This window comes from Leptolyngbya sp. ST-U4, assembly GCF_039962215.1.
GTDB lineage: Bacteria > Cyanobacteriota > Cyanobacteriia > Elainellales > Elainellaceae > Leptolyngbya_A.
In genome coordinates, this window is the sequence record NZ_JAMPKZ010000021.1 from 1 (window position 1) to 57,671 (window position 57,671).

32 protein-coding genes and 3 pseudogenes (1 of these 35 running past the window's edge) are annotated in these 57,671 nt (G+C 46.0%); 7 read left to right on the plus strand and 28 right to left on the minus strand.

The genetic code is table 11. The features are described from left to right. The first annotated feature begins 627 nt into the window (after nt 1–627). The 3 genes from NDA02_RS21570 to NDA02_RS21580 all read left to right on the plus strand — a co-directional run bounded on the left by NDA02_RS21570 (nt 628) and on the right by NDA02_RS21580 (nt 2,763). On the plus strand, nt 628–1,470 hold the full coding sequence (locus NDA02_RS21570) for an HNH endonuclease (RefSeq protein ID WP_348255809.1): 843 nt from the start codon (nt 628–630) through the stop codon (nt 1,468–1,470). Between the two features lie 255 nt (nt 1,471–1,725). Next, entirely contained in the window at nt 1,726–2,079 is a 354-nt protein-coding gene (locus tag NDA02_RS21575; RefSeq protein WP_348255810.1) for a transposase family protein, read from the plus strand. A 147-nt stretch (nt 2,080–2,226) separates the two neighbouring features. Then, the gene (locus NDA02_RS21580) at nt 2,227–2,763 is read left to right on the plus strand and encodes a hypothetical protein (RefSeq protein ID WP_348255812.1); all 537 of its coding nucleotides are present in this window, start codon (nt 2,227–2,229) and stop codon (nt 2,761–2,763) included. On the opposite strand, the gene NDA02_RS21585 is transcribed toward NDA02_RS21580, so the two are convergent. Beyond that, on the minus strand, nt 2,760–7,613 hold the full coding sequence (locus NDA02_RS21585; protein WP_348255814.1) for a caspase family protein: 4,854 nt from the start codon (nt 7,611–7,613) through the stop codon (nt 2,760–2,762). The two genes, NDA02_RS21580 and NDA02_RS21585, sit on opposite strands and share 4 nt — an antisense overlap. Nucleotides 7,614–7,691: 78 nt before the next feature. Beyond that, on the minus strand, nt 7,692–14,135 hold the full coding sequence (locus NDA02_RS21590) for a hypothetical protein (RefSeq protein WP_348255816.1): 6,444 nt from the start codon (nt 14,133–14,135) through the stop codon (nt 7,692–7,694). 225 nt (nt 14,136–14,360) lie between these two features. On the opposite strand from NDA02_RS21590, the gene NDA02_RS21595 reads away from it, so the two are divergent. Further along, a complete protein-coding gene (locus NDA02_RS21595) occupies nt 14,361–14,987 on the plus strand; it encodes a Uma2 family endonuclease (RefSeq protein ID WP_348255817.1) in 627 nt (208 codons plus the stop codon). A 76-nt stretch (nt 14,988–15,063) separates the two neighbouring features. On the opposite strand, the gene NDA02_RS21600 is transcribed toward NDA02_RS21595, so the two are convergent. From NDA02_RS21600 to NDA02_RS21635, 8 genes are all read right to left on the minus strand, one after another. Continuing rightward, the gene (locus NDA02_RS21600) at nt 15,064–15,258 is read right to left on the minus strand and encodes a hypothetical protein (RefSeq protein ID WP_348255818.1); all 195 of its coding nucleotides are present in this window, start codon (nt 15,256–15,258) and stop codon (nt 15,064–15,066) included. Nucleotides 15,259–15,508: 250 nt separating this feature from the next. Then, entirely contained in the window at nt 15,509–19,042 is a 3,534-nt protein-coding gene (locus NDA02_RS21605; protein WP_348255867.1) for a tetratricopeptide repeat protein, read from the minus strand. Between the two features lie 170 nt (nt 19,043–19,212). Further along, nucleotides 19,213–19,488, minus strand: a complete 276-nt coding sequence (locus NDA02_RS21610; RefSeq protein WP_348255820.1) for a hypothetical protein — start codon at nt 19,486–19,488, stop codon at nt 19,213–19,215. 80 nt (nt 19,489–19,568) lie between these two features. After that, nucleotides 19,569–20,225, minus strand: coding sequence for a hypothetical protein (locus NDA02_RS21615; RefSeq protein ID WP_348255821.1), 657 nt, complete (start codon nt 20,223–20,225; stop codon nt 19,569–19,571). 179 nt (nt 20,226–20,404) lie between these two features. Next, a complete protein-coding gene (locus NDA02_RS21620; RefSeq protein ID WP_348255823.1) occupies nt 20,405–20,875 on the minus strand; it encodes a hypothetical protein in 471 nt (156 codons plus the stop codon). Between the two features lie 138 nt (nt 20,876–21,013). Beyond that, a complete protein-coding gene (locus tag NDA02_RS21625; RefSeq protein ID WP_348255824.1) occupies nt 21,014–24,826 on the minus strand; it encodes a HEAT repeat domain-containing protein in 3,813 nt (1,270 codons plus the stop codon). A gap of 318 nt (nt 24,827–25,144) precedes the next feature. Further along, complete coding sequence (locus tag NDA02_RS21630) at nt 25,145–27,724, minus strand: GUN4 domain-containing protein (RefSeq protein WP_348255826.1); 2,580 nt, start codon at nt 27,722–27,724, stop codon at nt 25,145–25,147. Nucleotides 27,725–27,830: 106 nt separating this feature from the next. Continuing rightward, nucleotides 27,831–30,200: a CHAT domain-containing protein gene (locus NDA02_RS21635; protein WP_348255827.1), complete on the minus strand. Its 2,370-nt coding sequence runs from the start codon at nt 30,198–30,200 to the stop codon at nt 27,831–27,833. Between NDA02_RS21635 and NDA02_RS21640 the strand changes: the two are divergent. Next, nucleotides 30,162–30,979, plus strand: a pseudogene (locus NDA02_RS21640) (IS5 family transposase). The gene NDA02_RS21635 and the pseudogene NDA02_RS21640 sit on opposite strands and share 39 nt — an antisense overlap. Nucleotides 30,980–30,986: 7 nt before the next feature. Here NDA02_RS21640 and NDA02_RS21645 read toward each other — a convergent pair. The 10 genes and pseudogenes from NDA02_RS21645 to NDA02_RS21690 all read right to left on the minus strand — a co-directional run bounded on the left by NDA02_RS21645 (nt 30,987) and on the right by NDA02_RS21690 (nt 46,096). Next, nucleotides 30,987–31,265 carry a tetratricopeptide repeat protein gene (locus tag NDA02_RS21645; protein ID WP_348255829.1) on the minus strand — a complete coding sequence of 93 codons (279 nt, stop codon included), beginning with the start codon at nt 31,263–31,265 and terminating at the stop codon, nt 30,987–30,989. Nucleotides 31,266–31,279: 14 nt separating this feature from the next. Continuing rightward, complete coding sequence (locus NDA02_RS21650; RefSeq protein WP_348255830.1) at nt 31,280–33,952, minus strand: NACHT domain-containing protein; 2,673 nt, start codon at nt 33,950–33,952, stop codon at nt 31,280–31,282. 189 nt (nt 33,953–34,141) lie between these two features. Next, entirely contained in the window at nt 34,142–35,758 is a 1,617-nt protein-coding gene (locus tag NDA02_RS21655) for a penicillin-insensitive murein endopeptidase (protein WP_348255831.1), read from the minus strand. 98 nt (nt 35,759–35,856) lie between these two features. Then, nucleotides 35,857–36,093, minus strand: a complete 237-nt coding sequence (locus NDA02_RS21660) for a hypothetical protein (RefSeq protein WP_348255832.1) — start codon at nt 36,091–36,093, stop codon at nt 35,857–35,859. A gap of 28 nt (nt 36,094–36,121) precedes the next feature. Continuing rightward, nucleotides 36,122–36,844, minus strand: a complete 723-nt coding sequence (locus tag NDA02_RS21665) for a hypothetical protein (RefSeq protein WP_348255834.1) — start codon at nt 36,842–36,844, stop codon at nt 36,122–36,124. A gap of 14 nt (nt 36,845–36,858) precedes the next feature. Continuing rightward, the gene (locus NDA02_RS21670) at nt 36,859–40,482 is read right to left on the minus strand and encodes a caspase family protein (protein WP_348255836.1); all 3,624 of its coding nucleotides are present in this window, start codon (nt 40,480–40,482) and stop codon (nt 36,859–36,861) included. A 70-nt stretch (nt 40,483–40,552) separates the two neighbouring features. Continuing rightward, entirely contained in the window at nt 40,553–42,685 is a 2,133-nt protein-coding gene (locus NDA02_RS21675) for a caspase family protein (protein ID WP_348255838.1), read from the minus strand. A 132-nt stretch (nt 42,686–42,817) separates the two neighbouring features. Next, nucleotides 42,818–43,789, minus strand: coding sequence for a peptidoglycan-binding protein (locus NDA02_RS21680; RefSeq protein WP_348255840.1), 972 nt, complete (start codon nt 43,787–43,789; stop codon nt 42,818–42,820). Nucleotides 43,790–44,451: 662 nt separating this feature from the next. Then, on the minus strand, nt 44,452–45,183 hold the full coding sequence (locus NDA02_RS21685) for a transposase family protein (protein WP_348255841.1): 732 nt from the start codon (nt 45,181–45,183) through the stop codon (nt 44,452–44,454). Nucleotides 45,184–45,408: 225 nt separating this feature from the next. After that, nucleotides 45,409–46,096, minus strand: a pseudogene (locus NDA02_RS21690) (IS1 family transposase). A gap of 414 nt (nt 46,097–46,510) precedes the next feature. On the opposite strand from NDA02_RS21690, the gene NDA02_RS21695 reads away from it, so the two are divergent. Further along, nucleotides 46,511–47,518 (plus strand): DUF4041 domain-containing protein, encoded by a 1,008-nt coding sequence (locus NDA02_RS21695; protein WP_348255843.1) that lies wholly within the window; start codon nt 46,511–46,513, stop codon nt 47,516–47,518. Between the two features lie 59 nt (nt 47,519–47,577). Here the strand turns inward: NDA02_RS21695 and NDA02_RS21700 are convergent, their stop codons facing one another. From NDA02_RS21700 to NDA02_RS21725, 6 genes and pseudogenes are all read right to left on the minus strand, one after another. Next, the gene (locus NDA02_RS21700) at nt 47,578–49,365 is read right to left on the minus strand and encodes an SUMF1/EgtB/PvdO family nonheme iron enzyme (protein WP_348255845.1); all 1,788 of its coding nucleotides are present in this window, start codon (nt 49,363–49,365) and stop codon (nt 47,578–47,580) included. A 90-nt stretch (nt 49,366–49,455) separates the two neighbouring features. Continuing rightward, a pseudogene (locus NDA02_RS21705) lies at nt 49,456–49,698 on the minus strand (SUMF1/EgtB/PvdO family nonheme iron enzyme); the annotation flags it as partial. A 25-nt stretch (nt 49,699–49,723) separates the two neighbouring features. Then, nucleotides 49,724–50,782, minus strand: coding sequence for an RNA-directed DNA polymerase (locus NDA02_RS21710; RefSeq protein WP_348255846.1), 1,059 nt, complete (start codon nt 50,780–50,782; stop codon nt 49,724–49,726). Beyond that, nucleotides 50,779–51,129, minus strand: a complete 351-nt coding sequence (gene avd, locus NDA02_RS21715; RefSeq protein WP_348255869.1) for a diversity-generating retroelement protein Avd — start codon at nt 51,127–51,129, stop codon at nt 50,779–50,781. Before avd ends, NDA02_RS21710 begins: the two co-directional genes overlap by 4 nt. Before the next feature lie 89 nt (nt 51,130–51,218). Further along, a complete protein-coding gene (locus tag NDA02_RS21720) occupies nt 51,219–53,525 on the minus strand; it encodes an SUMF1/EgtB/PvdO family nonheme iron enzyme (RefSeq protein WP_348255847.1) in 2,307 nt (768 codons plus the stop codon). A 91-nt stretch (nt 53,526–53,616) separates the two neighbouring features. After that, on the minus strand, nt 53,617–55,188 hold the full coding sequence (locus tag NDA02_RS21725; protein WP_348255849.1) for a CHAT domain-containing protein: 1,572 nt from the start codon (nt 55,186–55,188) through the stop codon (nt 53,617–53,619). Between the two features lie 248 nt (nt 55,189–55,436). Between NDA02_RS21725 and NDA02_RS21730 the strand changes: the two genes are divergently transcribed. Next, nucleotides 55,437–55,742, plus strand: a complete 306-nt coding sequence (locus NDA02_RS21730) for a DUF1304 domain-containing protein (RefSeq protein ID WP_348255851.1) — start codon at nt 55,437–55,439, stop codon at nt 55,740–55,742. Between the two features lie 1,075 nt (nt 55,743–56,817). Here NDA02_RS21730 and NDA02_RS21735 read toward each other — a convergent pair. Both NDA02_RS21735 and NDA02_RS21740 read right to left on the minus strand, forming a co-directional pair. After that, nucleotides 56,818–57,375, minus strand: coding sequence for a hypothetical protein (locus tag NDA02_RS21735; RefSeq protein ID WP_348255852.1), 558 nt, complete (start codon nt 57,373–57,375; stop codon nt 56,818–56,820). A 125-nt stretch (nt 57,376–57,500) separates the two neighbouring features. Next, nucleotides 57,501–57,671: the 3' portion of a GUN4 domain-containing protein gene (locus NDA02_RS21740; protein WP_348255853.1), read on the minus strand. Its footprint extends 1,278 nt past the window's final position; only the last 171 of its 1,449 coding nucleotides appear in the window; its start codon lies off the right edge, out of view — the gene reads right to left on this strand; the stop codon is at nt 57,501–57,503.

A 57,671-nucleotide genomic window follows, 5' to 3' on the forward strand; every position in this document is an offset into this window, starting at 1 on the left:
CTCATCTTGTTGCTCTCAGACGCTCTAAACCTCAAACATTGCCGCTAACCCTTAGTTTGAGAGGCTTTTGCTTGTACTCCCTACTGCTGGATCACCAAAAGATGGGATGAGCCGCAATTCTTCGCTATCGTGACATAAAATCCTTCGCTGTGGCATTCAATCCTTCGCTACGGACACTTATTCCTTCGCTCTACATTTGCTTCTTCTATTCTTGAAGGCGGCACCCAGATTCGAACTGGGGGATGGAGGTTTTGCAGACCTTGCTTAACTACGAATTTTCAGGATTTCCAGCCTTTCACTCAAATTCTTACCCCAACTTTACCCCATATACTCCATATACCCCATAATAGTTTTTGGCATTGCTGAATTGGGATATGAAGGGTGCAAATTTAGCTTCTGTATCGCCCCCTAAATCCCCCAAGGCTGGGGGACTTTGAATTCTGGTTCCCCCCAACTTTAGGTAGCTAGGGGGCGTATCATACTCCGATTCAGCAACGCCTAGTTTTTTAACTTTTTGAATTACCTCTTAATAAGATAAAATTCTTCTGAGAAAGAAGTTTCTGAAGCCGTTCTTTCTGCTCGAACCAGAGACGATCGAATAGGTTAATCTGCCTGCTCAAAACCTTCATGACCCCACAGCGAGTCACGATCGAACTTCCAGAGCCGATTTTTCGACAATTGCTGCGGATTGCTGAAGCGACCCAGCAGTCTATTGAGGCGATCGTGGCTCAAAGTGTGATGAGCAATTTGCTTCCCTCTACGGACACGGCATTGTCGGAGTTGCGGTTAGAACTATTGAGAATGCAAAACCTGAGCAATGAGGAACTGCTTCAGATAGCCCAAGCGGAAGCTGAAGTAAGTCAGTATAACTGGCATACTGACTTACTAGCGAAAAGTGAGGAGAGGTTGCTGACTCTGGAGGAGCAGGAGTTAGCAGCTTTGAGACAAGCTGCTGACTTAACTAATGCTTCGCAGAGCATATGCGTGGTTGCTATTACGCTGGCGCGGACAACGAATTCCTGCTTTGCAGGAGATGCCAGTTCCACAGTGAGTATCCCAAACCATTTGCGGCGGCAATTTATTGAGGAAGCGGGCTACCGCTGCGAATATTGCAAAACTTCCTCACAATTGACAGAAACACCCTTAATCATGGAGCATATCATTCCACAATTGCTAGATGGCAGCGACGAGCGCAGCAATTTAGCGGCATCCTGCTATCCCTGCAATGAGCTCAAGAGCGCAAAAACTCATGCAATCGATCCTGAAACGGGGCAACTGGTTTCCCTCTTCAATCCTCGAACTCAATCTTGGGCAGAGCATCTAACCTGGGTTAACGAGGGTACTCATATCATTGGGCTAACCGCTATTGGCAAAGCTACGGTAATTTCATTAAAGCTTAACAACGAGAATATGGTTGAAGCACGATCAATCTGGATTGAATTTGGTTGGCATCCTCCGATAAATTTCTAGCACGTCAGCGATTAAGGGTAAGCCTAGCTGAAAGCTTATAACGCGCCTGCTTCAGGTTCACTGGCAGAATCCTGTTTACTAGACCTCCTGCATGAATAGCTAAGGGGTGTGACAGTTGAGGATCCGCAGCGAAGCAAGATAGATTCTCGATAGAAACTAATTCCAGAAGCAGATATGCGATACAGCAACTTGGAGCATCTATCCAAACCTGAGTTTAAGCGCTTGTGTAGGGTAAGCCGTGAAACGTTTCGCGAGATGGTTGAGGTGTTGCACCCCCATCTTGATCGCCAAGGACAACGGGGTGGACAGGCTAAGCTCAGCGTCGAAGACCAGTTACTGGTGGCGTTGGAGGACTGGAGAGAGTATCGCAGCCAATTTCACATTGGGGTCAGTTGGGGAATCCACGAAACCACAGTTGGACGAATTGTCAGAAAAGTCGAAGACCTGTTGGTCAAGTGTGGCAAGTTCCGACTTCCCAGCCAGCGTCAGCTTTATCAACCGGGCTGGGAATGGAAAGTGATGGTGATAGATGTGGGAGAGATGGAAATTGAACGTCCCCCAAAAAACAGAAGCGCTACGCATCATTACAATGCCTCTCTTCGCTCTTAACCATTACTATTCACCACTACCGGTGAAGGTTCTGCCAAAGAGATATTAAGCCTTTGCCATAATAACCGACCCCAATCAGCTATCTAGCTATAATTTGGGATTAGAGAACCGAAAGTTAGATAATCTGTAAGAGGGCAGAAGTATTTTATGGCAGAAGTCGAAGCAATAGCCCAAAACTTGCTGGAACTGGATGAAGACGAGCTAATGGCGCAGCTTGGAACACGATCGCAGGCAATAGAGGCAAGTCCGAGAGCTGCGTCGATCGAGTCTCTGGAAGAAGAAGTCCCTGTGCCGAGAGGAGCGTTTGATGATTTACTGAGGGCAGGTAAGAATATCTTTGCCCCAGCCAGTGCTCAGGCCTATAAGATTCTCTGTTCTCCGGTTGGAGGTGACAGTGAGCTTGCGGCAGAATTAGATAAGCTGATGAATCAGAAAACGGCTGACGCGGCAGCGAAAATGACGGCTGCGATTGCTCCTGTTTTAGTGACCAGTTTGGGATTACCTCAGTCGATCGCAGTGATGGTGGGATCGCTGATTGTTAAGAAGGTTGCTAAGGGGACTTCTGATTTCATCTGCGAAAACTGGAAAGAGACGTTGGAAGGTTCAGCAACCGCTAACACTCCAGAAAGTTCACCGATCGCTCCTGTGGAACTGCCTGATACGCCAGAGCCTTCTGCAAGTTAACCTGTTTCGTCTTCTACGTTCCAGACATATTTCTTGCAAGTCTCGCAAGCTGCGATCGCAACCTCACGTTGCTCTGAACCTTCAATTGATTCGGGATTTGTGAAAACAGGATGGTAGCGGAGGCGATAACAGGCAGTTTGCAACCAGGATTTCCAGCTACCAGCCTGCCACAAACGTACTGTCTCATCATCACTGCCACTAATGATGTACTGTCCATCATGGCTTATTGCGACTGAAGTCACCCTTTTTTCATGTCCTCGCAAGGGTTGCCCAATCAAGTTACCCTGAAAGTCCCATAGGCGTATCGCTTTGTCCTCGCTGCCACTAACGATATATTGCCCATCAGGACTAATTGCAACTGAAGTTATCCAATTTTCTTGTTGAAAGGGTTGCCCGATCGGGTTGCCTTGGATGTCCCATAAACGAATATTGTTGTCGCGACCACCACTGACAACTACTCGCCCATCAAATCGGATAGCAACAGCAGTTACAGCTTCTCTGTGACCTTCAAAAGGTTTCTTTGTTAAAGGTTTACCCTGTCTATTCCACAGTCGTACAGTTCCATCCAAACCACCACTGACAATCATTTCTCCATCAGAGCTAAAGACAATTGACCATACAGAATCTTCATGCCCAATAAAGGGTTGCCCAATTGAATTTCCCTGAAGATCCCATAATCGCACTGTTCCATCGCGGCTACCACTGGCAATTGTTTGTCCGTTTGGACTGAAGGTAACTGCCCAAACAGGATACTCATGTCCACAGAATGGTTGTCCAATGAGGTTTCCTCGGCAATCCCAGAGCCTTACCATTTTGTCTCCGCTCCCACTAGCGATGTGTTGTCCATCTGGACTGATAGCTACTGACAAAACAGAACCTTCGTGCTGAAATGGTTGACCAACCAAGTTGCCACGCAAATCCCACATACGAATAGTTTGGTCATAGCCACCGCTGATAATATACGGTTCAAACCCATGACTTGAAGCTTTCATCTCAGAGCTGATAGCCACTGAGCAAATTCGTTCTTGATGTCCTCGAAAGCATTTTCCAACCAAATCGTTTGGGTAATCCCATAACCGCACTGTTCCATCTGCATGTCCACTAATGATAGTTTGTCCATCGGAACTGAAAGCCAGAGACTCAACAAAAAAATTGGGGCCTTCAATTGGCTTAGATCCTTTAAGAGACAAACCAACTGGATTTCCCTGAAGGTTCCATAGGCGGATTGTATTGTCATGGCTACCACTGGCGATCGTCTCACCTCCAGGGCTAAAAGCAACTGAGGTTACAATGTCTCCATGACCTCGTAAGGGTGAACCAACTAATTCTCCTTGTTGATTCCATAAGCATACCGTTCCATCATGACTGGCACTAGCAATGTAACTGCCTTCTGGGCTGAATACGACTGAGTTAACCCACTCTGAATGTTCTACAAGCGGGAGGCCAATTGAGTTACCTTTAAGATCCCATAAACGAATCGTGCAGTCTTGGCTACCACTGGCAATTGTTTTTCCATCAGGACTAAATGCAATCGCTCTAACTCCTTCACCATGTTGAAACGGTTCAGTGATTGGTTGTCCCTGTTTATTGAATAATTGAATCTCGCCGTTATCTTTACCACTCACGATAATTGTGCCATCTGTATTGATAGCAACTGCCGTAATACCGAATAGACCTGCATTTTCTGCTTGGAGAATTTGTCTAATATAAGTGCCATTTGCAGCCCATAAGCGAATAGTATCGTCACGACTACCGCTCACAATCCATTCACCGTCTTGGCTGATGGCAACTGAGTTAACCCAAGCCTCATGTCCTTGTAAAGGTTTCCCAATCACATTCCCTTGCATGTCCCATAGACGAAGGGTTGTGTCAAAACTACCACTCACAATTGTCCTTGCACTTTGACTTACAGCAACCGAAGCAACATTGCTAGTGTGTGCCTGTAATACTCTGCGTTCTCGGGCAATCTGAACGCTACTCAGCAAACTAGACTGAACGGAACCAAACACTTCGTTCGGTATGTTTGCTAAATTCTGCCCCATTGTTTGAATTGCGAGAACTAATCCATCTGTTGGCTGTGCAGAGAGCAAATCCAGAACCCTAGCTGCTTTTCTCGGCAACTCTTCTCTCATCTGACGTACTTTAGCCTTACGCAAGCTAATGTTAATAAATTCTGTCTCTCTGCTATTGAATGAATAACGTCCTGACTGCAAAATTGTTTTCAAATGCTTCAGCCGATCGCCATCTGGCAACAGTAATCCATCAGGACGATTGTTCCTGTCCCAATCATTCGCCTGCGGTGTTAATCGTTGCTGTAGCTCCAGAATTTCCTTTGCCTTCTCCTCATTAATCCACTCCTGCAACCTCCCCCAGCCACGTACCAGAAAATCGTGGGCAGGTTCGACGTAGGGTTCTCCGGTTTCAAGTTGTCCTCTGACCAGTAGACGGGCATTTACGAGACGCTCGACCACTTGCCTAACTCGATCGCTCTCCTCCTGAGTGGGATAAACCAGTTCTGAATCAGGTACTCGTCGTCGTGCAGTTTCTCCACCTTCCAGGGTCAACATCCGCAGCATAATCCGTCGCATTGTGACTTGATAAGCTTTGCCCTCCTCCTTACCAAAGCCTCCCTGATACTTATCGTTAGTGTCTGCATTTTTGACAAGCTTGTCGTATTCCTCGTTGGCTCTGCGGGTGAGAGAGCCAGCTATACCCCCTTCCTGGTCAAACTGGTCATCAATGCTGAGAGCGCGATCGCTCGTTTCCTGATTTCTCCATTTATCAGCAAGTTTGACGTAGAGTTCGCTGAGAGTAAAGGAGAGCAGGGGTAAGACTCCTGGCATTTGTCCAATTTCATCAATCAGGCGATCGACCAGGTTGGCTGGCTCGAAGTAAAGTGCCATTTCAGAGGCGGGTCCTTCGATCGCCTGTCGTAGTTCGTCCGATCGCATCGGTCTAACAGGGAATCGTGCTTTTGACCAGTAGGGCTTGAGAGCTTCGGAACTGAGAAAACGGGGTTCAAAGTCAGAGCGGAGAGTAACAATGATGCGAAGTTGTGGCAAATCTGCTGCTAAGCTAGTTTCTAGCAGGCTGAGAAATTGCTGCCATTCTTCGGGTTGTTCGTTCTGTGAATTCTGTAAAGTAGTGCGAGCGAGAGTAATGAGTTCCTCAAACTGGTCAATGATTAAGAGTAACCTTTGGTCTGGATGGTTCTGTGCCCACTCTTGAGCGATCGCAACGAAAGACCCTGGATCAGATTGCAACTGCTGAATTAGAGGTGCAAGGCAGTCTTGAAAGGCTTGTTTTAACTGTTGTTGCTGTTCTGAGTCCTGCTCTTCGGTTTGACACAGGGAATACAGCATTTCAAAGTGTTCTACGAGCAATCGTTGCCTGACAAATGGAGAAGCATCATTCCAGTCTGTGATTAGCTGAGTAAGCATTTCAGCCTCTCGTTGCAGTTGTTTTACTTTGCTGCTGTTCTCTTTTCCTTGAATAACAGCCTGAGCAATTTCAGTGTTGAGTTGTTCGAGCTTATCTTGAAGAAGCCCGTTGAGAAAATCAAGCTGGTTGAGTTGGGGAGCAAAGGGAGTGTCTGCGATCGCAAACAGAGTTCTTGCCAGCGATGCAAAGGGAGACTCACCGGGACGCATGGGAGTAAGAATTTTCCACTGATGGATTTGGGTTATTAGCCTCAGTTGCAGTGGAGAGGGAGAGAATTGGATGAGAAGCTCTAAAAGACAGATTTGAACAAGATGCTGATTTCGCAAATGAGGAATTAATCCTGCTTTGACCAAGCTCGACTTTCCAGAACCAGAAACTCCCAGGACTACTGTTAATGCCTGATCGGGTTTCGAGAGCCGTTTTGCCAGTTCCTCAATCAAAGCCTGTCTGCCAAAAAAGAAGCGGGCGTGTTCTTCTTCAAAAGGCTTCAAACCACGATAGGGGTTGTTGGCTTCATCTAGTTCTGGGGCTTCACTGAGGGTGGTAGGGTCAAAGCTGGGGTCGTGGAAGATGTATTCGCCGCGATCGTGCTTTTTGAGGGGAAAGAGCCCGGGAGTCTGACGTTCTCCAGAGCGGGTTTCCACGTTGTCTCGCAGGTAGAGATAGAGTTCGGGGGCGGTGATTACGCCATCTTTCGTCAAATCTGCTTCTTTATGGCGGTTGCCTTTCTCATCAGGTTCGCCATCCTGCAATGCCTCGAACAGGGCTTCGGCAAAAGGAGAATGCTGCTCATCTTTTGCGCTAATTCCCCGTTTGTCGCTCAAGAAGTCGAGGGCTTCTTGGTTGTGGGCGGAGGAGGCGATCACCTGCCAGGCGGGATAACGAATGAAGCGATCGTAGTGCTGGCGATGGATCGTTTCAGGAATGGGAATGGCTTTGCGGGTGCTGGACCAGCGGAAGGTGCCTGCAAAGCAACAGTCGAGGATTATCAGCAGGTGATGGCAGGGTAGGGTGATGAGGGCATCGTGGAGTTCCTGCATCGGCAGGAAGTTGTTAGATTCTCCGGGTTTAGGATTGGGGTTAGCATCTTGGGGTAGGAGAAAGCCTCTTGGTCCATCGTCACTTTCGAGGGGCATGCCGTGTCCAGCAAAGTAGAAGAGTAGACGATTGTTTTCAGCAGGTGGCTTGAGTTGTTGAGGCAGCCACTCGGTGAGCAAGGTTCTGATCTCGGTCAGAGTAGGCTTGCGCTCGGTTTCATCTGTGATTAGCTCAACCTGATAGTTGTAGTCTTTTGACAATAGACCAGCCAGTTTTGCAGCATCAGGTTTTGCAGTTTTCAGGTCTGCAATGCCATTGTGGTAGTTGTTGATGCCAATGACGATCGCTAAGTTGCAAGTGAAGTCAGACATGGTAGAAGAGTAGCTTCATTAATAGTTGAAAATTTTCTATATCTGCTTAAACGGGATTTCAGACTGCAAAGATGGATGTTAGTCACTTAGGCTTGAAGGTGTAAAAATTGCAGCTAACTCTTCAGGTGCGAAAAGACTTTGGGTAAGGTGAAGTGTCTTATGCCAATAAGTGGCATGAGCACGAAGGGTATCTTCTTGCCTCTCAAAAAGCTTTTCATCAGGATTAAACAAAGTTCTTCTAAAGAGTTCAAGAACAGTTCTAATTTCTTCTTTTGAAGATTTAGGAATAGTTTCAGAAAGCTGACAGATCGCTCCTTTTGGTGTAACTTGCTGATCAGCCTCTTGAAAAACTTCATGGCAAGCTGCGATTACGTTATTCAAAGCTTGCTCGAATTTAATTCCTGCTTCCTTTGTTTTACCTTGTCGCGACAATTCATTTGCTTGCCGGAGTAAAATCTTTGCTACATCTGTTTGAGTCCATGCATGTTTAATACAAGTCAAACCAATTTTCTGCTGAATATCTATTTCTGGATTTTCTGAGATTAGATGAAATGCTAATCTATCGCAGCAAACTTTAAGCCATGCCTGCCAGCCACTTCTCCACAAACGCACTATGCCAGAAGTATCGCCAGAAGCAATTAGCTTGCCATCGGGGCTGAAGGTGACTGTAGTAATCCTACCTTTATGCCCTGTAAGAGGTTGACTAATAGGAGTTCTATCTGTACTCCACATACGAACTGTACTACTTCCACAAACAATCAACTTACCATCAGGACTGAATACAATAGAGTCAACCCAATCACCATACTCTTGAAAAGACTGATCGAGGCAGTTCCCGTTTAAATCCCAAAGGTGTACTCTACTAATTCCTAAAGCTGAGCCATCATTACAAGTGCCGATAATTAGCTTACTATCAGGGCTAAAAACCAGTGATTCTAGATAACTACGTGTTTCTAGAGGTTTGAGGAGTTGTCCTTTAATATTCCACAAATGCATCCTACCGATCTTACTGCTAGCAATCAACTCACCATCTAAGCTGGCAGCGACGAGTTTGACCTCTAGTAATCCTCCAAAGGAATCGTCGTGTTCCTCAAAAGGTTGCCCTACAGGTTCACCCTCCGTATTCCATAGACGCACTTTACCGTCCTTACATCCAGTAATAATACACTTACCATCAGGGCTGAAGGCTACTGAGCTGAAATCAACTTCGTGCCTATTTAGAGAGTGACCAAACGGTTTTCCGTCTAAAGTCCACAATCGTGTTTCAGTGCAACTATTGCCAACAATTAGCTTGCCATTGGGGCTGAATGTAACTGAGGTGGCTCCAAATTCTTTAAGAACTGGACTAACGAGTTTACCCTCTAGGCTCCATAAGCAGATTGTCTGAGCATCGTCACTACTGACAATTAGCTCACTATCAGGACTAAAGGCAACTGAATTAACTCTATAGCTATGCCCTTCAAAGGGTTGACCAACTAAATTACCATGCACAGCGCATAGCTGAACTTTGCCATAACCACCACAAGCAATCCACTTACCATCAGGGCTAAAGGCTGCTGAGTATACTAAATCATTGTTTTCCGCTAAGAGTGGACTAATCGAATTTCCCTCTAAGTTCCAGAGTTGCGCTACTTTTCCTGTAGTGCTTTCGGCAATTAGTCTAGTGCTATTAGAATTGAAGGTAAGCGATACAATCTGATCAGACAGACCATACTTTGTTGCTAAGGGTTGGTTAAAAGAATTACCCTGCATATCCCACAAGCAAACCCTTCCGTCCCTACAGCCACAAGCAATCCATTTACCATCAGAGCTGAAGGTGATAGAGGAAACCTCACCATCAGCAATATCATGAGTAAGTGACTGAAAATGTTGATCGACTGAATTACCCTTGAGATCTGATAAGAGCACCTCACTGCTCCCTCGGACAGAGTATCTACCGCCAATAAGAACTAGCTGACTATCAGGACTAAAGGCTACTGAGTTAACATTTCCTTCGTGTCCTGCAAAGAGTTGACTAACGAGATTCCCTGCTAAATCCCATAAATGTACCTTGTAGTAGAGCGGACTATGCTCACTGCTACTAGCAATGAGCTTGCCATCAGGACTAAAAGCAACCGAGCTAACCCAAGTATGCTGATAAGGTTTGCCAACTCGGTTACCTTCTGAGTCCCACAGGCGTACTGTACCGTCTTTACTGCCACTAGCAATCAATTTACCGTCAGGACTGAAGGTAACTGAAGTGACTTCTCCTTCATGTTCTTCAAAAGGTTTCCTTACAGGATTTCCCTCTAAGTCCCACAGGCGTACTGTACCGTCTTTACTGCCACTAGCAATCAATTTACCGTCAGGACTGAAGGTAACTGAGATAACTTCTTCCTTGTGCCCTTCAAAAGGTTGAATAACAGCTTGGTTAGTCTCTAAATTCCACAGTTTAATCCCACCATAAGTACCTCCGATGAGTCTTTTGGCATCAGTGCTAAAAGCAATTGAATAGATCGAGTTCTCCTCAAAAGGTTGAGCTATCAGACTACCCTGCAAGTCCCATAAATAGACTTTTCCGTTATCACTAACACTTACAATTAGCTTGCCATTGGGACTGAAGGCCAGTGATTTTACTTGTCCTTTATGTTCCTCAAAAGGCTGATTCGGTTCTTGAGGTGATTTCTCGAACACAGGGATACCCTGCAAATTCCATAGGTGCAGTTTATTGTCTTGACCACTACTTAAAATAAGCTGACTATCAGGACTAACAGTGACCGAGGTGACATTTCCATCATGTCCCTTAAAGGGATGACTCACAGGATTACCTTGCAAATTTAATCGCTGAATATTACCATTGCTGAATCCACAAATAATCCACTCACCATCAGGGCTGAAAGCAACTGATTTAACTGAAATCTCATCCATTAAAATAGCTCGGAATGTAGAGTCCTTTTCTATATCCTGTAAATATACTTTCCCCAATACACCACCAACAATCATCTTTGCATCTAAACTTAAGGCGACTGATATGGTTCTCTTAAAATCCTTACAAGATTGTATGATTAATTGACTGTTCTCTAAAGCCCAGAAACACAGTTCGTTCTGTAAGCTGATGCTGACAAATCGTTTGCTATCAGGACTAAAGCTAATTGCTCTAACAGGGCTTTCATATACCTTGTTAGATGAGCTAACAAGGTTGCCTTGTGTATTCCATAAGCATAGTTTACCCTGTGAGTCACCGCTAACAACCCATTGACCATTAGGACTAACAGCAACTGAGGTGACTATTTCGGTCAAATGCCCTGCATCGTCTTGAGGAGGAGATACAATAGCATTGCCCTTTAGATCCCACAAACGGAGAAAATTATCACTACAGCCAGCAACAATCGACTGACCCTCTGGGCTAAAGGCAACTGAATTAATACGGAACTTTTTAGATCCCATCTGAGCGACAGGATTACCCATCATATCCCACAGACGTACTGTACCGTCATAACTTCCACTGACGATGAAATTACTTTCTGGATGAAAGGCAACTGATGTGACTAAACTAGTATGTCCAAAAAAGGAATTCGGCACTCTAGCTGATTCCATCGCTTTGTTTAAACTTGCTTGCACTGGTGTTAGTAGGTCTTCTAGTAAGCCTTCTTCTTTGCTATGCAAATTATAATTAATTGATTGAATTACTAATTCTAAAGCTTCTTTAGGATTGACTGGTAATAGATTTTCTACCCTCGCTGCTTGCTCTCGTAATTCTGCCGTAATCCGTAACTTCTTCTCTCTTCGTAACTGCTCTCTCAAATCTTCTTCGACAGCCTGTTTTCGAGCAATACTACTTTTAACAAATTTTGTCTCCCAATCATTTAACCAATTATCAATAGCTGACTCGAATATTTTATTCAACTGATCTAGACGCGGATCGTTGTTCCACAGTAAGCCAACAACTTGCTCGTCTTTCTCGCTATTTACAGCAGTAGTCTTGTACCAATCACTTGCTTGAGGTGTTAAACGTTGTCGCAAGGCTAAGTTCACCTGCTCTTCCTCTACCCACTCCTGCAACTTATTCCATCCTCGTACCAGGAAATCATGGGCTGGCTCCACATACGATTCTCCTGTCTCCTGTCCCTTCACCAGCAGCCGAGCTTTGACTAGGCGATCGCTCACCTGCGCCACACGCTGATTCTCTTCCGAATCTGGATACACCAGCTCAGATTCTGGTACCCGTCGCCGTGCGACTCCTCCCCCCTCGATCGCCACCATCCGTAACATCAGCCGCCTCATTGTGGATTGATGTTTCTCATCCAGTGCTTCATACTCCTCTGTAGCTCGTCGAGTCAGCGCACCTGCTACTCCGCCCAATGCTTTATAGTCTGCAAATCGCAAAGTGCGATCGGTACTTTGATCCTCCCGCCATCGCTTATATAAGCTGACGTAAAGCTCACTCAGCGTAAACGAGAGCAACGGCAACGCACCGGGCATCTGCCCCACCTCATCCACCAGCTTGCTAACCAGATTCCCAATTGTGTTGCCTTTGTCATCCTTCAATTCTTCAAAATACAAGGCTTGCTTTAACGCCGGATTCTCGATCGCCTGCCGCAATTCATCCGAATTCATCGCCCGAACCGGGAAACGACCATCTTTCCAATACCGTTCCAATGCCGAACTCAGGAACCGGGGTTCAAAGTCAGAGCGTAACGTCAGTACCAGACGCAGGGTTTGAGGGTGGTTCTCGATCGCAGTTCTCAGAACCTGCAAAAACTTCTGCCACTCTTTCTGTTCATTGGGGTGAATATCTTCTTGCTGTTTGGTTTGGTTCGGACTTTCGCGATCGTCTTGGCTTCTGGTAAGCAGTTCCTCAAACTGGTCAATCACCAAGAGTAACTGGACACCGGGATGTTTCTGTTCCCAAGTGGCGATTAACTGACTAAGATATTGCGGTTCTTCTCGGAGTTTCTGGTTGACCGCACCAAGCTCAGCCAAAATCTGGTCATACAAATCCTTGAGTTGATCCTTTTGCTGTGGAGTACCCTGCGTCTTGAACTGATCAAAATAATCCTCAATCAACAGCAATTTTGCTTCTGGCGTTGCACTACACCAGGAGTTTGCAACTTTTATTAGCGTCTCATCCGACTGATGGAAAGGTTCCGTTACCAAAGGATTACCTTTCTGCTTACCCAAATCCGCCTTATCCAAATCCTCGTCTGACCCAGCTTCAGGCTTCAGCATCTGCTGAAAAATGTCATTCAGAAAGCTCACTTCAGCCAATCGTTCAAGCAGATTTTCATTGACGATCGGCAAAAGTACCCTTGCCAGAGACGTGAATGGAGACTCCCCCGGACGCATCGGCTCAAGAATACGCCACAACTCGGTCTTTTGCGCGGTATTTTGGCTTCGCAGATGCGGAAGCAATCCTGCCTTCACCAGGCTTGACTTACCAGAACCAGAAACTCCCAGCACCACTGTTAATGTTTGATTCGGTTGTGTAAGGCGTTTTGTTAGTTCCTCAATGAGTGCCTGTCTGCCAAAGAAGAGCTTTGCGTGTTTCTCATCAAACGACTTCAATCCGCGATAGGGGTTATTCTCCTCATTGAGTGGAAGAGCTTCAGCGAGTGTTTTTGGATCAAATCCAGGTGGGGTGAAAATAAACTCACCTTTGTCATAGTCTCGTCGCAGTGGATAAATTCCGGGGGCTTGTTGCTCACCCGATAATTGCTTCACTCGTGTTTGTAGATACACAAACAACTCATGGGCAGTGACGACTCCATCCGGAAATAAATCTGCCTCAACTCGTTGGGAGCCATCTCCTGGATGCAATCCTTCCAGAAGCGCTAAGGCAAACGGAGAGTGGCGTTCTTTACCGAACGGAGACTTTGATTGATTAGTAATAACCTTGCGATTATCTTCCTTCAGGCGAGCAACATCTAGAGCTTCCTGGTCATGGGCGGATGAGGTAATGACCTGCCATGCTGGATGACGAATGAAGTGGTAGTAATGCTCTTGATGAATCGTTTCCAGAATGGGTATCGCTTTTCGGCTACCAGCCCAGCGAAACGTACCTGCAAAACAGCAATCTAGAATCACCAACAGGTGATGACACTTCAGTTTATCCAGCGCCTTGGATATATCCCGCATTGCAAGAAAAGACGCAGGTTCAGTTGGGTCAGCGTCATGGGGAACCAGATACCCTTCTGGACCATCATCATTGGAGCGAGGCAGCCCATGCCCAGCGAAGTAGATAATCAGGCGATCGCCCTCTCCTGGTTTCAGTTCCTCAGGGATTCTGGTGTTAAATAAGTGTCGGAGTGCCTCTAGAGTTGCATCTTTGTCAAATAGACGAATCACTTCTGGCTTTTCATCCGACTGTTTGTAGTCATATTGCTGCTTAAGCAGATCGGCGATCGCCCTCGCATCACTGACTGCTGTACTGAGATCCCGGATGCTGTCATTACTGTAATGATCAATGCCAATGACGACTGCAAGGTTGCGATCGAAGTTACCTCTGTTGCTATCCCACGCTCTGCCTTTACCTGCCTCGCTCATCCATCTGCCTCTTGCTCATTCTGGGATTAATCCACCATAGCCTCCCTATTCCAGAGCATCAGGATTTGTCAGAAATGTTTAAGGCAATGTTTCAAGCAACCTGAGAGGTTATGAGAAGGGCGTTCACAAAGTGTCTCTGAAAGAGAATTGCCCCTTTCACTAGCGTTAAAATCTTACATACAAGGCATCAGTCACTTTTTCCCATTCATGGCCTGAGAGGCAAGGATGACAACGCTGCTGATTCAAACGGAAAGCACTCCACTGACGGTCAATTTGCCTGCGATCGAGCCGATGACGGAGCAGCAGTTCTATGAGTTCTGCCAGGCTAACCGCGATCTGCGAATTGAACGCACTGTCAATGGAGAAGTAATTGTTATGCCACCCGCCTTTTCAGACACTGGCAACCGCAATTTCAATATTGGTGCTCAACTCTGGAACTGGACTGAGCAGGATGGAACCGGACTTGGGTTTGACTCCAATTCAGGATTTACCCTACCAAATGGCGCAATACGTTCTCCCGATGCATCGTGGATTAAGCTGGAACGCTGGAATGCTTTGACAGAAGAACAAAAAGCGTCCTTCGCTCCAATTTGTCCCGATTTTGTGATTGAGTTGCGTTCTGCCAGTGATTCGCTGACTGGTTTGCAGGACAAGATGCAGGAATACATTGCCAATGGGGCGATGCTGGGATGGTTGATCGATCGCAAAAATCGCACGGTTCACATCTACCGCCCCAATCGGGAACCAGAAATTTTAGACAATCCTGAAAGTGTGAGTGGCGATCCAGAGTTACCAGGGTTTGTGTTGCGGATGAAAAAGATTTGGTTCAAATGTGATGCCTCAGTGAGATGAAGAGTATTACAAACGTGTCAATGTTGGTGTTGTTTCTAACAACAGTATCTTTCTCTGTAAGTAGCAAGAAACGGTTCTACAGTCTTTTCTCCCAATCCTTCAGAGTGCGGCGACGTAAGTCGGACTGACGCACAGCCACTTCCCATTCCACAATGAACCGCTCCCGATTCACCCGCCGCAACGCCCCTTTCAACTTGTTGATTTCGGATAGAAGCTCTAGATTCGTTGTGCCTTTGGAATTGGATACCAGAACCAGAATTTTCTTCTGCATAGGAGAGGTTGGCTGGATAGCTCAATCCAGTATATTTGGCTGATTTAGTAGTTCAGGCTTTTGCTCATAAAGGTTTAAATCATATAGATTTCACCCCAGCCACCACTGCAAGGCTACAATCCACAGCATTGATGCGCATTCAACTTGTAGCTGTGGGGATTTATCGTTCATACCATTAACTAAAGAAGATGTCTGAGCGCATAACCAGATTAGCAAGATCAATCAGGTTCACTTCAAACACTACCATCATCTAGGATTTGGTTTGTACAGTTACAGAAGCTTCTTTACCCGTTCCTTGATCTCTTGCTGAGACAGATAAAACCCCGTCTAAATCAATCGCAAAGGTCACTTCGATTTGCGGAACGCCTCTTAGTGCTGGCGGAATTCCATCCACTCGAAACGTTCCTAAACTCACGTTATCGGCAGCAAGTTCACGATCTCCCTTGAGGACATTGATTTCAACATTACTCTGCCCATCTTCAGCAGTGCTAAAGATTTCAACGACTTTTGCTGGCAGAGCAGTATCGCGGGGAATGATAGCAGTCATTACTCCACCCAGAGTCTCTACACCCAAGGATTCTGTTGTGACTCCTCCAGCCACAGCAATTGTATCCTGAGCAGTAGCTCCAGGCATCACCGCGTTATAAATCACTAAATATAAATCGCCTCTTTCTCGAGTTTGAGCATTGATCAGACCCTTACCCCGAACTCGAACTCGTTTACCAGCACCGGCACCCGGAGGAATACGGATTGTAAACATTTCATTGTCGCTGATTCTGATCCTCTTTTGCACTCCTTGAGACATTTCCTCTTGAGTCAAGTAAATTTCAGACTCTAAATCAATAGAGTTAATCACCAGATAAAGATCTCCACGCTCCTGCGTCAGAGAATTAAGCTTCCCTTTGCCCCGAAGACGAATTTTTTGACCAGGTTTAACATTAGCAGGAATTTTAACAATTATTTTCGTTCCATCCTCAAGCTCAATCTCCTTGTGAACTCCATCCACCTCCTCGGTAATATCTAGAGTCAAACTCATCGTTTGGTCAAAGTCAGTTCTACTTTGCTGAGGATCTGAATCTTGCTTTTGCTGTGATTCGCTCTCAGTTCTTAGCTTTCGACGCTTTTTCAGAGCAGTTTCTAGATCTTGCAAGTACGTTTTATTTTGCAGATCGAGGCGAACGGCTTTCTGATATTCCGTGATCGCTTCATCCAACTTATCTTGCATATAAAATGCAGTTCCTAAGCGGTTGTAAGCAAGAGCATTTTCGGGGGCAATTTCAATCGCTTTTTGATAGGAAGCGATCGCTTCATCAAATTCGCCTTGCTTAGCAAGTAGCACACCTAAACTTTGATAGTATTCCGCATTCTCACTATCTAGCTCGATTGCTTCACGGAGTGTAGCGATGCTTTCTTCAAAATTTCCTTGATCTGCTAAAGCATTCGCCAAAAGAAAGTGAGAATACGAACGAGTCGAATCGAGTTGAATTGATCTGCGCAATAAAGCGATCGACTCATCTAGATATCCTTGCCTATACACGCTAAGCGCTAAACAACTGAGTGAATCGATATTGTCAGGAGCAATCTCAACTGCTTGACGTAATGAAGCGACTCCTTCGCCAATTAATTCTTGTTCAACTAAAGCAAGACCCAAGACTTTGTGAGCAACAGCATACTCTGGATTCAGTTCGATTGCCTTACGAAGCAGAGAAGTTGCTTCTTCGTGATTTCCAGACTGCATTAGGAAATACCCTAGATTGCAGTAATAAAGCGCTTCGTTAGAATTAATCTGAATAGCTCTACGTAATGCCGCGATTGCTTCCTCTGAATCGCCTTGATCAGACAAAGCAATTCCTAGATTATTATGAGCTGGGGTATAATTTGGGTTGATCTCAATGGCTTGACGATAGGCAGCGATCGCTTCACCAAGCCGATTTTGCTTGTGTAAAAGATCTCCTAGATTATTGTGAGCAAGCACATAGTTAGAATCGATTTGGATAGCTTTTTGATATTCACCGATCGCTTCATCAGATCTATCCTGGCTGCCTAGAAAAGCTCCCAGAGAAACATGAGCAATCGCATCATTTGAATCAAGTTCGATCGCTTTTCGATACGCTGCCTCTGCTTCGTCGAATTTATCTTGTTTGCATAAAGCAAATCCTAGGGAAACATGAGCAACGGCACTATTTGAATCGAGTCCGATCGCAATTTGGCATTGCGCGATTGCTGCTTCTAAATCACCTTTCTTAGCAAGACTACATCCGAAATAAGCATGAGCAACGACATTATCTAGATCAGCATCAAGCACCTTATAATAAACAGAAATCGCCTCATCTAACTTATCCTGCTCTTCTAGAGCGTCGCCTAAATTGTTGTAACTCTCTAGGTAATTCGGGTCGATTTGAATCGCTTTACGAAATTCTGCGATCGCTTCATCTAATTTACTCTGAATCTTGAAAAATTTACCTAAATCATTACATCTGCGGCACTCTAAAGGGTCACGAATTGGACGTTCAATTCGAGCCACATCTTCATTCTTGAGTTCGAGTTGCTGCTGCAGTTTTTTCAATTGCTCCAGCACAGTTTGACTTAGAGGATACTCCAATTTGACCGCTTTGCTAAACTCCTGCTCATAGCGTTGCAGCTTGCTTTCATGTTCCCGTTGTGCCTGTCGTTTTAACTTTTCCTGATAGTCTGCTTCTACTTTCTCAAGAATTGGACAAGAGATTTCCCGAACTTCCTCATCAGTTAAATTTCTCTGATTTTGAAATTTCTTTAGCTCTGCCTTAATTGCTTCATTAAAGGGATAATATTTGATCAGCATAACTAATCGCCGTTCATAAGCTTGTTGAGCTCGCCGAATCGGTGCTTGTTCCTCTTCTAAAATCCTGTCGGCTTCTTCGGCTGATAAGGCCAGTTCTTCCCTCAATTCATTCAGCAAATCTTTCTCGTATTCAGCTAGCTTGTGGTCTTGCAAATACTCTCTGACTTGCTCTCGAAATTGCTGCAGGCTCGGTTCTTCCTCGGTTAATGCCTGTGCTACATCCAGTTGAATGGCTTCTCGCTTTGCCTGGGAAAGTACTTGCTCAGAACCAGATAAAACCTGGTTTGATTTAATCAGAGTTGGCTTACGCTTAAGAATTGGCTTTAAATGCTCGGGAATCTCCTTTGCAACAGCATCTATCACTTCAGCTTTGCGCTGTTGCTCCGTTACAGCTGATCGCAGTACCTTAGAGCTACCCGAAATTTCTAGCTGAATTGCATTCTTGCCAAACTCATAGGCTTGCTCAACGGAACACTCATACCCCAATGCTCGATAAAATCCTTTAGAAAAGGAAATCGCCGCATTGTCCTGAATTTCCTGACTCATGCCAATCACATAATCAATATGATTCACAATGGCATTAGCCTGCTCTTCTGAGTAGCAAGCATTGAGTAAAACACAGCCAACATTTTGAGCAAACAGACGAAACAAATCAGATAAAGCCTCTGCCCGTACCCACTGCTCTCCGCCCTCATTGCTTTCAAACACTAATCCCTGCCGACCACTACCATGCCCACAAAAATGTACAATCTGAGGTCGGTGTCTGAAGAAAAGATCGTGCAAATCTCCAACACGCACTGCCAGGGCATCCTCTACCTCAAATCGCTGGCGATTGCCCGATTTCTCAATTACATCCTTTAAATCCCGGATTTCACGATCGAGGTTGAGGTCTTTGCGCGGGTTGGATGCCAAAATCAAAATCTTCATAGCAGTTGGCAAGGGCGATGGTTGCAGCTCAAGCAGGGTAGTACCTAAAGTGTAATCTTCAAATCACTACTGCTAGTAGAAACCCTGACACTTCTTAAGATTCAATGCTGAGCAATGAAAATTTGTTGTAGTAGAAGCTTATCTGTCATGAGTTCTCATCGACATCAATAGGTTCATTTGCAGGGACTCTGCGATCAGGTTTTCTCTCACTCTGGGAGTTTCCACAGTTTGATCTCCAGATCATCACCCGCGCTAGTCAACAATTTGCCGTTAGGGCTAAAGACCACTGTTCGCACCTCTCCCAGATGTCCCGTAAATGTTTGCAACAACTCTCCTGTTTCGATATCCCACAGTTTCACCGTAAAATTTCCGCTGGCACTGGCAATTTTGGAACCATCTGGACTCACTGCCACACACCACACCTGTCCTGCATGACCTTCGAGGATGTGTTTGGGCGGTGGCGTTAGCCTGTGTGGTAGCACGTATCGCTTCTCCCCTGTTGCTAAATCCCAAAGTTTGAAGGTGCGATCGGCTTCTGAGTTCAGCAGTTTTCATGGGTTGCCTATTCTTGCTGTCCTCGGAGGCTGCTTAAACTGCGACTGGCGACATCGGCGCTCAATCCCCACAGCAGGAGGGTCAGATAGTTGGACATGGGTCTGGCTCCGAATGCCTCACCCTTTCCGATATACAAGGTGTTCAACCCAGCCAGGGTAAGACCTGTAAGCAATACCAGATAGAGCAAGGGACGAACAAACCAGAAGGTAGCTTCGGCACGCACCTGCTCAGAAAGACCCGACATGTTTACGAAAGTTTGCTGCACACGCTCATTCCAGGTTAGAGATTCAACCGTTTCAGCGTCGGTGATGGCATTGCGAGCGCTTTGATCAAGATTAATTGCCGCACCTCTGAGCGCCACTTCCATTGCTTCAAACTCGTTGGTTGTCCCCCCACGATCGCGTGCACTGACAGTTTCCAAAATTTCAGCCACGGTTGAGGTTGCCTTATCATCTTGACCCTGGGCAATCAAATCTCGTGCAGTCTGAATTTGCTCAAAGGTTTCTGGCTCAACCAACTCACTGCGTTTTTGTTTTTCGTAAAGCTGATCTTCGACTGCCCGGAGTTGATTGAGAACCTTCAGCCGACTTTGAATCAATGTTACTTGGGTATCAACAACTTCAAGCTGTTGCCGGTAAACTAACTTGCGGGCTTCTCGCACCATTGGCAGCAAGATTTTGCGATCGCCAGGATGGGCTTCTCAAATATCGGCTTCCAGTTGGTAAACCTTTTTTCGTGCCTGAGCTCGAGGACCACCCTGTTTCTGCATGTATTTGAACAGCCTGCCCAAAAGCACTCCCAGCAGCAAGGCAATCAGCAGTAGGAGCGGACCAGATCTGACACTCAGATTAACGGTAGAATCAAGCGATTGCTCTGGTTTGCCTGAGTGATATAAATTTTGTCAGTGTACTGCTCAGGCGGCAGGACAGAGCGGTTGATGGTTAAAGGGATGCTGGTAATTGTCTGAGCTGGAAATGTGGTTTCTTCTTGAGGAATGGATAGAGCATCATTGGGGAGTGGGTGGAGGGTTAATTCACCCCGACCGGAAAGGGCTGAGTTAAGAATTTTGGCAGGATTTGAAGCCGGGTTGTCAAATTTCAGTTCTAATTGGTTGAGCCGGGTGCTAGCAGGTAGGAACAGGTTAGCCAGCAGGCAATCTAAACCCCAACTGCAATTGACCAGGCACAGTTGAATCTGGTCTGTTCCCTCGGGAGGGACGATCGGGGGTTGAGTTCGACCATTGGTTACCATTGCAGGCGGAGAGGCAGGTAGTGTTTCAGGTTCTGCCGGGTTCTGTGGAGCCGTTTGAGCCATTGCGATACTCTGACTCAAAACAAGAGGAAGAAAAACAGTGATTAACAGTCGTTTCATTCGGTTAACCCATCATTCAAAACTGATTTCCAGCACCACAGTCAATCTGTCTGATCAGGATCTCGTGCCCTACACCTTCCTTCAATCAGGGGTTTCAACGGATTTAACCCACTTTGGATAGATTGGAATAAAGGGCAACCCGTCCTTGCTGAAGCGAACTGCCCAACGGCGCGCTAAGGGAAATACATCTGCACGCTCAATCACACTGCGGTCTGCCAATTTCAGCAATTTTTCCAAGCAGGCTGCGCTGCCCACTTTTGCCAGTGCCGCTACGGCACTGATTCTAACGCCACTGTCCTCATCCTTGAGCGTGGTGATGAGCGCATCGGTTGCTTTGTCGCTGCCAATCTGTCCCAATGCCTCTGCAGCTCTGCTTCTAACGTTGCGGTCCTCATCCTTGAGCGTGGTGATGAGCGCATCGGTTGCTTTGTCGCTGCCAATCTGTCCCAATGCCTCTGCAGCTCTGCTTCTAACGCCACTGTCCTCATCCTTGAGCGCGGTGATGAGCACATCGGTTGCTTTGTCGCTACCCATCTTTGCTAATGCCTCTGCAGCTCTGCTTCTAACGTTGCGGTCCTCATCGTTGAGCGTGGTGATGAGCGCATCGGTTGCTTTGTCGCTGCCAATCCGTCCCAATGCCCATGCAACTCTGATTCTAACGTTGCGGTCCTCATCGTTGAGCGTGGTGATGAGCGCCGCGACTGCTTTGTCGCTGCCAATCTGTCCCAATGCCTCTGCAACTCTGATTCTAACGAGGCTGTTCTCATCGTTGAGCGCGGTGATGAGCGCCGCGACTGCTTTGTCGCTGCCAATCCGTCCCAATGCCCATGCAACTCTGATTCTAACGTTGCGGTCCTTATCGTTGAGCGTGGTGATGAGCGCCGCGACTGCTTTGTCGCTGCCAATCCGTCCCAATGCCCATGCGAATCTAATGTCTCTGTCCTGATCGTTGTTAAACGCGGTGATGAGCGCATCGGTTGCTTTGTCGCTGCCGATCTGTCCTAACGCCTCTGCAGCTTTGAATCTAAAGTCTCTGCTTCTAACGTCGCTGTCCTGATGGTTGAGCGCGGCGATGAGCACCTCGGTTACTTGGTCGCTACCAATCCCCATCTTTGCCAATGCCTCTGCAGCGTCGTGTCTAAGGTCTCTGTCCTGATCGTTGTTGAGCGCGGCGATGAGTGCATCGGTTGCTTTGTCACTACCAATCTTTGCCAATGCCTCTACGGCGTTGCTTTTAACGTCGCTGTTCTCATCCTTGAGCACGGTGATGAGCACCTCAGTGGCTTTGTCGCTGCCGATCTGCCCCAATGCCTTTACGGCGTTGCTTTTAACGTCGCTGTTCTCATCCTTGAGCACGGTGATGAGCATCTCGGTTGCTTTGTCGCTGCCAATCTGTCCCAATGCCTCTACAACGATACGCCTATCGAAGCGGTCCTCATCGTTGAGCGCGGTGATGAGCACCTCAGTGGCTTTGTCGCTGCCGATCTGTCCCAATACCAGTGCGGCGATGCGGCTAACGTCGCTATCCTCATGATTGAGAGCCAATTGAAGTTTTTGAGTAAGTTTTGCGTGAGTTTGACCGATCGCCACCATAACCGATTGAATAAACTCAGCATTTGGGTAAGCCAACCAAAACTGATAGATGCGATCGATAACCTCATCTACCAATGGATCAGACAATTCACCACACTCGGCAATACAGCGACCTGCTAGCAATAACTGCGTTTGAAAAATATCGTCTTTAGTGTTTATGATCCTTTGGATCAAGTCGATCGGTTCATACATCAAGCCTGCCATCAAACTAATCGTTTCATGCCAGTCATAGTTCCAAAAAAGCTTCTCAAACTCAATTTCATCCTCATCGACGCGGCTTAAATAGGAAGCTGTCAAATACTCCTGAAAAGTTCGATGCAGAAATAAATAGCGCCGTCTTTCAATCGGTAATTTGTCGTCTTCTGCTGTCCAGCGTTGCAAAATTCCATCCTGCTCACACAATTCTTTGATTAAATCTGCTGCTTTAGCACCCTCCAGATCGGTAGATGCATTCCCGCTCTTCAAGTATTTCTCCAGTTTCTTTCGCAGTTCGCCAAACGAGAAGAGTTGCTTACTCTCGCAGCTAAATTGATATGCAAGCTCCTCTAACAGTTCTTTTTTAGCTAAAATCCATCCTTCATTTGCACTTTGCCTTTCATTATCAGTACTCCACTGCCCCAACATATAATTAACTGCCTGCTCGTATAATTGACATCGGCGGACTGGCAATGTCAAATAATCCTGTTGATACAAACTGCAAATTAAAGATGACAGCAATGGATTTTGAGCCAGCCCAGTAAGTTGAGGACGTTCTCGCAGTGCCTGAATCAAACCCCGTGCTGAAACTGATTCATCCCTAAGGGGAGCATATTCAAACCACTTCTCGATATACTCTTCCGTTTGCTTTCGGGTAAAGGGAACAATCTCTACGTCCTTCGCTCCATCCACAAACCTGCCACCATAGCCTACAATCCGAGATGTACCCACTATTGGGCAAGGGTTGGTTTGATTGCCTTTCGCAAACTCATTCAGCTTCTCTAATAGTTTCTGGCGCTTTCCATCCGGCACTTCATCTAGAGCATCCAGCAGCAGCAAAGCCTTACCATTCAGCAACTGTTTCTTTAGAAACGCATTCAGAAACGTTACCACTTCGGCATTTTCATGATCCTTCAGCAGTGTAAAATGCCGTTCTTGAATAAGCTTGAGAATTGCCTCACCCACAGGCATCTTTTCAACTTCATCCGCCAGTGATGAGAGCCGAATAAACAAGGGAATGGTAATGTCGTTTACTGGCTTACCCTCTGCTAATGCCTTGTAAGCCTGCTGAACGCTTGTCACTACTTCCCTTCTTAGCAGGGTTGACTTCCCCATGCCCGGATCGGCAAGTGCCACAATCCGCGAATGCTGCCGTCTGGCTTCCTCCCAATCAACTTGCTGCCGCTTGATCTCTTCCTTAATTTCCTCCTCGCTGCTCCCCTTCATCGCATAGATACGTTTCAGTTCTGCCTCCGATTCGGCATAGCCTCCGATCGCCTCCACTGAATGTTTATACCGCCGTTCCAACGTCACCTGCACGGGAATGTACTGGTCTTTCAGAACGATCGCCTCATCAGTGTGAAATAGCTTGATGGTGTTGAAACCGCTTTCGATCGCCTCCAACAATTCCCGCACCACCTGCCGCTCTACCTCTGGAGCTAACCACAGCAGTTTAATTGGGGTTGGATTGGGATTGATTTTTAGGACGGGAATCAAATGCTCCCGATTCTGCACCTTAACAGGTTTGTTATCCTGACCCAGTACTTCAGCTTTGCGACTGGGAGCATCTGGAGCGTGATGCAGAGTTGCTTTCCCCAACACCGCATTCTTGCCAATCTCAAATGCCCGTTCGTAAGACTCCCCGGCTCCAAGCGTGTCATAAAATCCCTCAGCAAAGGCGATCGCCGCATCATCCCTCACCTCCTGATTCATGCCAATCACGTAATTGAGGTGCTGTACCAGGTCATCCGCCAGGGGTTCTGAATCGCAGGCATTCAACACAACACACTCCACCAGGTCGGCAAAGGCTCGCAGCAAATCGGTCAGGACTTCATTCGGGACAACCTTCGCTCTGCCAGTTTCATCATCTCCCAGGACCAATCCCTGCTCCGTGCCATGCCCACAAAAATGAATAATCTGAGGTTTGACATCCAGAATGTGGCGGCGTAAATCGGACTGACGCACAGCCACTTCCCATTCCACAACAAACCGCTCCCGATTGACCGATTGTCGCAACGCCTCTTTCAACTGGTTGATTTCGGGTAAAAGCTCCAGATTCGTTGTGCCTTTGGGATTGGATACCAGAACCAGAATTTTCTTCTGCATAGGAGAGGTTAGCCGGATCACTCAATCCAGTATATTTGGATGATTTAGTGGTTCAGGCTTTTGCTCATAAAGGTTTAAATCGTGTAGATTTCGTCCCAGTCCTTACTACTGTGAGGCTACAATTTCGCATTTTGCCAGGGATATCAACCAAAGCCAAAACTAGAGAAGAAGAGTCACTGGCTACAATCCACAATGTGCAACGAGCTCATCAAAACCTTAATTCAGTGCCAGATATTAAAGAGAAAATGCAGATAATAGGTTAGAAAAGAAGGCTATTACAAATCTTCAGGAATGACTGAAACTGTTAAATGCTACAGTTTACACATCTAGGCGCGAGAGAAGAGAAAGAATGCCCTCCGCTTGAACGTGAAAAAGATCGAGCTGACCCAATAAAAGACTTGGGAGGTGTCCTTCGGGAGCTGAGGTGTCGAAAGTTAATTCCTGCTCTCTCTTCCATCTTTCTGTTATCAGTCCGCTTTTACTATCTATTTCTCCTTCAAGTCGCCAACCCACCGCTTCACCAAACTTTTTCCACTGCTTTATAAATTTATATGAATCTCGGGGGCTGCCACACTGCTGCCAAATTTTTTTCTGGGCTCCGAAACCAAACCTGTCATTACTATACTTCACCCAGAGTTGATCGATCGTCTGCAGGTCAGCATAGGGAAATTGCTCAATGTCTTTAACTCGTAGCCAACATTTTTCTGGCTGCTCCATGACAAGACACATCTGCTTGCCAGTTTCCTGGTCTGCCTCTTTCCATTTCCCTGCCTTCAGCAGAGCTTCTAAATGAGCATAATTTCCTCTAAGGGCATCAGGCAATGGTTGCTTAGCTGGTTCCTGCCGCTTTTGGGTTGCTTCTCGCTTGAGCTGTTTCAGTCTGGCTGCCTCTGCTTCTTTCGGCGCAATTATAGGCTCCTCAATCCCCGCTACATCTGCATCACTCAACTTCAGCGATTGCTGAAACTGCCTCAGACCATGACGAACAAAAGAATCAAGCGGATATTGTGCCTCGATCGCCTTCCTGAATTCCTGCTCATAGCGCTGTAATTTATTTGTGTATTCAGTTTTTTGACGCATCTGCTCGATTTCCACCTGTCGCTTGCGTTCAGCTTCTGCTTGTTGCTTTAACTTGTTCTGATGTTTTGCTTCTGCTTGCTCCAAAATTGGTTTTGAAATTCTTTCTACATCTCCAACTCGCAATTTCAGAGATTGATGATAATCCTCCAAATACTTCAAAGCCGCAGCAGTGAGGGGGTAATTTAATTCAATTGTTCGATTCAGTTCTTCTTGGTATATTTTTAGCCTCTGTTGATACTCTGTTTCCTGTTGTTGTTTTCTAGCTAATTCTTGCTGTCTCAATTGCTCTTGATGCTTTGCCTCTAAGGGTTCTCGAATGGGCTGCTCGATTTGAGCAACATCCGTTTCCTTGAGTTCTAGCTGCTGCCGAAAGCTTTTCAAACTATCAGCAACATGCTGACTCAAAGGGTATTCTGCTCGAACCGCTCTAGCAAACCCTTGCTCATAACGCTGCAGCTTACTTTCATACTCTGCTTTTTGACGCTTCAGTTCTAGCTCTGCCTGTCGCTGTTTTTCAGCTAGCTCTCGTTGTTTCAGCTGCTCTTGATACTTTGCTTCCAAAGGAGCACGAATTGGCTGCTCGATTTGGATAACGTCTTCTTCTTTGAGTCCTAGCTGCTGCCAAAAACCTCTTAGACCATCAGCAACATGTTGGCTCGGTGGATATTCTACCTGAAGTGCCCTGGAAAGCTCCTGCTTATAACGTTGTGATTTATCTTCATGTTCTTTTTTCTGCTGCCGCAATCGCTCTTGATAATCTTTTTCCGCTGCTTGAAGAACTGGTTGCGTAACGTTTTCCACCTCTAGATCAGTCAGTTGCAACTCCTGCCGCAACTGCTGAAGATTAGTTTCCGTTTCTGTAGAAAAAGGATAAAGGCCTTCCTCAATCAGTCGGATCAACATTTCCTCATACTCATCTCGCGCTTTTTGAAGCGCTTCCTCTTCCTCTTCAAGAATTTGCTGAGCTTCTTCAACTGATAACCTCAGATTCTTCCGCAATTGCTCTAAACGAATCTTCTCAAAATCAGTCAATCTATGATCAATCAAGTATTCTCGAACGCGATCTCGATACTGCTTGGTAACATCTGCTTCTAAAGCATTTTCAATTTCCAGATGAATAGCAGTCCGCGTTGCGTGAGAAAGCGGTTGCTCTGGAGCAATGACGTTAGCCTTAGCATCTAGCGCCAAGGTCGGTTTTATCTTAAGAGTCGGCTTGAGATGCTCTGGAATTATAGTCTGCTGAATAGCTTCAACTACCTCAGCTTTGCGTATCTCTTCAGTCGCAGCCGATCGCATTTTGGAACTGCCCGAAATTTCTAGCTGAATGGCGTTTTTGCCAAACTCATAGGCTTGCTCGATAGAACATCCATACCCTAATGCTCGATAAAACCCCTTTGAGAAAGAGATCGCTGCATCATCCCGAATTTCTTGATTCATGCCAATGACATAATCAATGTGATTCACGATGGCATCGGCTTGCTCCTCTGAATAGCAAGCATTCAGCAAAACACAGCCGACATTCTCGGCAAACAGCCGGAATAAATCAGACAGCGCCTCTGCCCGTACCCACTGCTCTCCACCATCATTGCCCTCAAACACCAACCCCTGTTGCCCACTACCATGTCCGCAAAAATGTACAATCTGCGGGCGGTATCTGAAAAGTAGGTCTTGCAATTCTCCAACCCGCACTGCTAAAGCGTCCTCTACCTCTAACTCCCGTCTATTGCGAGATTTTTTAATCACTTCCTTTAAGTCTCGAATTTCACGATCGAGGTTGAGGTCTTTGCGAGGATTGGATGCCAGGATGAGGATTTTCATAGGGGGTGAGAGCCGGGAGCAACGGAAGTCAGGGCAGCTTTGCCTCTAAAGTCCATTAAAGATAATATTTCAGCTTCCATCAATCCCGATCCGGAAGCGATAGCCATCACAGTTCTGCACCCACTAATATGAATGATGCCCAATAGCGAGGATGGCTGTATTCTGGCTGCGTTGGCTTACCTGGACGTAGCCCATTTCGCACCTCCTGCATTGCCTTTTGTAAAGCAACAGCCTTGTTACCTGAAGTTAAATAATTTTGATAAAACGCAATCATTAATTCCATGGTGGCACTGTCACTCACGCTCCACTGGCTTACTACAACTGTTCTTGCTCCTGCAATCAGGAAAGCGCGGCTTAACCCCAGCATTCCATCACCAGAAATTCTTCCCAAACCTGTCTGGCAAGCACTGAGAACGATTAGATCGGCTGGGAGAGAACGATTTTGTGCGACTTCTCTGGCAGTCAGTAATCCGTTTTCGGTTTCACCAGTTTTGGTTTCACCAGGAGATAAGGCGACAAACGATTGGAGTGGATCTTCTGTATAAGCAATCCCATGGGTCGCAAGATGAATAATGTTGTGCGTTTCAGCCAACTCTTTGAACGCTGTTTCGGTTGCTTCCTTTCCAATCAGCAAAGTATGATAGCGATCGCTAACAGCAGCAGCAATTGATCTGGCTTCCTCCTCCGCTCCTGTTAAGGGTTGTAAGCTAATTTCAATACCATCATCTCGAAGCGAAACTGTGGGCATATCAGGATTGCCTAACACTAGAAGTTTTGATTGATCTAGCGCTGCATAACAAGGTTGAGTGCGGATTTCATCTAATGTCTTGGCTGAAGCCGCATAAATCAGTGACCAGCGATCGCCCATCCAGGTGCGATCGGGAAGTTGGAGTGCAGCAAAGGGAACCAGCCACAATGAAGCGTGAGGTTCAATGACCAAAGTGCTGGCTGCAATGGGTAGAGCATCAGCGACAGGGGCAACCAGATCGGCATAAAACTCTTGTAGTAGGGCTTCCAGGGTAACATCAGGCGTAATTTTTTCTAGTTCTCCCTCAAGTACTGAAGCCTTACGTTCTGGTTCCTCCTGTTCAACGACTAAAGCCTTACGTTCTACTCCTCGAGCTGCTTCATCAACCCGCATTGCTCTCCGCAGACGACCAACCTTCGCTTCCAGTTCATGACAGGTTATCGGGCTGACATGAGCGAATACTTTGCCATCAGGTGTCACAGCAAAGACAGCCGTGCGGTCTAGCAGAACATAAAATACAAGCCGGGCTAGAGGAGGTGCTTCAATAATGTGCTCAGTTTCTGAGCTTATCTGATTGTTGTCAGGCGAGTTTGAGGGAGTTCCAGGAGCAGCTTGAACGGCTGGATTGCTAAATCGATCGACCTCAGTTCCCACTGCCTGTTGCTGAGCAATTTGCTTGAGGTGAGGATGTTTGCGTTTCTGTCCTCCCACCAAGTCCCTTAACGCTCTACCTCTAGCGCTTTCAGCTATTTCTAAAGCAGCCTGGTAATCAACATTTTGTCTTTGGGCTAGCTCAAGATGAGCGATCAGCAGTCTATCAAAGATATCTTTAATGCTATCAAGAAAGCTGACTTTGCCTTCATCAGTCAGTAAATCTTGTTGTCGTAATTCAACTAATTTCAGGCTCTCCTTAAAGGATGCGATCGCATCTTCTAATTTACCCGCTTCTTGATAACAACACCCTAAACCCCAATAACAGTATCCCAGTATCTCTTGGTCATTTTCTAAGTTAGCTAGCTCAAAGGCTTGCTCGTAAGTTACTTGAGCGTCCGCGAAGCGCTTTTGTCCCAGATACAGTCGGGCTAATCCTGTGAGAGTTCTAGCTTTACCTAAATTGTCTTGTATTTGCTTGTAAAGCGATAATGCTTCTTGATAAAGAGTTTCTGCTTCGCTGAATTGTTGACGATCGCGGGCGAGTGCTGCTAAGAATGCCAGTGCATAGCGTTTTTCTAGTGGTTCGCCAGAGGCATCAAACAGTCGTAGTGCTTGTTTAAGCTCAGTTTCTGCAAGATCTAACTTATCCTGTCGGCGGTGAATTTCCCCAAGGTTGGCGATCGCATAAGCTTTAAGTAATGGATTACTTTCAATTTCTGGATATTTGAGTGCTTCTTGATAAGCGTTTAAAGCGGGTCTTTCTTGCGGTTGTCGTAAATAGGCATTACCAAGATTAAGACAAAGTCTAATCGGCAGAGTCGGATCGTTTTCTTCTGCTTCCAAAGTCTTTTCAACTTTAACGCTGTAGAGAGCAGGAATGATTTCAGGGTTGTTATAAAAACCTTTGGAAACTCGATTGAGGCGAGTAGTAAGAAACTGTTTGTAAAAGAGTATGAAGCAGGTGATTCGGAGTTGAAAGGATGAGGCATAGGTAGAAGTAGTGGATTGTGAAGCGTGAGAATCATGAGCCGCCCTATGTATGACAGTGACCTCACTGATGCCGAATGGCAGCAAATTGAGCCGTTGTTGCCTGCTCGCAAGCCTGTGGGCAAACCGCGAGAAGTGGAGTTGCGCGAGGTCGTCAATGCGATTTTTTACCGTGCTGACAATGGGATCAAATGGCGTGCCTTGCCCTGTCATCTTCCAGCTTGGGAAACGGTGTATGGCTACTTCCGGTTGTGGGTGAAGCTGGGTGTGTGGGAGCAAGTCAATGCCGTTCTAGTGCGGCAAGTACGGCAAAGGGAAGGCAGGCAAGCAGAACCGAGTCTGGTCATCATCGACAGCCAGTCGGTCAAACTCGGACAAAAAGGGGGGCGGAACAAGGCTTTGACGGTGGCAAACAGGTCAAGGGACGGAAGCGGCACATTGTCGTTGATATTTTAGGACTGGTTTTGGGCTGTTATGTCACAGCAGCGAATGTAGCTGATGTTAAGGCAGCACCGGGAGTTTTAGTGTGGGTGGTCGAAATGTATGGGCGGATTGCGAAAGTGCTCGCAGACAAAGGGTATCAGGGCAACTTCGGCGCACTGCTAAGTCAGTTTTTTGCTCAGGCAGACCGCAAAGTAAAACTCGAAATCAGCCAACGCCCTGCGGGGACGAAGGGCTTCCAGGTCGAACCGAAGCGATGGATCGTGGAGCGAACTTGGACATGGCTCGAGAATGCACGAATTCTCAATCGCGATTATGAGCGATTACCGGAAAATCACGAGGGCATGATTTACGTGGTGATGATTCGATTAATGCTGCGGAGATTGACCAAGAATCAACGAACTTGGACAACCGCAGCTACTTAACCAACTTTTACAAACAGTTTCTAACTGAATCTAATTTCAATTCATCTTCTGATTCTAAAGCTCGCAGAGCAGCTTCATAGGCAATAACTGCATCCTGAATTTCTCCTTGAGCCTGGAAAGTATCGCCGACGTGGTTGAGAATAACTGCGATGAGACGCGATCGCTTTAATTCTCTAGCAATCCTTAGTGCAGCAGCATAGGCATTAAGTGCATTTGTATGGTTTTGTTGGGTGAGTGCGATCATCGCTTGATTGACTAGTGATGCGACTGTAGCATTTTGATCCATTGCCACCTCCTGGATTAATCTGGATTCTTGTTAGCAAGGTGCTCCATCAACATCCGGTGGAAGAAGACATAGCCACCGCCAACTTTCTTCATCAAGAGACGATCTGAAGCAAAGTCAAGAAATTTTGCATAGTTCCAGGGAATGCAACCTTTATGATGAAGCATCTGGCGCAGAGTAAAGTGTTGAATACAAGCTGCCCCACCATATTTCAACCCAAAAATTAGCCCAAAACTCAGCCCAGAAACTAGCCCAGAAATTAGCCCAAAACTCAGCCCAGAAACTAGCCCAGAAATTAGCCCAAAACTCAGCCCAGAAACTAGCCCAGAAATTAGCCCAAGGAGATTTCCGTTTCTTCGAGAAGTGCGAATTCCCTGGTTCGGAACTACTCGTTGGACTATTTCAAAAGTCCCCAATCCACTACCCAGGCCAAAAATTAGCCCAAAACTCAGCCCAAAAATTAGCCCCAAATCCCGACCAAAAATTAGCCCATAACTCCGACCATCAAGCCCAAAAATTAGCTCAAAACTCAGCCCACTAATCAGCCCAACACTCAGCCCATAACTAAATCCAGTAAAAATTTCACGAATAAACCTATACTTAGCCCTTTGCCATGACCAACTAAGTTTCTCTAGGGGTAATATTTTTTTGGGCAAGCTGACAATTAGCCCACTGATCAGTCCAACACTCAGCCCAAAAATTAGCCCAAAAATTAGCTCAACACTCAACTCAGTAATCAGCTGAAAACTCAGCCCAAAAATTAGCTCAAAACTCAGCCAAAAAATTAGCCCAACACTCAGCCCAGAAACGATAAAAGTTCTAATTCGATAAGCTCTTGCCTCGCTGCGATTCCTTAGCCAGGTTGGTTGCATCTTTTCAATCAAAAATACCGTTTGCTTTTCCTGTACCATTCGACCTGCCAGCCAACTCAGCCAAGTCAACACCTGATGCTTGGGATAGTCTGAAGCAGCACCCCTGTCCAAACGACGATCGACATAGGTATCAAACAAATGCTGAGTGCGATCGGGCGCAGAGCTAAGTTCCTGCATCAACCTTTCCACCGACCAGCCCTGATATGCTGCACTCATAAAGTTCAGGATTAGCGGCGTTTGAGCAAACTGCTCTAGATCAGCATCTTGTTTGAGCAAGGCTCTTAAGCCTGCAAGCGCTCCACCCACACTGTCCAAAAACTCATACACCTGCTTGGGCGAGAGCGGCTGAAGGCAGAGAGCACTGCTGATCTGTAGGCGTTCGCTCAGGGCTTCATAATCTCGCACCCGGCTACAAACTGCCACCTCGCTCTGGGGAAACAGCTCCATAAACTTGTTCAACGCCCGAACACAATCGTTGCGATACTCTTCATTGACTTCATCCAGCCCATCCAGTAACAGAATGAGCTGCTGCCGATTAATCCAGGGTTCGCTCAATAACTTGGGCACCTGATATTTTTCTCGCAATTCATCAATCAACCAATCCACGATTGCTTTTCGATCCCTAGCCCAGGACGACAGATTAAACACAACAGGCATCGGTAACCTTAAATTCTGTTCGCTGCGTTCCAGCAGACGCTGTGTCAGTTGCAGCAGGGCGATCGTCTTTCCGGATCCAGGAGCACCTAGAATTAGCAGCGTTCGTCCCTGTCCCATCTCCTTATAAGTTTGCATTTCTCGTAGCTCATCGTACGAGCCATCTAACTTTACAGCTAATGCTTCAATTCCTTGAGATAAATCTGCGATCGCATCTGGACGAGCTTTCAAGTCAAGCTTAATAGCATTAATCCCGTAAAGAGAAGGCTTAAGAAATCCTTCAATCCAAAACTGCTTCACCTTGCTGACTAAAATCTTGCGCTGTGTATATTCCGCTTTTGTTAAGTCAGCTGCATTCTCCGCCGAAAACTGTCCAAAGGTGTCGTAAGCTACTCGCGCTTGGTCTTTGTATTCCTTGCGATCGATTTCCTGCTCAACTGTTTCAAAAAAGCCTGGAGGAAGATGAGTCGGTATGGATGAAGAAGGCAATTCTTGATCTAAGTTATTCTCTAATGAACCTAAAGATGACAGCGTACTCTTCTTCCACAAAACTGGCTTCAAATGTTCTAATAGCTTGGGTTGTAAAATCTGTCCAACAACCTCAGCATGACGATATTGCCTTGATTGAGTGGATTGTGAATTTGTCTCAGTCCAAATCTGAATAGCAACACAACCTAAGGTATAGGCTTGCTCAATGGTTCTTCCGTTAGCTAATCCTTGATAAAAGCCTATGGCAAAGTAATAGGCAGCTTTATCAAGAATTGGTTGGCTCATGCCAATCACATAATTGACATATTTAACAATTGATTCCGCTTGAAAATTAGTATCACAAGCATTAAATACTGCACAGTGAATTTCGTTGGAGAAGTCTTTAAAGAGATTGGCTAATGCTTCAGTGCTAATAAGTTGTTCTTTTCCATTCTCATCTTGGAGAACTAACCCTTGTTCTCCTGCTCCATGCCCACAAAAATGAACGATATACGGAGGGTCTGCAAATAGTGCCGGAAGTTGTTGAGGTTGTACAGCTACCCTGACTCTGGGTTGGAACTGAGAGCGTTCCACAGCACTAATTAAATCATCAATTTCTCTATCAAGCCTCAGATCCCGTTTTGGATTGGAGGCCAGGATTAGAATTTCTTGAGCCATCCTGTCACCCTCCTGCATTAGAGCAACAAACTTTTATCCACACCTCCAGGCAAAATATAGCTGATTTGCGGAGTAGATCAGGTAAGCAAAGATTGCAGTTGTACTACATCTCTTTTCACTGGTTTAACAATGGCGCTCCCTAATGAACTTAGTTTATCGTTAGAGAGCGCCGTAATGCAGAGATTTACGGGATATTAAGCTCAACAACTAAGCCATGTTCCGTTGCCAGGCGATCGCGTGCTCCTCAATTAGATCTGCTGCATCGGTACCATTAATAATTCGACGAGCATTAAAGAAGTCCACATTGCTGTCAGTGATATAGTCGTTTAAACTAACACCTGTGAAGACCCCTCGCTTCATACCATCAATCAGGATGAAAAGCGAGATATCTGAGCGCATCAATAGATCAGGCTGGTTAACCAGGTCAAAACCAAGCAGGTTTGAATACTCCCGGTAATTGTAGTCCCAGGTAAGTTGCACATACCCTCGCCCATAAAAGGGGTAATAGCGGAGCGTTTGACGGTAATTTTCTGCCTTTGGCTCACCCAGGTAATAGGCTTCACGAACGGGTTGAAACGTATTATTGGTTTCGTGCTTAACCGTAGCCAGGATGTAGGCGATCTGAGATTTATTCGTAATTCCCTGCCGCCGTGCCTCAGCGATAATTGCCTGGATTGCAGCTTTGCGATCGCCACCCGACCAATCAGGTAACTTTCCAGAACCTGGTTTGGCATCCAGCAGTGCTTTAGCAGTTGTTGCCCCCAGCACATCACCCCCGCCAAGATGTCGGCTCTGTTTGAATCGACGCAATGCTTCTCGTGTTTTGGGACCATACAGACCATCCACAACTTCCAGAAAGCCATTTGCACGCAAGATGGTTTGAATCTCTGTACAAAAGTTCTGATTGTCTATCAAGATTCCCGAATTCAGGTTATCAAAAGGAATCGCTTGATTCTGGTCAATCACGCTTTGCAGAGTAATTGCACCACGAGGGGTTCCACCTCTAGTCCCTGTATTGCGGATAATTTGCGCTAATTTTGCTTGAGTGACTGGCCCCGCAATTCCGTCCACTTCAAGATTGTTATCAGACTGAAACTGGCGAACAGCGGCATCCGTGTCAGGACCAAAAATCCCATCCACTTCAATGTCAATTCCAACGGCTACAAGGTCTTCCTGAAGCTTACGGACTCTTGCACCTTCCATATTAGGCACAACTAAGCGTAGATCTCCCTGTTGGTCGCTGCTGTTAGCCTTTGGCGTGATACCAGAAGGAAAGAAGCTTACGTGCAAATGGTTATCATGTCCTGCCCAGGGTTCAGCTCCAGTGACATCTGGATCATTGAAGAGAATGACGCGAACATCCACAATTGGGTTGTTACGGATCAGTTCTATCAATTTCTGTGTACGTTGCTGAGAGTATTTGGGATGATCCCAGGTGAGAGCGATTTCTTCTTCAGTACTGGCGATCGGTGCTAAATCAACATCAGTTCCTTGCTGGTGCGATGTATGAGGAGGCATGGCACCACCTTTAGACAGGCTAAGATTGCCAACACCAATTCGAGGACCTTTTGGAAAGGCTTTTGCCCATTCGGCACAGACATGCTTAATTGCTTGAACAACTTCCGATCGTCCATATCGCTTCTCAGGGGGCCCGTAGCACTCAAATCCAGAGCCTGAAGCAGCCATCTGTTCAAAGCTGCCTCTGGTTCCCCAGCTAGATTGTTCAATTTCCTCTTCAGTTAAACCAATGTCCACTGTGCAAGGCACTTCATGGTCATGGTCGTCTACGCTCCAAGGACGGTCTGTTTCTTGTGCAAGTGTCATAGCTAATTTCCTTGTTTGTTACTGAATGTGTTGTTTATTTCTCAGCAGTGTTTGTCAGCTTTTAAGTTACAAACTGAGTTTTGCTAGGCTCTATTAGTTCAATTCCTTACAACCTCAAACAAGCCATGAACCGGACTTGGGGCATGATCCGCCATGTTTTCAGTCTGTACTGTGACGCGATATAGCCCAGTCGGCAAATCATCGATCGCCAGCTCCCATTCTTTCTCCTTCTCCACAAAATTAAGCGTAAGAGCGAGTTGATCCGCAGAAATGGATTGAATATTTGCCTTCAACCTTGTTGCTGCATCTGATAAACCAACCAGTCTGGCACGCATGGCAATTGGTTCATCGGCCAGATACAAATCATCCAGACTCAAACTGATTGTTGATGACCTTGTAGATGGGTAAGAGATGATAGATGGAGGCGAGCGATCGCATCACCTCTGTCAAGTCCAGAAACAGTTGCTTGTACCCATTTGCCAGAAAGTTAACGGCTTTGAGCGAACCCCGGTAAGGAGTGCCAAAGGTGAACAACGCTCTGCTGTCTTGCCAACCCTCCAATACTTCCAAATAGTATCGAGATGCCAGCCCACCCATGCTATGCGCCATGAGAATCACTTTGGCATCGGAGGCTCCACTTCTTTCACGCCAGCATTTCAGCCGCTTATCAATCAGCTTTTTCAAAATTCGAGCATTAGCTCGGTTATCTCTTCGCCAGTCGTAGGGAAACTGGTAGAAGTTTGCCGCTTTATCATCCGGATCATTGTAGATATCACCGGGAGTGACATCAAAGTTATCAGTAATCAAACGAGCAGTTCTGGTGTAACCATCAATCTTCCAAAACCCTGGGATGAGATGGGTGTCTTGAATCAATGCTGTCGCACGAATCCCATCTCCCAAATTTTCAGCTTCAGAATCATCCTGAGCAAGTTTCAAATTGTGAATCGCTTCACCTGACTTAGTGAGTATTTGCCAGACTGCTTGCCTGGAAACTGCCCAAAGGTCTCTGCCATCCTTCTGCAAGACACTTCCCAGAATGCCGGGAAGAATTACAACCATGTCCTTCATGAGGGCTTTGATAACCATGCTTATTCTCCCAGTTAACTAGTTTTTGATGCCTTACGTGACCTTAAAAACTCCTGCACTTCCTGTTGCTGCCCAAGCGGAGCACCAGCATTGAGGTAGGTCTGAAATGCTCGTTCAGCCTCCGTCAATATTTCTTGTTCAACCAAAGCCCGGAGTGCTTTCCCCAAGTAATAATGGGTTGCACTACTGTCTGAATTTTGCTGAGTCGCTAGTCGAAGCTCACTCACTGCACGAGCCGGATCGCGCTTGGTTTCATAGAGTACTCGCCCTAGCCAATAGTGTGCTTTAGGGTAAGATTGCTGGGACATTGCTTGCCCCTCAGTAGTTGTGTTTTGTCCCAAAACTTTATCAATTGCAGTTTGGAGAGCAGCAATACTTTTATCGTATTCGTTAAGTCTGTAGTAAGCAATGCCTAGATTGAAAAGCTCCTCTGGAGCTGCACCATTTCGTTGCTCAATTAAGCGCCTCAAGATTAACACAGCATGACGTGTGGGTTCGTTCTGAAGCTTAATGAAAAAGGCTTGAGCTTTTGACTTAAGTACGGCATTGCTAAAAATTTTTTGTTCTAAAACATTTGCATCGCAATCAAAATAGATTCTTTCCTTATCACAAAAGTTCTTAAAAGTTTGGTAGGTAGGAAGCTGTGCTTCTTGAGTGTTACAAAAAAACCTAATTAGAGTATTTGTAAACCTTGGATCATGCGATTTGCTTGCTTTCAAGTATTTGATCGAATCAGAATAAAGAGATACGGAACCGATTCGGAAAATTTTTGATAGATAATCATTTCGCTCATTTTTAATAGCTTTTATAGAAGCAGCTCTAGTAGAAGGGTAAATAGCCTCTTCTTTTTTGATATAACGGGTTCCTCCGATAGCCCAGTTGGAATCAATTATCGAAACCAAGTCTGTTTGACTTTGATTTATCAGTTGAGCTAATTCAGTCAAAGCAATATCTGGAGTACCTTGACATCGACTATCAAAAGCTAAAATTGTAAAGTCGTCCTGGATATTAATTGAACCTAAGCCTGCAAAGTAGAATAAAGTAGGGCTTGATTGAGCAACATTAACTAGCTCTGTAAAAGCTGACAATATATTGTTATATGTTGCCTCTTGATTGAGTAAAACTTTTATATGCCCAGTCTGAAATCCTAATTTTTCAACTAAAACAGCTTTAAGGGCAAGAGTATCGCTCACAGCATCATTTAGTGGTTGAATTTGCTCCCTGTCTAGATAGTTATCAATTCCGACCAATAGTGCATAGCGTTTATATTGATTGAGTTCATCAACCGTTGAAATTATCTGATGCAATAACTTACTCTGTGCCTCTTGAGAGGTCAGCTTTAAACATTGCTGAAAAGTTTGAGAAGCTTTGTCGTAGAGTCGATTATTGAATTGGGCTAACCCAAGAGAGAAAAGCTTCTCTTCCGAATCATGTTTCGCATATTGAACGGAGGTTTCAAGCGCAACCAAAGCATCCTCGTTGTTGTCCTTTTCCAAAAAAGCTAAACCCAGACTGTAGTAAAAATCAGGAAACACAGTAGTGAACTGTTTTCTAACTTTTTGATGCAAACCCTGTAAAGAACTGCTATCAAACGTAAAATAACAGCGGCATTGACTGAATGTAAAAAGATCTGGACACCGATTCAAATCTAATTGTGCAAAAAAAAGCGGTTTGTCGGGATCTCCAAGAAAGAACGGTGTTACTTTTCGATTTGAAAACTTTGATTGAACAGACTTAATGACTTTATCAAAAAAATGCCGTTGTAAAATTTCTCCTGAAGCTTGCCATAACTCCTGAACCAACGTGTACGTAAAGTAGCCGTGACTTTTTTCAGTTTCAGGTATAAATACTTCAAAAGAAAATTGTCCTGGTGCAGCACATAATGAAAGAGTACAAATCTTAGTTCGGTTCACGCGGTTGATAAAGCCTTCAAATTCTCGTCCCACTACTGCATCCATAATTAAGTGCTTACGTAAGGCGGGAATTGCGTCGATGAGCGAGTAGATTTCCTTAGAACTAATGACATTGCATGGGTCTCCCTCATCATTTAGCTTTATATCCGCTGCAATCCAGTTGTCGCCGTCTGTATGTCCTCCGTAATATACAATCACCACATCTCGGGGACTGGTTAGATCCTGTAATTCTCTAATAGAATCAATAATGTTTTCGTAGGATGCTTCCATATCTGAAAGCATCTTGACCTTGAAGTTGAATTTTTGAGATAACACCTCATTCAAAATTTCAATGTCGTTTACGCATCCCTTTAATGGATGTAGCTGCCCTCCATTTGGGAATCTTATAGATTGATCATCTATTCGATTAGAGTAGTTAATACCAACCAGTAAGGCGTAGCGATTGACAGGTGCTGAGTTAGACGGATTTGAAACATCAAGCCACAATATTAGCTCTCGCACTGCATCAGCTTTATCACTGTCGGGCTGTTTGCTTAGGAAGGCTTCTAAGTGCTGTCTGGCTACCTCAACCCCTCCCTGATTGAGATAGGCAATACCAAGGTAATAGTCTGCATCTGGTACACTCGCCTTGATAGCCTTTTTAAAAGCTGTAACAGCTTCGTCAGGCAAATTACCAGAAGCAGTGAGTGCCAAACCTAATTGCAAATGAGCTTCGGGCAGCTTACCTCTAACTACTGCCGCTTGACGGATAGCTTCTCTAAGATGCCAACTCGCTGATTCAAAGCAGTATTTATCGTCCAGCTTCAACCCAATCTGATAGAGTTGGCAACCTAGCTCATAGTGTTCTTGAGCTGAAATTCCAGCAGTAATGGCAACTGGCAGGTTGCGATCGTAACTATTGGTTCCAACACAAGGGTGCTGCTTATTGTCCGTAGCCCGCTGCACATTCTCGCGGACATATTCAAACAGTTCACCGACCGTTACAACCCCGTTTTTAGGACTGCAATCGGCAGCTCCTCTCATCCCCTCTAACAAATAATGAGTAAAGACCCCATGCCCTCCTCCCCACTTTGCATCCTCAAACGAAACTTCGTTTGCCTCGGCTGAGGTCAGCAAAGCCAGACCACCTCTCGTTTTACTAACTTCCTGCAAGTAGCTATTCACTACAGCAGAATTATCCCCCACATCCCTTGTCCCAATGCCACCTCCGATCGCTGCACTGTGGCAAGTGTCCGCCAAAATTATCACCCGTTCTGCCAGCAAATTCTCCTTTAACGAGAGGTCAATCTCGCGCATGGGCAGAGCCGTCCCAGAGATATCCCTGGGATCAACATCATGAGTTAACAAATAAACAATTCCGGGGCGATCAATATCCGGTGCACCGTGACAGGCAAAGTAAATCAGGACAATGTCTTCTTTTGCAGGCTTTTTTAGAAAACTACGGAGTGCTCGCGTAATGTTTGCGGTTGTCGCTTCTTCATTGACCAACTTGACAATATGATCCTTCTCAAATCCACCTCCCGACGGTGTGAGCAGCAGTTCATAGAGCGCTTCTGCATCGCGATCGGCGTACTTTAGGTTCAGGTGATCGTGCTTGTATTTTGAAACGCCAACCACGATCGCCCAGCGATCGACGTAGGTCGCATAGGAAGTGGGCAGGTTCACCATCTCAGCACGTCGGGAACCAGACTGATGATCAACTGACTCGTTATTACTCGAAGACATAAATGGATAGCTTTCCTCATCAACAAAAGCAGGGGCTACCTGATCTCAGTGTGTAGCCCCTGTTATTTAACTACCGTACTAACGTCATCTGAATCGGCTTCGTGACCCAGTCCTGCTTTGGATCAACAATCATCGTCGCTGCACGAGTGGCGGAGGGGGCATCAGCACCAAACATTTTCAGAAGATCGTTGAGTGGATTAACTCCTTCACTCTCTCCTCTAGTGGTAGCCTCCTCCAGCATCCCTTTTAATTCTGCATCAAGCTCACCTCCTCGCTTTTCTGATGGCTCATCCAGTGGAGGCAGGGTTAACCATCGAAAATCAGCCAGCCCCTTCTGAACAGCAAATACTTTGAATACTTCCCTTGCCTGCTGATAGGCTTCGTCATCTGGCAAACTCATGCTGAACTGAATTTCTTGTTTGGCCCCGGCAGCAAGGTTGAAGAAAGGTGTCTCCAGTCCACCAATAGGTAGCTGCGATACTGCCCATGCAGGTTCAATATCCAGTACAGCTACCTTGAGTGGTTGACTTCCCTTGTTTGTTAAGCGGAGACATACAATGTCCCCATTATTCACAACCGGATTCTGAGAGTCGTCAAAGGGTGTTCCATCCTCCTTCAACAACACAACGTCAATGTCCTTAGCAAGTTTAGAACTGGAATTATCCAGGCTTTCAACCGCTTGATACTTTGTCAGATGAACCAGTCGATCGACAACTCGCTTTGGAGCCGTTGGATCATCAATTGACAGCAGGGGTCTGAGATTCGGTATAGGCATATTTCTACAAATTTCGTAGTTCCCCTCCCGATCAATGGCGACCTGATATAAAGCTGTTTCCCCTTCTTTCTCTTCTACAACCCAGCCATTTCCAGCCAGCGCCTGTCGAACCTTATCCAGAGCCTCCTTCTGACGACCCACTAGGTCTGATGGCAATTCATGCTCCTGCCCACCCTCAACTTTAGTGTCAGTGAACCGAACTCGTTGAACTAAATCAACTGGAGCAGACACCATGACGGCTGGAGCACCAGGCTCTATCTTGCCCTTCACGGCAATGCCACCTTCTTCAGGCTTTACGACTGTGGCAACAGATTCAGAGGCACCAGGCGGCTTTGAAATCTCCACGATCGCAACTCGCTTTTCTATGTCCGTGAAGTCTGTTGTACCTGGAGGATAAATTGAGAAGCGCGTTCCTTTGCTCAATCCCTGTGCCTGGCCTGCATTTAACGTGATTTGCGTATCTGAAACAACTCTGATCACATTAATCGTAAAAGGGGTAGACCATCGATTAGTACCAAAGACAAGGCGATCGCTCTCCCCCAAAATCATTGGCATTTGCTGCGGAAATTTGCTTTGAATTTGAGCGTTGATGCGATCGTGCAGCAGTTTGTAAGTCAGCGGTTGACCATTGATAGCAATGCTGGTCAGCGTATCAATCATCCAGTAGGTCAGGGCACCGTTGCGCTGTGTGCCACCATTCACTGCGTATTCATAAGCATATTCATTGTCTCGACACGCTGCTAATAAAACGTATTCTCTGGCTTCGGGCAATCCCGCAACCCCAATTCTCCGGTTCCGCGTCAATTCCAGCCAGTTCTGCTCTAACTCTTCCAGTTTTCCGACAAGGCTGTTATGTGTACGAACCAGAGGATCTGGTAGAACAGAACTCCTGATTTCAGCATCTCCACGAGTTGCCCCTCCGGAGTTGCAGCTATCCAGAACAACGGTAACAATCAGCCCCTTATCCGTCATTCGCTTAAGAAGCGTGGTCATTTCCACATCACGCAGATAGCGGCCCTCTAGAGCATCTCCAATATCCATTGGAACAATCCCTTCATCCTTCTGTTCGCTGCCTTCCTTCAGATTTGGATAGACAGTTGGTGGATTTCCACCATGTCCGGAGTAGTGAATGTAAACTTGCTCTCCACGTTCGGCAGTCCTGGTGATTTCATTAAATGCATTGACAATGTTTTCGTAGGTCGGTTCCTGTTCCTGAGCAGATCTGGCTTCCAGGAGCACAGTATCATCTTCATTAATAGAGGTGAGCTTTCGGATACGCTCTGCCGGAACCTTCAACGTTTCTTTCAAAAATTTGTCAACCAGATTAATGTCTCGTACTGCTCCTTTGAGGCTTTTATAGAGTTTGTTGGGTTTGTAACAGTCAATGCCAATCAATAGAGCGTGAATAGTGGGTGCTTGTTCTGTCATGAGTTTTTTAGTGGGGGTAGTAGTGCTTCTTCAAATCTTTTTCTGTATTTAGGGATCATCAAGTTTAACTTAATGATCCCGTTGGTGTGGCAACAGGTGAGTAATCCAAAATTCTTAATATCACAGCAGTGGTTAAGCCATCGCCGCAAGAGTTTTGGGACTAACAATGCCATCGGCTGTTAGCGTCTTCTTTGCCTGAAAGTCCTTGACTGCTCTATCCGTTCTAGGTCCAAACTCACCATCTACAGCCACATTGATTCCAGCTTTCTTCAATGCGGTCTGAAGTCGTTCTACATCAGAACCTTCCATCCGGGGTTGGCTAAGCCGCAACAATCGCGGTTTCTTCTCCCACGGAGCAATCTTGAATCCATTCGCTGGGGACACCCTTAACTTACTTTCGGTAGTCGGACTGTAGTCGCCATCTTCGGCAATTTGAGCACCGGAATTATTCCGGTTCCACAGACGCTGAAACGCCAATGTTGCTGTATTACGAATATCAATTGACCTCCCTTTAATCTTTACAGACTCAACCTGACCACCCCCCACGTAGGTAAAATGGGGATAGTCACCGGACCCAAACCACTGCCAGCCATAGCGCTCGAGATAGGGCCGCCAACCATCCGTGTTCTCAATATCGATCGCCAATCCTGCTTGGTGATAACTGGCTCCCGGTCGCGCAACTGCCTGAAAATCGCACACACCGTTTGTCCACCAGTTGTAGAGCAAGAACTGTTGTGCCAGGGCACGGTAGGCAGAGTTCACTACCATCCTTGTCCCGCGATCGTTAATGGCTTTTTGCAACGCTTCTAAAGCAGGGGATTGTAGATAGGGATAGGCTGCGCTACCCAAGCTCACATTCAATGTGTCAAAGCTGACGAGTAGATCAGACTTGCTGCCTGTCGCCTCTCCTGGTAAGACATTTACCTCATGAATTGACTGCTGAGATAGTGCATTAGCCACCATCGTCCCACAACCTGGTGCATCTTTGATTGAGCCACCAAAGCTACCTCTTGGGCTGCTTTCCTCTAGCTCATTGATGACACCGCAGTTCTCATGCTCAGGATTGCGATCGTCGTTTAGTGTTTCCGGATCCTTTTCAGTCATTTGAAATCCTTTTCAAGGCAAATAAATGAATCTAAAAAATTCCAGGGATTGGCTCGTTCCTGATGCCCCATACTTACTTACAAACTTGAGAAATTTAGGCTTCCACTGCTTACAGGCTTTGTTTATCAAAATGCCCTTATACAGTAAGACTACACACCAGTGATACCGTACTCAAGTGGTCTAATGGAGCGCTTAACACTTCAAATTTTGCCAATATCGAAATAACGCCTAACCCTTATAATGATAAGACTGTAACCCTCTGACAAGGGGCTCGCGAGTCATTCTTCAGCATGTTTTAATCTACACCCTGTAGGTAAGCCAACCCTGAAATAATCTTCAGCTTCTATGGTGTGAAAATCTTTTCTAAAGGTCTAACAAACACCGTCAGTCAGACTTTTGCCCTATCAAGATTTACCCCTGCAGATGCTTCTACAACCTCACCCTTACTTCGTATTGTCGCTGTAAATATCTGTATCTTTAATGTAAGTATTTAAAGGATTTATTACTTTTTGTACCTATTCGGCGATCGCTCACCTACCTACCTTAATTATTCTCTATGTCATTCTGAAAAGCCAGATTACTCTATCAACCAATAGACTCAATCGGAAATAAGGAGGTGAGATTAAACAGGAAGGGATAGCTCTTCCCATCCCTAATCTCAACTAGGCAACTGCGAGCTGACGTTGGCTTAGTCGGAAGTTGTGCAGTCCACAAGCAATCTCCATCACCGTATCGGTGAAGTGGTCTGTTCGTGCCCTGAGGGAATGCACCACAATGTTGCACCGCTTGATGCCTCCAATATGATGCTCTATCTCCACTCGCTCTCTTGATACCTCCTGATTGCGCTGCTTGTCGGTCTCGCTCAATTCTTCATTTCGGGGCTTCTTCTTGGGTTGATGCGTCTTCACCCCGTCGGGCTCGTAGCCCTGAAAGCCGGTATCCTTCCATAACTCTCTGCCAAGGGGAAAGCGGTAATCCTCTTCATCACAAATCGCTTTGTCATGCTTTTTACCCTCATAGGTATCACTCAAGTACACAACCTTTCCCTGTCGCTGGCTAATCACCAAGTTTTTGACGGTGAAGGTCTTCTTCTTGCCGTTGTAATACTGCTTGCGATCCGCCTTGTTTTTAGGGCGATTAATTCGCCGCTCGGTGCCGTCGATGATCAGTTCCAGCATTGGGTATTCCTTCAGGACCCGCTCCAACCGCCAAGGACTGCGCTCGGGCAATTGTTTTTCGTACCCCAACGCAGTATTGAGAATTGGAGTGAGCTTATGCACCCACTCATGCGCCTGCGGTTGACCAATGCCGAACAAAAAGCCTTGTACTTCCTGCGTCGGGTACAGTCGGAAATACACCAAAATAAACAACAGCTTATCCCAATTGTCCTGCAACTACGGTTTGCGTTCACCGCCATAACGTCTTGCTCGGGGGGCTTGAATGTGATGCTGCTCCAGGTAGTCCCCCACGCTCGCTCAAAACTGACAAACAACTGCTCGAACTCGTCTACGCTCAACCCGGTTAGGCTTTGCAAAACACGTGGTTTATTTTGAACTGAGCATAGTTGAGCATGGTTCCTTACTGCCTCACACTCGTCGGGTCATGCTTCAAAGTCAATCTTATTTCCGATGAAGTCGTCTGAATTCGAGGTAGTGCAGTAGCAATTGAATCGAGTGTATGAGCATTTCCTCGGACTTGGAATAACACAACGTCTTGCGCTGAAGCCGCGCTAAGTAGTGCCGTAAGCGGGTGTTTTCTCCCTTAACTCTAGTCATGTAGGTCTTGCTGACAATGTGATCCCCCTCAGGAATAAACCCAGGGTAAACACACCAGCCATCGGTGACGTAGAAGTAGCACTGCCAAGCGCTTACAATTGCCCACAATGGACGAAATGTAGCAGCACGATGGTCACCTCAGACCCAGGCTAAGATTGGGACTCGGAAATGGTCGACTGCCGTCCACAGCCAAATTTTGTTTTTTTGATCTAACAAAGGTTTCGAGTTCATCAAGTTCACCTACCGTCGGAATTACATCAGGGGGATAGACATCAGGAAGCCATTCACCGACTTGTTTGACCCAAGTAATGATGGTGGTATGGTGTACTCCCTTGACCCACTCGATGGTACGAAATCCCATCCCGTTGACGTACAGGTTGAGGCACTCTTGTTTGACCTCATCGGAGTATCCTTTCGAGGGCGCGTAGTCCTCAATAAACTGACGATCGCAGGCGACACAAATGTGATTTTGTTTACCTTGCTTTTTGCCGTTCTTGCGGATGTGGGTCGAATGGCACTCCGGACATTGGATCTGAACTGACCTCAATTCATACACTCATTATGCAACGCCCCAAATCCTATCCTTTAGACTAGAAGGGATTAGCGTGAACCAAGATTGCCAGAGGCTATGTTGCTAGCATTGCTCCTTCTAACAACCATCGGGGTGTCTGTTGCATTAGTACTGGCACGCCGTGAACTTGCTGAGCAGAAACAAAAGCTCCGCAGGTACAGCAGTTTAGCTTCTACCGAGGAATTTCAGCGGCAGCTCAATTCAACCAATCAACTTATACAGCACGAAATCTCTGAGCTACAGGGACAAAAACAGAACCTGAAGTCTAAGGTAGATAGGCTGCAACAGCAGCTTCGCCGACTCGATGCACAGCTTTATCTAGAATCTCTCGAATCCTACGAATCCTACTATAATTTCATTTCCTCAGATGAATACTTGATTCAGCTGAAGTGCAACAAAAAAGACCAGGAAACGATGAAAGAGAGGGGTGAGGCTTACCTTTGCGAGGGGCAACTGATTATGAACAATAGCAAAGGACAGGGCAGGAAGATGACGAAAAATCTTCTTGACCTCATCAAGCTTGCCTTCGAGAACCAATGCAGTTTCGTCCTGCAAGAAGCAAAGCATAATAATGCAGCAACTCTTGAAAAAAAGATTAGAAGCACATTTGAGCGAATCAACAAGTTGTCTGCAATTACCTCTTGCAAAATTTCGGAGCAGTATCTTGGTTTGAAGATTGAGGAACTTCGGCTCCGATGCGAATTTGAGGATAAGAAGCAGAAGGAAAAAGCAGATCGGCAAGAGAGACAAAGACAGGAACGAGAAAACGAGAGAGAACGTCGTGAAAGCGAAAAAGCAAGAAGAAAGATGGAGGAAGCGGAGGAGAACGCAAGGCGACACCAGGAGGAACTCGATCAATTTCGGCGAGAAATACAGCAGGTCGAGGGGGCAAAACGAAATGAGCTACAGCTTCGAATTGATAAATTAGAACAGCAAGTCAAGCAGGATCAGCGTGATGTTGAGGCGGCGACGGCTAATTATAGAAGAGCTAAGGCGGGGCATATCTATGTCGTTTCAAACGTTGGCTCTTTCAGTCAGAGGGATATCTATCGAATATTTATGACTAGAAGCGCGAATGAAGATGAGTACGTTCGCGGCATGAATCCGCTGGTGCCATTTCCCTTTGATATTCACTATAAAATCTATTCAGAAGAGGCTTCGGATGTGCTTACCTATCTGCATCAGCGATTTCAGGAGCAGCGGGTAAACCTGGATAACAACCGCAGGGATTTCTTTCGGGTGCCGTTCGACGAGATTGAACGAGTGGTTGAAGAGATGCGACAAGAGAAAGAAGGAATCAGAATAGAAGAATTTAATCGGCAGCCGCACAATCTCGAATATCTCCGATCGCTGTCTCTGGAGCGGAAGAAATCACAGCAGTGACACTATTAGATGCTAAACCATAGCCTCTGGATACAGTACTTAATTGTATTAGACAAGACTTAATACAGCGGCAAAGCAATCCGAAAGCCAATATTGGTTGCACCTTCATTTACGGGACCGTACCAACGAGAAGCCGATCGGCAAAGTAATGGCTCATTGCGCCAGGAGCCTCCGCGTAATACTCGATTAGGATTTTCTATGTTATCCAGCCAAGCTTCTCCTGAGGTGGGTGCACCTGTATAGCGTTTATGCCAGTGATCCAGGCACCATTCCCACACATTGCCGTGCATATCAAAAAGTCCGAAGCGGTTGGCAACTTGAAAGCTGCCGACAGGCGTTGTTTTCTCGCACCTGATCCCTGGAGGTGCTGCTCGATAGGGAAAAGTTGCATCACAGTTTGCGATATCAGAAGTTAAGGTTTCGCCAAAGTGGAAAGGCGTTTGGGTTCCTGCACGGCAAGCGTATTCCCACTCTGCTTCAGTAGATAAGCGATAGGCTTTGCCCGTTTTTTGAGCCAGGCGATCGCAAAACTCGACTGCATCATGCCAGGAGATATTAACCACAGGTTGATGGGCAGTTCCCTGGCGCGATGGGCGACGTTTCAGACTTTGGTGAATTTGTGGCAGAGACGCGACCGTACTCCATTGGGCGATCGTAATGAGGTATTTGCTCATTAGGAAGGGCTTCACCGTAACTGGGTGCTGAGGTTTCTCCGCTGCCTTCGCTTTGGCTCCAGAGGTGCCCATCAGAAAGCTGCCTTCCGGGACAAAGACCATTTCCAGCAGAACGCTATTGCCAAGATCCTCCACAAAACATTCCGCTACCTGCTGCTGCTGATCCACAGGTTGACCAAACTCATTGACTGAAATCATCTGAAACTCAAAGGGCTGTGCTCCAGCTGGAAAAAGCTCACGAAGCCGAGATTGTTGAGAAGCGGGAATCCTAAGATTCTCTTGAACTGTGCGCTGCTCAACACTATCTACTTGCCCTGTAGCCTGTAGCTTCTGGGGAACAAAGGCGATCGGCAAATTGCGATCGAATGCATTGGAGCCAATAAGGGGGTGCTGTCTGTACTCTGTTGCCCGTTTCACATTGTCGCGCACATATTCAAATAATTCTCCGATCGTGACAATTCCATTTTGATCAATATCAGCGGCTCCTCGCATTCCTTCCAATAAATAGTGGGTGAAGACGCCATGTCCACCGCCCCACCTGGAATCCTCAAGCGACACTTCATTGGCTTCGGCTGAGGTGAGTAGAGCCAGTCCGCCTTTGGCTTGGCTCATTTGTTGCAGATATCGATTTAACAGGGTAGAGTCATCGATCGCACTTCTTCGCCCAATTCCTCCGCCGATTGCTGCGCTATGGCAAGCATCGACCAGGACAATGACTTTCTCAGCGTGCAAGTTTTCTTTGAGGGAAAGATCAATTTCCCGCATTGGTAGGGCGGTTCCAGCAATATCATCTGGATCGCTGTCATGGCTGAGAAGATAGACGTTACCGGGTCGATCGAAATCTGGAGCACCATGACAGGCAAAGTAAATGACCACAAGATCTTCACGGGCAGGCTTCTTCAGGAAGCTTCGGAGTGCTCTTGTAATGTTCTGTGTGGTTGCCTCCTCGTTCGTTAATTTGCAAATATGCTCTCGCTTAAACCCACCGCCAGTAGGAGTAGTCAGTACGTTGTAAAGCTCCTCGGCATCACGATCGGCATACTTGAGATTCAAGCGGTTGTGTTTGTAGCGTGATATACCGACAATTACTGCCCAGCGATCGCAGTTTTGGTTCTGAGCATAGAGGTTTAGATCAACTGGCTCTAGTTTTCTGGTAGAGAACCGATCGGACATTGAAGCTATGCTGAACTTGGCTTAAATCTATTGAAATGTGAGTGAACCGGACAACTCTTCGACTATGCTACCAAGCTATCCGGTTCGCAGTTATTTTTGGAGGTCGTTGCCTTCCTCGCTGGAACAGGTCTGGACTCTTCTTCGACTCGCCTGATGAATTCCCATCCACCTGTTCTGGTACAGAAGAGCGCACGCAGCAGAACAAACAACCCGAAAACCGATGTTGTTGTTCCTGTTGTCCGGTTCGTTGCTGTTACGATAGGCAGAACGGCAGTTCCTCGGATTGTTGTTCCACGAACCACCGCGCACCAGCCGGAGGTGCCTGCCCCATTGCTTGCCTGTGTTTGCAGGACAGTTGCTATTGTCTCAGAAGATCGAGATCTGTGAGAATGTTTTGCTTGAGTTGATAGGTGTTTCCCTGTTCCAGATGAGCAAACCAGCTTTGAAGAGATTGGGTCAACTGCGAGAATGGAATGTGACCTACGGCATAACTAGATTGCAGATGGCGCAATCGGCGTTTGGCTCGGCGCAGATTTTCGGTACGGACTCGGATTTGGTTTGGTAGGACGCGAAATCCCAGAAAGGTTGCTCCGTGCTTTGTCTCAAAAAGTTGGCTCTTGATCGGATGGATCTTGAGGCGAAGCCCTGCTAGATAGTTTTCTATGGCGGGTCGTGCTTTTGCAAGGAAATGGTAATCGTTGCTGAATAGGGCGAAGTCATCGACGTAGCGTAGATATTGATCGGCTTTAAGATGTTCTTTGACGAAGTGATCGAAGCCATTGAGGTAGATGTTGGCAAAGAACTGGCTGGTTAAGTTACCGATGGGCAACCCGCGACGGCGATTTAAGGGGGTGATCAGATCATCGCCAGGAAAATACTCGCACACGGGTTCCTGTTCGTTGCTGTTATCGATAATCGTATCAATCAGCCAGAGGGTATCTGGGCATTTTAGTTTACGCCGCACCAATGTTTTCAAGATTTCGTGATCAATGCTGGGAAAGTATTTTTTGAGATCGCATTGCAGGATATAGCGATTGGATCGAGCAAACTGAGTGAAGCGTTTGAGTGCTCGATGAGTGCCAAAGCCAACCCGGTTAGCGTAAGAATCGGCAATGAAGCTGCGCTCGAAGATGGGAACGATGACGTTGCAAAGGGCGTGATGAACAACTCGATCGCGATAGGGAGCAGCAGAAATGAGGCGAGGCTTGGGTTCCATGACCCGAAAGGTACGGTAGGTTCCCGGTTGATAGGTTTTGGATTGCAGCTCAGTCTGGAGTTGCGCTAGTTCCTGTTCCAGGTGGTAGTTAAAGGTTAGAACGTTGTCTCGAAACCGTTTCCCTTTTTGTGCCTGACGAGCGGCTGATAGCAGGTTTTCAAAGGCAATGACCTGATCCCAGAGGTAGCCATAGCGTTTCATGAGCTGCTTAATCGCTGGTGCTGTTGCCGAATCCAGCCGCCCAGGTCGGTGCCAATGGCATTGAGGAGTTGCCCTGCGTATTCGTAGCGTTCTGTTTTAATCAGGTTAAAATCGAGCAATAGTCGAGTCTGATGCCGTAAAATATCAAGATTACTATTGAGTGATTCTAGTTGGGGCAGTTTATCGCGGCTATAGCGTGCCCGGATCAAGCCTTCCAGCAGGTCGTATAGCCCGGTTGTGATTCTATCGCCTAAAAGAAATTTGTGATCTCGTGGAAGGCGGTTTAGAATCGGTACATACCACTTGATCAGGTCGTAGGTTTTTTGAATAATGGGTAGATCCTGCATTGCCCCAAATATGAAAAAATTTTGATCGCGCTTCGCGCGGTAGAGAAAAGAATAGAGGGTAAAGGGCAAAAGGGCAAGAGAGCAAAGGGCTAAGGAGTCCACGCAGCAGAACAAACAACTCGAAAACCGAGAGAGTTGAACCTGTAGTCCGGCCCGTACCCGTCACGATAGGCAGAACGGCAGTACCTCGGATTGCCGATCCACGAACCACCGCGCAGCAGCCGATAATCGCTATCTCCTCCTGTTATCCAAGCACTTCCGTCGATCGGTGCTCCCTGATAATTTTCATGCCAGGGATCCAGACACCACTCCCAGACATTGCCGTGCGTATCATACAAACCAAAGGCATTCGCTGCGAAGCTGCCGACTTCTGTGGTCTCCTGTCGGTAAATCCCTTTGGTTCCTGAGCCATAGGTATAGTTGCCATCATAGTTCGCTAAATCTGTCGTGATGGTTTCTCCGCAATAGAAGGGGGTTGTGGTTCCGGCGCGACAGGCGTATTCCCATTCTGCCTCGCTTGGTAAGCGATATTGCCTTCCTGTCTTTTGGCCGAGCCGATCGCAAAACTCTACTGCCTCATTCCAAGAAACTTGTTCCACTGGACGACGATCGCCCTTAAAGTGGGCAGGATCAACCTCCAAATCCCGATTGGCTTTTGGCATTCTTGCAACCGTTTTCCACTGTGCCTGCGTTACGGCAAACTTCCCCATCCCGAAGGAGCGAACGGTAACTCGATGCTGCGGACTTTCATTGTCCGATCGTTTCAACTCCTGGCTCGGCGACCCCATCATAAAGCTGCCATCCGGAATGACAACCATTTCCAATGTCACGCCATTACCCAGGTCTTCAACAAAATATTCTGCTTGTCCTCGCTGAGAAGTAACATTCAGATTCGTAACGGTTTCCGTTTTCTTGCCAAAGATTCCTGGCTTCTCAATGGTTTGGGTGACAATCTGAATTTTAGGAATCTGGAATTCAACCACCTTCAGTGGAGGTTGCCGTTTCGCTTCTTCCTGCCTATGCTGTTCTTCTAGCTGTCGCTGTCGCTCTCTTTCACGCTGCTGTTCCTGCTCCCTCTGTCGCTTTATTTCACGCTGTTCTTCTAGCTGTCGCTGATATGCTGCTTCTTTCGGCGCAATGATTGGTTCTTCAATTTGAACCACTGCTCCATCACTCAATCCTAAAGCTTGCTGGAAGTTCCTCAACCCATCTCGCACAAAAGAATCGATCGGGTATTGAGCTTCGATCGCTTTTCTAAATTCCTGCTCATAACGCTGGAGCTTTTGCTGATATTCCTGTTCCTGTTTCCGCTTTAATTCTGCCTGATGTTCCTCTTCTGCCGCTGCTAATATTGGCATTGCGATCGTGCCAACCTCCTCATCGCTCAGCCCTAACTCCTGCTGTACAGTCCGCAACTCATTTTGTGTTTCTACATCTATTGGGTACTGCCCCACTTCAATTAGACCAATCAGCACTGCCTCATACTCATCTCTGGCTTTGCGAATGGGTTCCTGTTCTTCTTTCAGAATGCGGTTTGCTTCCGTTTTAGATAAGCCAAGGTCTTTCCGCAATCGCTCTAACCGAATCGTCTCCAGCGGTGTTAACTTGCGATCGGCTAAAAACTCTCGCACCCGATCGCGATACTGCTTGACTTTCGCATCTGCTTCTAAAGATTGATCAATATCCAGTTGAATTGCAACACGGGCTTCCTGAGAAAGCGGTTGATTTGGAGGGGTATTGGTAGCTTTGGAACCTGGAGCTAACGTTGGCTTTGTTTTGAGAATCGGCTTGAGGTGTTCTGGAATGGCAACCTGCTGAATGACATCAGCCACCTCCAGTTTTCGTGCTACATCTTCGGCCGTAGCCGATCGCATTTTAGAACTGCCCGAAATCTCTAGCTGAATCGCATTTTTGCCAAACTCATAGGCTTCCTCAATAGAACACTGATACCCTAGTGCCCGATAAAACCCTTTGGAAAAAGCGATCGCCGCATCATCGCGAATCTCCTGGTTCATGCCAATCACATAATCAATATGATTGACGATCGCATTTGCCTGCTCTTCCGAGTAGCAAGCATTCAACAACACACAGCCCACGTTGTTAGAAAATAGCCTGAACAAATCTGAGAGAGCCTCTGCCCGTACCCACTGCTCTCCCCCATTATTGCCCTCAAACACAAGCCCCTGCTGTCCACTGCCATGTCCACAAAAATGGACAATCTGCGGTCGGTGTTTGAAGAAAAGGTCGTGCAAATCTCCAACACGCACTGCCAAAGCATCTTCGACCGCAAATCCCTGCCTGTTTTGAGACTTCTCAATCACGTCTTTCAAATCCCGAATTTCGCGATCGAGGCTTAGGTCTTTGCGGGGATTGGATGCAAGAATCAAGATTTTCATACGGAAGCAGAAGATCGGAGATAAAAAAATTATACTGTTTGCTAAGCTTTCATCAGGATTTGTGAAGAGTGTTGCAATGATACTTTAAAGTTTAGAGCCCTTCATTAACGAGCTCTTCAGCCCGTTTTAGGGCATACCTTCTATTGAATTGGTATTCATCAATCCTTTGCTGGGCCGTTGCATAATGATCGGATTGCTCTGGTACTTTGGCCATTAATTCACGAGCCTGATCCCATAGCTGTGCCACCTTCAGCCAATCTTCTTTGGATTTTGCAGCTATGACCCCTTCAGCAGCTTTTGTACCCATTTCAACAGCTTGCTTAAAGGTGAAAAACGGTCCTGCAAGTTTTGCATTGTGCTCGCCAACTTCGTATTCCTTAATCTTGTTTCGTGCTCTTGCATAATTGGGATCAGTTGGCGGAATTTTTTCTAGCCTGTCAATTGCTTGCAGCCAAAGTTGTCGAATCGCCTCCCACTCTTCAAGCCCAGCATCCTCTCCAAGCTGCTTAATTAGGTCAGAAGCACTAAGCCCAAATTTCAACGCTTCTGTATACAAAAGCTGGTTTTTATATTCACTCAATTCCGAAGATACTTCCTCCGAAGGAAAATTGCTGGAGCCTGCTTGCTCCAGGAGCTGAATGGCTTTTTCCCAGCGATCGATCGCCTGGCTCAAAATAGTTTGAGTGAGTGGGTTTGTACGCATTAGAGAATCTGCTTCTTGCTCTAATGCTCGAGCCTCTTCAAAGGCATTAGTATTGTTTTTGGGTAGCTCACCACCAGGTGTTTCTATTGGGGGCTTTACCGGAGGCTGCTCATTAGACTGATTAGCATCTTTAAGTAATACAAACCCAACAAAACAAGCAAGTAGCATTGCTAATGTAGCTAAAAATGGCGAGTAGTTTTTATTTGATTTCCCTTTTCCTGGTATGAACTGTTTTAAGAATTTATCAATGTCTAATAGAATTGCAGTGCGGTTTTCTTGAGAGAGGCGCTGTTGTGGATCTGCAATCGCAGACTTGGCACTCAATATTAGGTTGGGCTTCTTCTTGAGAATTGGTTTCAGATGTTCTGGAATAGCAATTTGTTGGATTGCGTCTACAACCTCCACCTTTCGAGCGACATCTGCCCCACCCGATCGCGTTTTAGAGCTACCTGAAATCTCTAGCTGAATAGCATTCTTGCCGAACTCATAGGCTTGCTCAATGGAACAGTCGTATCCTAAGGCTCGATAAAAACCTTTTGCAAAGGCGATCGCGGCATCATCTCGGATCTCTTGATTCATACCAATCACATAATTAATGTGATTTACAATCGCATTCGCCTGCTCTTCTGAATAACAAGCATTTAGCAAGATGCACTCCACGTGCTCTGAAAATAGCTTGAATAGATCAGACAATGCCTCCGCTCTGACCCATTGCTCGCCTCCATCATCGTTCTCAAACACCAATCCCTGCTGACCGCTACCATGTCCACAAAAATGTACAATCTGTGGTTTGTGCCGAAGCAGCAGATCTTGCAAATCTTCAACCCGTACAGCAAGTGCATCTTCGACTTCAAACTCCTGCCTATTTCGGGAATTTTCGATCACATCCTTCAAATCCCTAATCTCATGATCAAGGTTCAGGTCTTTACGAGGATTAGAAGCAAGGATCAGGATTTTCATAGTGACGGGAGCTTAGCCAAAAACTTACGCTCAATATATATTTTGGTCTGCTCACTTCCATCCAGCCCGCTTCTTATTAAGAATTAACTCAAATGGCTTAGACTTCAGCACCTAACGGTTTAAAGAATTGATGGAAACTACCTGAGAGGACACACTACATGTAAATTACATCCGCTATTGCTGTTCTCGTTATTGCAGCTATTCATATTGCGATCGCAACGGTTGAAATATTTTTCTGAAAGAACCCATTGGTCTATCAAAGGCTTGGTTTTACTGCTGATGTCGCCTCACAAGTGGCTCCGCTTGTACAAAACGCAGGTCTTTATAACAGCTTTATCGCAGTTGGCTTACTTTGGTCAGCTTTTGCAAGGGACAACACCGTACGGCAGCGTGTGTTTTTTCTGGTTTGCGTAATCATTGCCGGCATCTTTGGCGCAGTGACCTTAAAGCCTACAACACTTGCATTACAAACCCTTCCTGCGCTGATTGCACTAACGATTGTCTGGTTCACACACCCGAGCAAAAGCTTAGAAGTGATGCATGTTAAGGGTTAAAAATCCTCAGTATAGAGCGATCCCATTTACGTTATTAACAGCCGTACTAAGGTTGAGAGCTCTAACGCTACATTCAATTGATGCCAATGACCGCTACTAAATTGCGAGCGCAGTTTTAGTATTGAGTGTATAGAATTGAATTAACTGGCTCCAATTTTCTGGTAGAGAACCGATCAGACATTTTAGAATCTGATTAAGGAATTTTCTGGGCTTAGCTTGGATTCATTGGTATTGCTAATTTAGCAGGACTTAGCTGTCTCAAAAGCAGATCTTTCGTAAAAAATCATTCTTTTTCAGCATTGCCGATTCATTAAACTCTACTTCCACTCCAATCAACAAAGGATGCTCAGCCGTAGAGGCACCACTTCGGGTTGCATCTTCTCTTGACCAAGGTTGAGTCCCCTACATTGTTTTTAGCTTTAGTAGGATAGCTATGATTGCTAGGAATTAAACCAAAAGATTGAAAGAACGATAGTTTTCAATCATAGTATTAAGTAATGAGTTGCCATTGCACTCGCATAACTACTAGCTGTGCTGAAACTTTTGTAACGATCGCTGTTAAGGACAACTGTAAAGTTGCATCAAGCCTGCTCTGTTATTAGACTTGTTGGAAAATAACGAGAAAAATCACTGAAATGCTTATGCAAACTGAGTTTCAGGAATTTTCAGCTAAAATTCCTGTAATTCTTACTAGAAGCAGGTTTCAAGGATTTTTGAGCTTATTACCCAACAAGTCTATTATTTCATGCTCTGCCCTTGCCTAGTTCGCTCATCCGTCTGCTTCTTGTTTATTCTGATAATTCACCTTCCACAGCTTTCCTTCGCAAATTTTACGCACCGGTCTATTGTTGCTTTCTACAGTTGGAGCTAACCTACAATAGCTGCTCCTTTAAAAACGAGCCAATTGTTAAAAATGCTCCTGAAGTGACTGTAATTGCATTCATTTATGAAGCTATAATCATAGCTTTCCACGAATGAGTATCACTCTTGTTTGACATCAACATCGATAGGTTGCCATGAATCATCTGAGTCTGCTGCTATTTTGTGGCATAACACAATATATCTTTCAACATCATTAAGTCTTTCTCTTAAGCTTTTCGTCTGCCTTATCAACAAGATGCTCTTTATCTTTTCTCCTTTCTCTAAAATGTGTAGCAAGAGAACTCATGATAGAGTAAGAGACAAGTGCAGCGGAAGGCAGGGAAAGGGCAGGAATTGCAATACTAGCAACCGCACCTGCTACTGTTACTCCTCCCAAAGCTAATAAAACTGTTCGTAGAGATTTTTTATCCTCTTGGCTGAGTACAGCACCTTTCATTTCTAATAAGCATAAATTCATTACTGCTTCTACATCTTCATCTGATAGCTTAAAATGGAGCTGTAGCTGTTTCAATTGCTTTAAGGTGACATCACAAATGTTAGGATACTCAGTCCTTAAAGCTTCCTCTAACTCAGCCTTGTAGTTGCGAAACGCAAGTACGACCTCATCCCCAATTAGCGCAGCTTCTTTAGGAGATAGACCAAGATCCTTAATCATCAAATTCAGAAAATTACGATAATGTTCATTGATTTCGCCTTTACCTTCACGAAGTGCAAGCCTTACCTCATCAGAGTATTTCTGTGCTGAAGACATCTTAATCTCCTATGTTGACTTGGATTAAAGACTCATGATTAATAATATGTTCTATTACTTAAACGCTTCAATCAAAATTATGTTAGGTTAATAAATGCTTCAATATCCTAAGTTTGATCAAGCTCTTATTTGTTAAAACTGCATTCGGAAAGTCGAGAGAACAAATACGTAATTTGTCTACCTTTTTCAGAATCAGAAGAGTATTTAGAAGCTACAAATTTAGCAATTGATGGAAGGTAGCCAGCAGGTTGAGCGTTTATGATATCTTTTTGATAAAAAATAGTATTGTCCATTTC

Bases quoted from the DNA above. Each gene is read 5' to 3' on its own strand.
- NDA02_RS21700 (WP_348255845.1), bottom strand. From the start codon at position 49,365: ATGTCCGATCGGTTCTCTACCAGAAAACTAGAGCCAGTTGATCTAAAC.
- NDA02_RS21650 (WP_348255830.1), bottom strand. From the start codon at position 33,952: ATGCAGGAGGGTGACAGGATGGCTCAAGAAATTCTAATCCTGGCCTCC.
- NDA02_RS21655 (WP_348255831.1), bottom strand. From the start codon at position 35,758: ATGACACTTGCACAAGAAACAGACCGTCCTTGGAGCGTAGACGACCAT.
- NDA02_RS21620 (WP_348255823.1), bottom strand. From the start codon at position 20,875: ATGGCTCAAACGGCTCCACAGAACCCGGCAGAACCTGAAACACTACCT.
- NDA02_RS21645 (WP_348255829.1), bottom strand. From the start codon at position 31,265: ATGGATCAAAATGCTACAGTCGCATCACTAGTCAATCAAGCGATGATC.
- NDA02_RS21735 (WP_348255852.1), bottom strand. From the start codon at position 57,375: ATGTCTTCAGCACAGAAATACTCTGATGAGGTAAGGCTTGCACTTCGT.
- NDA02_RS21660 (WP_348255832.1), bottom strand. From the start codon at position 36,093: ATGCGTGCCAGACTGGTTGGTTTATCAGATGCAGCAACAAGGTTGAAG.
- NDA02_RS21630 (WP_348255826.1), bottom strand. From the start codon at position 27,724: ATGAAAATCCTCATCCTGGCATCCAATCCTCGCAAAGACCTCAACCTC.
- NDA02_RS21590 (WP_348255816.1), bottom strand. From the start codon at position 14,135: ATGAGCGAGGCAGGTAAAGGCAGAGCGTGGGATAGCAACAGAGGTAAC.
- NDA02_RS21725 (WP_348255849.1), bottom strand. From the start codon at position 55,188: ATGAAAATCCTGATCCTTGCTTCTAATCCTCGTAAAGACCTGAACCTT.
- NDA02_RS21710 (WP_348255846.1), bottom strand. From the start codon at position 50,782: ATGAAACGCTATGGCTACCTCTGGGATCAGGTCATTGCCTTTGAAAAC.
- NDA02_RS21575 (WP_348255810.1), top strand. From the start codon at position 1,726: ATGGTTGAGGTGTTGCACCCCCATCTTGATCGCCAAGGACAACGGGGT.
- NDA02_RS21680 (WP_348255840.1), bottom strand. From the start codon at position 43,789: ATGACTGAAAAGGATCCGGAAACACTAAACGACGATCGCAATCCTGAG.
- NDA02_RS21625 (WP_348255824.1), bottom strand. From the start codon at position 24,826: ATGCAGAAGAAAATTCTGGTTCTGGTATCCAATCCCAAAGGCACAACG.
- NDA02_RS21670 (WP_348255836.1), bottom strand. From the start codon at position 40,482: ATGTCTTCGAGTAATAACGAGTCAGTTGATCATCAGTCTGGTTCCCGA.
- NDA02_RS21570 (WP_348255809.1), top strand. From the start codon at position 628: ATGACCCCACAGCGAGTCACGATCGAACTTCCAGAGCCGATTTTTCGA.
- NDA02_RS21585 (WP_348255814.1), bottom strand. From the start codon at position 7,613: ATGTCTGACTTCACTTGCAACTTAGCGATCGTCATTGGCATCAACAAC.
- NDA02_RS21720 (WP_348255847.1), bottom strand. From the start codon at position 53,525: ATGAAAATCTTGATTCTTGCATCCAATCCCCGCAAAGACCTAAGCCTC.
- avd (WP_348255869.1), bottom strand. From the start codon at position 51,129: ATGCAGGATCTACCCATTATTCAAAAAACCTACGACCTGATCAAGTGG.
- NDA02_RS21675 (WP_348255838.1), bottom strand. From the start codon at position 42,685: ATGACAGAACAAGCACCCACTATTCACGCTCTATTGATTGGCATTGAC.
- NDA02_RS21595 (WP_348255817.1), top strand. From the start codon at position 14,361: ATGACAACGCTGCTGATTCAAACGGAAAGCACTCCACTGACGGTCAAT.
- NDA02_RS21600 (WP_348255818.1), bottom strand. From the start codon at position 15,258: ATGCAGAAGAAAATTCTGGTTCTGGTATCCAATTCCAAAGGCACAACG.
- NDA02_RS21615 (WP_348255821.1), bottom strand. From the start codon at position 20,225: ATGGTGCGAGAAGCCCGCAAGTTAGTTTACCGGCAACAGCTTGAAGTT.
- NDA02_RS21580 (WP_348255812.1), top strand. From the start codon at position 2,227: ATGGCAGAAGTCGAAGCAATAGCCCAAAACTTGCTGGAACTGGATGAA.
- NDA02_RS21665 (WP_348255834.1), bottom strand. From the start codon at position 36,844: ATGGTTATCAAAGCCCTCATGAAGGACATGGTTGTAATTCTTCCCGGC.